This window comes from Duganella sp. Leaf61, assembly GCF_001421905.1.
GTDB classification, from domain to species: Bacteria; Pseudomonadota; Gammaproteobacteria; order Burkholderiales; family Burkholderiaceae_D; genus Rugamonas; species Rugamonas zoogloeoides.
In genome coordinates, this window is sequence record NZ_LMLM01000001.1 from 170,324 (window position 1) to 227,994 (window position 57,671).

General features: G+C 61.4%; 32 protein-coding genes (2 of these 32 running past the window's edge). 11 read left to right on the forward strand and 21 right to left on the reverse strand.

Annotated elements, in window-relative coordinates:
* On the reverse strand, nucleotides 1-435 hold the start of the coding sequence (locus tag ASF04_RS00765; protein WP_056137480.1) for a VTT domain-containing protein. 522 nt of this gene lie to the left of the window's left edge; 435 of the gene's 957 nt are visible here — the first part of the coding sequence; the start codon lies at nucleotides 433-435; its stop codon lies off the left edge, out of view.
* 504 nt (nucleotides 436-939) lie between these two features.
* On the opposite strand from ASF04_RS00765, the gene ASF04_RS00770 reads away from it, so the two are divergent.
* The 4 genes from ASF04_RS00770 (at nucleotide 940) to ASF04_RS00785 (ending at nucleotide 9,101) form a co-directional block, all read left to right on the forward strand.
* A complete protein-coding gene (locus ASF04_RS00770; RefSeq protein WP_229204874.1) occupies nucleotides 940-3,729 on the forward strand; it encodes a TonB-dependent receptor in 2,790 nt (929 codons plus the stop codon).
* A gap of 275 nt (nucleotides 3,730-4,004) precedes the next feature.
* A complete protein-coding gene (locus tag ASF04_RS00775; protein ID WP_056137481.1) occupies nucleotides 4,005-5,495 on the forward strand; it encodes a PQQ-binding-like beta-propeller repeat protein in 1,491 nt (496 codons plus the stop codon).
* 210 nt (nucleotides 5,496-5,705) lie between these two features.
* Complete coding sequence (locus tag ASF04_RS00780; protein WP_056137482.1) at nucleotides 5,706-6,035, forward strand: hypothetical protein; 330 nt, start codon at nucleotides 5,706-5,708, stop codon at nucleotides 6,033-6,035.
* 417 nt (nucleotides 6,036-6,452) lie between these two features.
* The gene (locus ASF04_RS00785) at nucleotides 6,453-9,101 is read left to right on the forward strand and encodes a TonB-dependent receptor (protein ID WP_229204875.1); all 2,649 of its coding nucleotides are present in this window, start codon (nucleotides 6,453-6,455) and stop codon (nucleotides 9,099-9,101) included.
* A gap of 7 nt (nucleotides 9,102-9,108) precedes the next feature.
* Here ASF04_RS00785 and aroG read toward each other — a convergent pair whose 3' ends face one another.
* Nucleotides 9,109-10,188 (reverse strand): 3-deoxy-7-phosphoheptulonate synthase AroG, encoded by a 1,080-nt coding sequence (aroG, locus tag ASF04_RS00790; protein WP_056138354.1) that lies wholly within the window; start codon nucleotides 10,186-10,188, stop codon nucleotides 9,109-9,111.
* Nucleotides 10,189-10,722: 534 nt separating this feature from the next.
* Here aroG and ASF04_RS00795 point away from each other — a divergent pair.
* Entirely contained in the window at nucleotides 10,723-13,347 is a 2,625-nt protein-coding gene (locus tag ASF04_RS00795) for a TonB-dependent receptor (protein WP_056137484.1), read from the forward strand.
* 34 nt (nucleotides 13,348-13,381) lie between these two features.
* Here ASF04_RS00795 and tldD read toward each other — a convergent pair whose 3' ends face one another.
* Genes tldD through ASF04_RS00810 form a run of 3 tightly spaced genes read right to left on the reverse strand, consistent with a single transcriptional unit; the run spans nucleotide 13,382 to nucleotide 19,919 of the window.
* Nucleotides 13,382-14,842, reverse strand: coding sequence for a metalloprotease TldD (gene tldD / locus ASF04_RS00800; protein WP_056137485.1), 1,461 nt, complete (start codon nucleotides 14,840-14,842; stop codon nucleotides 13,382-13,384).
* Nucleotides 14,843-14,880: 38 nt separating this feature from the next.
* Nucleotides 14,881-15,681 carry a carbon-nitrogen hydrolase family protein gene (locus ASF04_RS00805; protein ID WP_056137486.1) on the reverse strand — a complete coding sequence of 267 codons (801 nt, stop codon included), beginning with the start codon at nucleotides 15,679-15,681 and terminating at the stop codon, nucleotides 14,881-14,883.
* Nucleotides 15,682-15,701: 20 nt separating this feature from the next.
* Nucleotides 15,702-19,919 (reverse strand): YhdP family protein, encoded by a 4,218-nt coding sequence (locus ASF04_RS00810; RefSeq protein ID WP_056137487.1) that lies wholly within the window; start codon nucleotides 19,917-19,919, stop codon nucleotides 15,702-15,704.
* Nucleotides 19,920-20,095: 176 nt separating this feature from the next.
* Between ASF04_RS00810 and glnE the strand changes: the two genes are divergently transcribed.
* Together glnE and ASF04_RS00820 are read left to right on the forward strand one after the other, a co-directional pair.
* Complete coding sequence (gene glnE, locus ASF04_RS00815; RefSeq protein WP_056137488.1) at nucleotides 20,096-22,837, forward strand: bifunctional [glutamate--ammonia ligase]-adenylyl-L-tyrosine phosphorylase/[glutamate--ammonia-ligase] adenylyltransferase; 2,742 nt, start codon at nucleotides 20,096-20,098, stop codon at nucleotides 22,835-22,837.
* A gap of 221 nt (nucleotides 22,838-23,058) precedes the next feature.
* Nucleotides 23,059-26,001 carry a TonB-dependent receptor domain-containing protein gene (locus ASF04_RS00820; RefSeq protein ID WP_056137489.1) on the forward strand — a complete coding sequence of 981 codons (2,943 nt, stop codon included), beginning with the start codon at nucleotides 23,059-23,061 and terminating at the stop codon, nucleotides 25,999-26,001.
* A gap of 90 nt (nucleotides 26,002-26,091) precedes the next feature.
* On the opposite strand, the gene gap is transcribed toward ASF04_RS00820, so the two are convergent.
* The 3 genes from gap to ASF04_RS00835 all read right to left on the reverse strand — a co-directional run bounded on the left by gap (nucleotide 26,092) and on the right by ASF04_RS00835 (nucleotide 32,495).
* Nucleotides 26,092-27,102: a type I glyceraldehyde-3-phosphate dehydrogenase gene (gene gap, locus ASF04_RS00825; RefSeq protein WP_056137490.1), complete on the reverse strand. Its 1,011-nt coding sequence runs from the start codon at nucleotides 27,100-27,102 to the stop codon at nucleotides 26,092-26,094.
* A gap of 172 nt (nucleotides 27,103-27,274) precedes the next feature.
* A complete protein-coding gene (tkt, locus tag ASF04_RS00830; protein WP_056137491.1) occupies nucleotides 27,275-29,269 on the reverse strand; it encodes a transketolase in 1,995 nt (664 codons plus the stop codon).
* A gap of 142 nt (nucleotides 29,270-29,411) precedes the next feature.
* Nucleotides 29,412-32,495: a TonB-dependent receptor plug domain-containing protein gene (locus ASF04_RS00835; RefSeq protein ID WP_056137492.1), complete on the reverse strand. Its 3,084-nt coding sequence runs from the start codon at nucleotides 32,493-32,495 to the stop codon at nucleotides 29,412-29,414.
* Nucleotides 32,496-33,034: 539 nt separating this feature from the next.
* Here ASF04_RS00835 and ASF04_RS00840 point away from each other — a divergent pair.
* Nucleotides 33,035-33,766, forward strand: a complete 732-nt coding sequence (locus ASF04_RS00840) for a 16S rRNA (uracil(1498)-N(3))-methyltransferase (RefSeq protein WP_056137493.1) — start codon at nucleotides 33,035-33,037, stop codon at nucleotides 33,764-33,766.
* Between the two features lie 81 nt (nucleotides 33,767-33,847).
* On the opposite strand, the gene ASF04_RS00845 is transcribed toward ASF04_RS00840, so the two are convergent.
* Nucleotides 33,848-36,739 (reverse strand): TonB-dependent receptor domain-containing protein, encoded by a 2,892-nt coding sequence (locus tag ASF04_RS00845; RefSeq protein WP_162241414.1) that lies wholly within the window; start codon nucleotides 36,737-36,739, stop codon nucleotides 33,848-33,850.
* 768 nt (nucleotides 36,740-37,507) lie between these two features.
* Here ASF04_RS00845 and ASF04_RS00855 point away from each other — a divergent pair.
* Nucleotides 37,508-39,151, forward strand: coding sequence for an NAD(P)/FAD-dependent oxidoreductase (locus tag ASF04_RS00855; RefSeq protein WP_056137496.1), 1,644 nt, complete (start codon nucleotides 37,508-37,510; stop codon nucleotides 39,149-39,151).
* A 396-nt stretch (nucleotides 39,152-39,547) separates the two neighbouring features.
* On the forward strand, nucleotides 39,548-42,244 hold the full coding sequence (locus ASF04_RS00860) for a TonB-dependent receptor (RefSeq protein WP_056137497.1): 2,697 nt from the start codon (nucleotides 39,548-39,550) through the stop codon (nucleotides 42,242-42,244).
* A 66-nt stretch (nucleotides 42,245-42,310) separates the two neighbouring features.
* On the opposite strand, the gene corA is transcribed toward ASF04_RS00860, so the two are convergent.
* From corA to glnA, 5 genes are all read right to left on the reverse strand, one after another.
* On the reverse strand, nucleotides 42,311-43,279 hold the full coding sequence (corA, locus tag ASF04_RS00865; protein ID WP_056137498.1) for a magnesium/cobalt transporter CorA: 969 nt from the start codon (nucleotides 43,277-43,279) through the stop codon (nucleotides 42,311-42,313).
* A gap of 90 nt (nucleotides 43,280-43,369) precedes the next feature.
* Entirely contained in the window at nucleotides 43,370-44,890 is a 1,521-nt protein-coding gene (gene ntrC / locus ASF04_RS00870; protein ID WP_056137499.1) for a nitrogen regulation protein NR(I), read from the reverse strand.
* Nucleotides 44,891-44,950: 60 nt separating this feature from the next.
* Entirely contained in the window at nucleotides 44,951-46,048 is a 1,098-nt protein-coding gene (gene glnL / locus ASF04_RS00875; RefSeq protein ID WP_056137500.1) for a nitrogen regulation protein NR(II), read from the reverse strand.
* A gap of 23 nt (nucleotides 46,049-46,071) precedes the next feature.
* A complete protein-coding gene (locus tag ASF04_RS00880; protein ID WP_056137501.1) occupies nucleotides 46,072-46,596 on the reverse strand; it encodes a hypothetical protein in 525 nt (174 codons plus the stop codon).
* 128 nt (nucleotides 46,597-46,724) lie between these two features.
* Nucleotides 46,725-48,140, reverse strand: a complete 1,416-nt coding sequence (gene glnA / locus ASF04_RS00885; RefSeq protein WP_019921580.1) for a type I glutamate--ammonia ligase — start codon at nucleotides 48,138-48,140, stop codon at nucleotides 46,725-46,727.
* Between the two features lie 332 nt (nucleotides 48,141-48,472).
* Here glnA and ASF04_RS00890 point away from each other — a divergent pair, with 332 nt between their 5' ends.
* Nucleotides 48,473-48,931, forward strand: coding sequence for a rhodanese-like domain-containing protein (locus ASF04_RS00890; RefSeq protein WP_056137502.1), 459 nt, complete (start codon nucleotides 48,473-48,475; stop codon nucleotides 48,929-48,931).
* Between the two features lie 91 nt (nucleotides 48,932-49,022).
* Here the strand turns inward: ASF04_RS00890 and ASF04_RS00895 are convergent, their stop codons facing one another.
* The 7 genes from ASF04_RS00895 to ASF04_RS00925 form a co-directional block, all read right to left on the reverse strand.
* Nucleotides 49,023-50,375, reverse strand: coding sequence for a TAXI family TRAP transporter solute-binding subunit (locus ASF04_RS00895; RefSeq protein WP_056138355.1), 1,353 nt, complete (start codon nucleotides 50,373-50,375; stop codon nucleotides 49,023-49,025).
* 82 nt (nucleotides 50,376-50,457) lie between these two features.
* The gene (locus ASF04_RS00900; RefSeq protein ID WP_056137503.1) at nucleotides 50,458-53,634 is read right to left on the reverse strand and encodes a transglycosylase domain-containing protein; all 3,177 of its coding nucleotides are present in this window, start codon (nucleotides 53,632-53,634) and stop codon (nucleotides 50,458-50,460) included.
* A 303-nt stretch (nucleotides 53,635-53,937) separates the two neighbouring features.
* On the reverse strand, nucleotides 53,938-54,723 hold the full coding sequence (locus ASF04_RS00905) for a molybdopterin-binding protein (RefSeq protein WP_056137504.1): 786 nt from the start codon (nucleotides 54,721-54,723) through the stop codon (nucleotides 53,938-53,940).
* Nucleotides 54,724-54,737: 14 nt separating this feature from the next.
* A complete protein-coding gene (locus ASF04_RS00910; protein ID WP_056137505.1) occupies nucleotides 54,738-55,568 on the reverse strand; it encodes an EI24 domain-containing protein in 831 nt (276 codons plus the stop codon).
* 123 nt (nucleotides 55,569-55,691) lie between these two features.
* Nucleotides 55,692-56,687, reverse strand: coding sequence for a sterol desaturase family protein (locus ASF04_RS00915; RefSeq protein ID WP_056137506.1), 996 nt, complete (start codon nucleotides 56,685-56,687; stop codon nucleotides 55,692-55,694).
* Entirely contained in the window at nucleotides 56,684-57,481 is a 798-nt protein-coding gene (locus ASF04_RS00920; protein ID WP_056137507.1) for a polysaccharide deacetylase family protein, read from the reverse strand. The genes ASF04_RS00915 and ASF04_RS00920 overlap by 4 nt, the downstream gene beginning before the upstream one ends.
* A protein-coding gene (locus ASF04_RS00925) for a cytochrome D1 domain-containing protein (RefSeq protein ID WP_056137508.1) crosses the window boundary here: on the reverse strand, nucleotides 57,481-57,671 show its end. It continues 790 nt past the right edge of the window; only the last 191 of its 981 coding nucleotides appear in the window; the start codon falls outside the window, past its right edge; its stop codon occupies nucleotides 57,481-57,483. The genes ASF04_RS00920 and ASF04_RS00925 overlap by 1 nt, the downstream gene beginning before the upstream one ends.

The window sequence follows — 57,671 nt, forward strand, 5'->3', positions numbered from 1 at the left end:
CAAGGTGGCGCCCAGCATGCTGTAGCCGACAAAGGTGCGGCTGTGTACGCCCATCGCTCCCGACAGCGGCGCGGCAATGGTGTTAAAACCGGGAATGAACTTGGAGACGATCAGCATGCGCGGGCCCCAGCGCGTAAAGCTGTCCTCGGTCTGGCTCACGCAATAATCGGGCGAGAGCGAAATGCGGCACAGCAGCTTGAGAATGCGCTTGCCATACACGCGTCCCATGCGGAACCAGAAACCGTCGCTGAGCAGGCACGCGCACACGGCCACCGCCAGCACGGCAGGCCAGCTGAAATCGCCATCGACGGACAGGGCGCCAGCAACGATCAGGATGGGATAGGCGGGAATCGGCAGGCCGATTTGCTCGATCAGTACGATCGCAAACACGATCAGCACGCCATATTCTTGCAGCAGGTGGATAAAGTTCGGCATACAGATATCTTAACGTAAAAACCGCATGCCTATCCGCGCGCAATCTGGTCACATTTTTCCGCAAGGCAAACAAACATTCGCCGCCGCAAATACATTTTTGTCGTCAAAAAGTCACATGGATCACAATTATTACAGTTTAATTTACAGGGATTTGCTGACTTTTTCCATATTTTGCACCGTTGATTTCTTGATATTTGGAATTTGAATTTACTACCATCTTTGACGACGTTATCCGCATGTAGCGCGATGATCTCTTCCATAAATGCATCCTATTCCGCCTTTTAGCAGAGTCGGCAAGTGACGTTTTGCTTTGATCAAGCAGCTGTCCGGGCAGAACTGGTCACATTGACATGGTACTGATGAAATGTTTTTATAAAAAGCAAGGAGGCCAGATCCTTCCCCAACAGCGAACGCAGGCGTGCGGCCACGCGCCCATGCCAGACGGTTCAACCAGTAAAAAAGCCAGTCCAGTGGAGAGATTTCAGCATGATGATGGAAAGAGTAATGTCCCGTTCGGTTCGCCTGATGTTCTCGGGCAGCGTCGCTGCCGCAACTTTGCTGGCAACGCCAGCGATGGCGCAAAACAATGATGCACAAGCTGCTGCGCCTATTCAGCGCGTGGAAATCACCGGTTCGAGCATCAAGCGCGCAACTGCCGAAACCGCGTCACCGGTACAAGTGATCACCAGCGAAGACCTGATGAAATCTGGCAAGGGCACCGTGTCGGAATACCTGCAAACCCTGACCGCCGACGGCGCCGGCTCGCTGCCTACCGGCTTCGGCAATGGTTTCGCCGCCGGCTCCACCGCGATCTCGCTGCGCGGCCTGGGTGCAACCTCCACCCTGGTGCTGCTCAACGGCCGCCGCATGGCGCCGTTCGCCCGCGCCGATGACGGCCAGAAGAGCTTTACCGACATCTCGACCATCCCGATGCAGATCGTCGAGCGGATCGAAATCCTCAAGGACGGTGCATCGTCCACCTACGGCGCTGACGCGATCGCCGGCGTGGTCAACATCATCCTGCGCAAGGACTTCACCGGTCTGCAAATGAAGGCCGACACCGGCTTCTCGCGCTACAGCGATGCCAAGCAGAACAAGGCTTCGGTCACCTGGGGCAAGGGCAACCTTGACGAAGACAAGTTCAACGTCGTGTTCAACGCCGAATACTTCCAGGCTGACAGCCTGAAAAACAGCGACCGCAAGGACCGCGGCTACATCGGCAAGTCGGACCTGCGTCCTTACGGCTACCCGGTCGGCACCCAGTTCGCCGCTGGCTACATCGCCGGCGCCAATACCGCCAGCCCAAGCCCGACCGGTTCGATCCGCAATCCATTGACCAACAACTATGTGTCGCTGCCGGGCTGCTCGACGCTGTCCGCTACCACCGACCAGACCGGTTCGGGCGGCGGCTGCCTGTGGCATAACGACCAGTTCCGCGACATGCAACCGGAAATCGAATCGATCAACCTGTACACCCGTGGTACCTGGCAGATCAACGACGACACCCAGGCATACGCCGAGCTCGGTTACTCGAAGCGCGACACGTCGTTCATGATGATCCCGGCGAACGTCACGCCGACCGTGGCGTTCCCGGCCAACGCCGCCAACCCGCAAGGCTTCATCAACTACGGCAACCTTGCTCTGCTGGCTGCAAGCCACCCGCAAAACCCGTACGGCGTGGCCACCCGCCTGCGCTACTCGGCCTTCGATGTCGGCGCCAGCACCCGCAGCGCCAATAACGAATTCAAGCGCGCCGTCATCGGCATCAAAGGCTCGGCCGCAGGCTGGGACTACGACGCCGGCTACACCCATTCCGAGTCGTCGCTGGACCTGGGCTACAGCAACATGATCAATATGAACGTGCTGCGTTCGGCCCTGAGCGACCCGACCTCGCGTTACTTCCCGTACTACATCGGCGATCAGGCTTACCGCAACCCGGCCTCGCTGTACGCAGCGCTGCGCGTGAACGCCACCTCGGTGTCCACCACCAAGCTCGACATCGTCGACTTCAAGGCATCGCGTGAACTGTTCGAGCTGCCAGGCGGCAAAATGGGCCTGGCCCTGGGCGGCGAATACCGCAAGGAACAACTGCGCAACCCATCGCTGTCGGGTTCGGAAGACGGCACCATCAACTCGAACTACGTGGCCGCCTTCGGCGACTCGAAAGTCAAGGCGGTGTTTGCCGAGATCCTGGCGCCGATCGTGAAAACCGTGGAACTGTCGGCCGCGCTGCGTTACGACAAGTACGACCGCTTCAGCTCATCCACGCCGAAAGCCGGCATCAAGTGGACCCCGGTCAAGACCTTCGCCCTGCGCGGTACCTACACCGAGGGCTTCCGTGCTCCCGGCGCGGCCGAGAGCAACGTCGGTTCGCAATCGACCGGCTCGGCGCCGGTACGTGATCCGGTGCGCTGCCCGGGCGGCGTGCCAGCAGCTGGCGGCGCCACCTCGACCGATTGCGCGATCACCATCGCGGCCGTCAAAGTCGGTGACCCGAACCTGAAACCGGAAGAATCGAAAGGCAAAACCCTGGGCCTGGTCTGGGATCCGCTGGAAGGCACGAGCCTGTCGCTGGACGCCTGGAAAATCAAGCGTACCAACGAAATCAACTCGCTGCCGTACGACCAAGCTGCCGCCCTGCCGACCGCAGTGCGTAACGACAACAACCTGGTAGTCAACGGCGCGGCGATTCCGAACACCGGTACCCTGGTGCTGACGCAGGCGCCTTACCGCAACTCGAGCTTCACCGAAGTCAGCGGTATCGACCTGGACATCAAGCAGCGCCTGCGCCTGGGCGCATATGGTCGCGCCGTCATCGGCCTGAACATGACCCACGTCGCTTCATGGGTACGTAACGAGTCGGCCACCGTGCGTTACCAGTACGCTGGTACCCACGGCAACTGCGATACGTCGAACTGCGCCGGTACGCCGAAAAACAAGGTGAACCTGAACGCCTCGTGGGATCTGGGTGACCTGAACGTCACCGGCAACGTCAACTACCGCAGCAAGATGGACAACACGGCGTATGCCGGCGCCCTGTGCGCCAACACCCTGGTGAGCGGCGCCAAAGCCCCGAACGCCAAGTGCGAAATCGCGTCGTTCACCACGCTGGACCTGTCGACCCGCTACAACATCAGCAAGCAGCTGACCCTGTTCGCGTCGATGAACAACGTGCTCGACAAGATGGCACCGCTCGATCCACAAACCTACGGCGGCATGAGCTACAACCCGATGGACGCTTCAGGCGCCATTGGCCGCTACATGAAACTGGGCGCCAGCTACAAGTTCTTCTAAGCGTCTGACGGTTTAATACAACAAAGCCGGGCCTGCTGAACAGCGGCCCGGCTTTTTTATGCATTGCTATTTGGAATAGCATTTTTCCACGATAAAATATTACCCTTTATATAATTAGGAAAAAAATCATGTCCCAGGGTTGGAGAAGTGCAGGTTGGACGGGCGGCCTGCTCGCCACATTAATTCTCGCCGCTTGCGGCGGGGGCGGCAGTGACTCGACAACACCGGCGCCAACGACGCCGACAGCACCGACGGCACCGCCGGTCGTGGCGACCATGACTGTACAGTCGGGTACGCTCGCGCGCGTGATGGCCAGCAATGTCGGCGTCAACCTGGTGGTGACGGCCCAGGCCGCCAATTTCACGCCGACCGGCACCGTGTACGCCAGCGCCAGCGACGCCGCCGGTGTGCTGCAAGCACCAGTACAAGTCACGGCAGGCGCCAGCGGCCTGTACACGTTCTCGCTCGACACCGCCACCGGCGTGGCGCCGGGACGCTACAAGGGCAATGCCACCATCAAGCTGTGCAGCGACCAGGCATGCACGACCGCGCAAGCTGTCGCATCCATCAGCGTGCCCTACGACATCACCATCGTCGGTACAGAGACGGCCTGGCCTGGCGACAACCTCACTGCGCTGTCGGCGATGACCGGCGCCGGCGACTGGTCCACCTTCCAGGGCAACAGCGCCCACACCGGCTACGTGCCGGTCGAGATCAAGCCTGACCAGATCGCCCTGCGCTGGAAACGCGGCCTGACAGGCACCCCTGCCAGCTCGAACGGCAGCACGGTGGCGCCACAGGTCACCGCCAACGGCCTGCTGTACACGACCGACGCCACCTCGCTCTATGCCTACAAGGAAACCGACGGCAGCCGCGCCTGGAAATACGACTTCAACAACAGCTCCTATTACCCGGTCAATCCGCCGGCAGTCGCCAATGGCGTGGTGTATGCCGTCGGCAGCCAGTCCGACGCCAACTATATGTTCGCATTCGACGCAGCCACCGGCACGGTGCAGTTCCGTGCGCGCGTGGGCTCGATCTATGACCGGCTGTCCTCGCCGGTTGTGCAGGGTGGCGTGATTTATACCAACGGCGGTTCGTATGTCGGCCTGTATGGCTACAGCACCACCGGCGAAACGCTGTTCAATACCACCGCCGGCTCGGCAGCATCGCAATGGGCGCCGGCCGCCGACGCCAACGGCGTGTACCTGTACACCGGCGATGCGATCGTGGTCTTCAAACCCAAAACCGGCGAGCGCCTGGCCACCATCCGCGACAGCAGCAACAATTTGTACAGCCAAGGCAGCGGTGCGCCCGTCATCGGCGCCAATGGCGTGTATGCCACAACCGGCAACTACAACAGCAGCAGCGGTGTTACCAGCTATAGCCTGACCCGGTTCGACATCGCCAAGAGCTTCATCGATTGGCGTGTGACCGGCAGCTACGGCATCTCGCCGGCCTACTCCGCCGGCGTGCTGTACGCGCTCAACACCAATCCCTTCCGGGTGGAAGCACGCGCCGAAGCCGATGGCGCACTGCAGTGGTCGTGGACACCACAACTGAACACCGAGTCGTCGTTCTACGGCCCGGCAGTGGTGACCAAAAACCTGCTGTTCGTCAGCACCAACCGCGTCACCTACGCGATCGACAAGGTGACCCGCAAGACGGTATGGAGCTACCCGATGGCCGGCCTGTTGTCGATCAGCCAGAATGGTGTGCTGTACATTCAGAGTGCCGATGCCACTGTAGCGGTCAATCTCAAGTAAGGTACGCAGCGTAATAACAAGCCGGGCCGCCTCCATAGCGGCCCGGCTTTTTTTGTACATAACTCCTTTTCGCAACAATCACAAACCGATCTGGCCCTGTTAACCAACAGTTGTGTTCGCTACCTAACATAAACTGTAATTTTGAATTGATGGGTTTGCTTTAACTAAATTAATATTATTTTTTTGAAATCAAAACAAGGGGAATTCAACATGCGCTATCAACACTGGGCAGCAATCGTGATTATCGCGTCCGCAGTCTCTGGTTGTGTGGTCGAGGGCGGCGAGGTGTCGAACCTGTCGGCCCACACGCTTGACGCGCCGCTCGAGAGCGCGATCGGTGCAGTTCCCGCCGTGGAGACTGGCGGTCTCGCCGCCACCGGCGTGATGTACGCCAAGGTCAGCGACAATGGCCGGGTTCATCTGGCGCCGGCACTGAGCGAAGCAGACAGCGGAAAAGTCACGCTGGCGCCAGCAGTCAAGCTGCGTCCTGAACAGTACCTTGGCAATATGACCATGAAGCTGTGCGGCACCGACTGCTGATCCGGCTCCCGGCGGTCGATGGCAAGTATGCCAAGGACAATGCTTTTCTGTGGCAAAAAAGTCACCCGCCCCTCTACACTATTGCATTTGTTTCATGCGGATCGGTTACTCCGCACTGTAGCGCTACGACCACAGTCTTGTCGTATGTTACGCAGCCAATTGCGCTGCGGCACCATCTTTCCCACTGCTTGATTTGAGCAACACCGAATATACGTCTGTCTTGGCAAACTGCGGACTTCTGGCGACCAATGCACAAAGCTGCCGGCTGCATGAAATTACAAAATTTTCAATGTTGACAGTAATTTCATGCCGATGATTTGATGGGGTGCGTGCATCACGTTTCACGTGATCGCGCGTCGAAGTCAACTAAAAACTGCAGCGTTCATTTGGGAGAGTGAAATCATGGTGGTGAAAGTCATGGCAAGAAGCATCCGCATCGGCAGTACTGGCGCCCTGCTGGGGTTGGCAGCAATCAACGCAGCGCAGGCGCAAACAACCGATGCGCCCATGCAGCGCGTGGAAGTGACCGGCTCGTCGATCAAGCGGCTGGTGTCGGAAACGGCCAATCCGCTCACCGTGTTCCGCGCCGACGACTTCGTCAAGCAAGGACTGACCACGGCCCAGGAAGTGCTCGATCGCATACCGTCGAACAGCTCGAGTTTCAGCGCCGGCAACGCCGTCGGCGGCAACAGCTCGGGCCTGCCCACCGGCGGCCAGGCCAGCGCCGACTTGCGCGGCCTCGGTGGCGACAAGACCCTGGTGCTGCTCAATGGCCGCCGCATCGCCAACCACCCGTACGATGGCGCCAGCGTGGACCTCAACATCATTCCCGTCACGGCCCTGGAGCGCGTGGAAGTGCTGCGCGACGGCGCCTCGGCCATCTACGGCACCGATGCCATCGGCGGCGTGATCAACTTCATCACCAAACGCAACGTCAAGACCACCACCTTCACTGCCGAAGCGATTGCCCCGCGCAAGCCGGGCGCCGACGAAAAGCGCTTCAATATCTCGAGCGGCTTCGGCGACCTGGAAGCAGACGGCTACAACGTGTTCGGCGTGTTCGATTATCACAAGACCGATATCCTCAACTCGCAAATGCGCGAGTTTTCCAAGACCGGCATCATTCCTTCGCGCGGCCTGAACCTCACTTCCGGCACCACGTTCCCCGGCAACTACTTCGATCCCGGTTCGGGCGCCACTGGCAATCCCGGCTTTGCCACCGGTTGCGATGCCCCGCTGTCGGTGCCGCGCGCCAGCAACGGCACCTGCCGCCAGGACTACACCCGGCAAATCGACAACCTGCCAGAACAGGAACAAAAAACCTTCTTCGGCAAGGCCACATTCAAGATCAATAACGACCACCAGGCCTCGGTCGAGTACCTGCACGCGGAAAACGACGTGCTGTCGCACACCGCGCCGCCACCGCAGGCCAATCTGATCCTGCCCAACACCAGCAAATACTACCCGGGTAACGCGGGCGGCACGCCGGCCATGCCGGGGCTGTCGGGCCAGCCGCTGTCGGTGAACTGGCGCCCCACCGAGGCGGGCCAGCGCGAGATCGTTTCCAAGGGCCAGGCCGACCGCCTCTCCATCTCGGTCGAAGGCTTGCTGGGCGGCTGGGATTACAAGACCGGCTTCACGCTGTCGGAAAGCCGTTCGGCGGAATATTTCACCGGCGGCTATGTACGCGACGAATCGTTCGCGGCAGGTGTGCGCAACGGTATCCTCAACCCGTTCGCGGCACAGGACGCCGCCGGCAAGGCGTATTTGGAAAGCACCGCGCTGCGCGGCCAGGTGCAAAAAGGAAAAACCCGCAACACCGGCATCGACGCCAAGGCCAGCCGCGAACTGTGGGATATGCGCGGCGGCAAGGCAGCAGTGGCCATCGGCGGCGAACTGCGCCGCGAGGAAGCGGATTTCTTCGTCAACCGCGACATCGCCGGCCAGGCTGCCAGCTCGGGCCTGTCCGGCTCGCAATCGACCGACGGCTCGCGCACCATCAAGGCCATCTTTGGCGAGCTGAACCTGCCGCTGCTGCAAGACCTGGAGGTGCAACTGGCCACGCGGTACGACAAGTACAGTGACGCCGGCAACACCACCAACCCGAAAATCGGCGTGCGCTTCCAGCCAACCAGGCAGTTGCTGCTGCGCGGTTCGGCCTCGACCGGCTTCCGCGCACCGACGCTGTTTGAAAAGAACGCCCCGCTCTCGCGCAACGATACCAATAACTCGTACAACGATCCGATCCTGTGCCCGGGCGGAAACATCTCCAACAGCCCGATCGCCAATCCGCTGCGCGACTGCGACCTGCAACAGTACAAGCTGCAAGGCGGCAACCCTGCGCTGAAGCCGGAAAAATCGAAAACCTTTGCCTTTGGCGTGGTGCTCGAACCGGTGTCGCAACTGACCTTGTCGGCCGATTACTTCAATATTCGCCTGAAGGACAAGATCAATGCCCTGCCCGAGGAAGTCATTTACGGCAACTTCGAAAAATACCGCGAGCGCTTCCTGCGCAACGCCGACGGCACGCCAAACGCAATCCTCGACTTGAAGGAAAACCTGGGCAAGGTCAACACCGACGGCGTCGATCTGAGTCTGACGCTGCGCTCTGGCGCCAGCACCTATGGCAACCTGACCCTGACCGTCGATGGCACCTGGGTCCACAAGTATGAATACCAGGACGAGGTCGGCGGCGCCTACACCCAGAACGTGGCCCGCTACGCCGCCAACAACCCGGTATTTCGCTGGAAGCACAACGCCGCGCTGAACTGGCGCCTGGCCAACTGGAGCGCCACCCTGGCACAGTCGTACAAGTCCGGCTACATCGATCAGAACCTCGACATCGAGGACGCGTTTTTAAACCGCGTGCCGTCGTACAGCCTGTGGAATCTGTCAGGCACGTACACCGGCTTCACCGGTCTGTCGCTGACGGCTGGCGTGAAGAACCTGCTGGACAAGGAACCGCCGTTCTCGAACCAGGGCACGCTGTTCCAGAAAGGCTACGATCCGCGCTACACGGATCCGGTCGGCCGCGCACTCTACGTACGCGGCAGCTACACTTTTTAAAACAGCTTTATTTGGAAGCAGCCTCCGCCGCCTGCGTTGCCAGGCGGCGCTGGCGTACAGCGGCGGCCAGGCCTTGCAGCACCTGCACGCTGCTGTCCCAGTCGATGCAGCCGTCGGTCACGGACTGGCCGTAGGTCAGCTCCTTGCCCGGTTCGAGGTCCTGGCGGCCGCCTACCAGGTGCGATTCCACCATCACGCCCACGATGCGGGTGTCGCCGACGGCCACCTGGCCGGCGATGTCGGCGCAGACCGGCACCTGGTTTTCCGGCTTTTTGGAACTGTTGGCGTGCGAGGCGTCGATCATCACGCGCGGCGCCAGGCCTTGCGCGCCGATCACCTTGCACGCTTCATCGACGCTGGCGGCGTCGTAGTTGGGCGCCTTGCCGCCACGCAGGATGATGTGGCAGTCCTCGTTGCCGGCAGTGGACACGATGGCCGAGTGGCCGCCCTTGGTCACTGACAGGAAATGGTGTGGCTGCGACGCGGCCTTGATCGCATCGACCGCGATCTTGACGTTGCCGTCAGTACCGTTCTTGAAACCGACCGGACAGGACAGGCCGGACGCCAGCTCGCGGTGCACCTGCGACTCGGTGGTGCGGGCGCCGATCGCGCCCCAGCTGATCAGGTCGGCGATGTATTGCGGGCTGATCACGTCGAGGTACTCGGTACCGGCCGGCAGGCCCAGTTCGTTGATATCGCGCAGCAGCTCGCGCGCCATGCGCAGGCCGTCATTGATGCGGAAGCTGCTGTCCATGAACGGATCGTTGATCAGGCCCTTCCAGCCCACGGTCGTGCGCGGCTTTTCGAAGTACACGCGCATGACGATTTCGAGGTCACCTTTGAGTTCGTTACGCAGCTGCACCAGGCGGTGCGCGTATTCCATCGCCGCTTTCGTGTCGTGGATCGAGCACGGGCCCACTACCACCATCAGGCGGTCGTCCTGGCCGTGCAGGATGCGGTGCAGCGCGATGCGCGCAGCCGCTGCCGTGTTGGCGGCCGTCTCCGTGCACGCATACTCGCGAATCAGGTGGGACGGTGGCGTCAATTCCTTCATTTCGCGGATACGTAAATCATCGGTGCGGGGCATGCTGTTCTCCATTGTTTCAAAAAAGTCGAGGTGAAAAAAAACCGCCTGTGGAGGCGGTTTTTTCAGGATTTGCTGGAACTCGTTTTACTGCTACGTGCACCGGCCGCTACTCCACCGCCTCTGGGTTGGAATTGCTAAAGTAAAAGTAGCCGGTAAAGAAGAAGCAGGTCATGGCAACGAATTCGGGGTGTGATGGGTAGATAGTGGATTGACTATACGCCGATCAATACGCAGTTGGCAAGCCCTTCCCTACAAAAATTTACACCCGCCCATTTCTCTTTACATCACGCGCTATGTGTCCAGATGTAAGACGACGACATGCGGCCTGCGGGGCGACACCTCCCATTTAACGCAGAAAACCATCTTTACAGTTGTGATGGTTCGTGACTGTTGGTAATCCGCATACTTATTCAAACCGCATTGTTTCCACCTGCGCCCGGATGATCTGATGGACTGTCTGCACGACAAACCCACCCATACCAATGCACAGCAGGAGTGATAACAATGACGATCAATAAAACATCGGAAAGAGCGATGTCCCGGGCCCTGCGCCTGGTGTTTGCCGGTACCCTGGCAACCGGCATGCATGGCGCCATGGCGCAAACCGGCACCGACGACGCTGCGATCCAGCGCGTGGAAGTGACCGGTTCGAGCATCAAGCGCCTGGCCAGCGAAACGGCGCTGCCGATCACGTCGATCAAGGCCAGCGACTTCGTCAAGCAGGGCCTGACGACAGCAGCCGAGGTGCTCAACACCATCTCGATGAACCAGAGTTCAACGACCAGCAGCCAGTCGGTCGGTTCCGGCACCGGCGGCATTGCCACCGCCGACTTGCGCGGCCTGGGCAGCAACAAGACGCTGGTGCTGCTCAACGGCCGCCGCATCGCCAACCATCCGTTCAACGGTTCCAGCGTGGACCTGAACATCATTCCGCTGTCCGCGCTCGAACGCGTGGAAGTGCTGCGCGACGGCGCCTCGGCCATCTACGGCACCGACGCCATCGGCGGCGTGATCAACTTCATCACCAAGCGCGAAGTACAAGGCGCCACCGTCAGCGTGGAGCGCTACCAGCCGCAAGCGAGCGGCTCGGGAGGCGAATCGCGCCTGAACCTGTCGGGCGGCTTCGGCGACCTCGACAAGGATGGCTACAACTTCTTCGGCGTGGTGGACTTGCACAAGCAGACCGCGCTGTCGGCCGTGGAACGCGATTTTTCCAGCACCAGCGTGCGCCCCGACCGTGGCATCAACAACAGCAGCGGCACCTCGCAGCCGGGCAATTTCTTCTCCGATAACGGCATCACCGGCAACCCTTATTACGCCAGCGGCTGCGTGGGCAAGGGGCTGATCGCTGCTGCCAACGGCACCTGCCGCACCGATACCACCGCCTACATCCAGTCGATACCGAAGACCCAGCAGGAGTCGTTCCTCGGCAAGGCCACGTTTAAACTGGGCGGCGAAAACCTGGGCACGGTCGAATACCTGCACAGCCGCAGCACCAACAGCAGCAGCATCGCACCGTCGCCGCTGACCGGCATCACCATGACGTCCAGCAGCCCCTACTATCCGGGCGGCAGCGCCGGCGTACCGGCCGTGGCCGGCCTCACGGGTGAAGACCTGACCGTCAACTGGCGCACCGTGGCCGCCGGCAACCGCGTCGGTTACGACACCAGCATCTCCGACCGCCTGGTGCTCGGTTCCGAAGGCCTGGTGGCCGGCTGGGACTACAACGTGGGCCTGACCTATGCCACCAGCAAGGCCACCAGCGCGTTTGTCGAGGGGTACACCAACGACACGCTGATGAAAGCCGGCGTACTCAATGGCATCCTGAATCCGTTCGGCGAGCAATCGACCGACGGCGCCGCGTATCTCGATTCCGCCCAGCTGCGCGGCGAGTACCTGTCGGCGCGCATGACCAGCATCGGCGTCGATGCCAAGGTGAGCCGCGAAATCTTCACGCTGCCGGCCGGCTCGGTCGGCGTTGCGGTGGGCACCGAATTCCGCCACGACAAGGCCACCTACGACGTCAATACCGAGCTGGCGTCGCAGGCATCGAGCTCCGGCTATGCGGACGCCCAGGACCAGTCGGGCCAGCGCAATATCGCCGCGCTGTACTCGGAGCTGAGCGCGCCGCTGGCCAGGAACGTGGAACTGTCGCTGGCGGCCCGCTACGACCACTACAACGATGTCGGTGGCAGCTTCAATCCGAAGATCGGCCTGCGCTGGCAGCCAAGCAAGCAGATCATGCTGCGCACCTCGTACAACACCGGCTTCCGCGCGCCAACGCTGTACGACCTGCACGGTCCGGCTACATCCACCTTTACCGGCAATTCGTATGACGATCCGGTACTGTGCCCGGGGGGCACGGTGGTGGCCGGCGCCAACCCCAACGTGGCCTGCAACCAGCAGCAGTACATCCGCAGCGGCGGCAACCTCAACCTCAAACCCGAGAAATCGAAGACCTTTGCGCTGGGCGCCGTCTTCGAGCCGAGCAACGCGGTCAGCGTGTCGCTCGACTACTTCAACATCAAGATCCGCAACAAGATCGGCACGGTGTCGGAGACCACGATCTTCAACGATTACGACAAGTACGCCAGCTACTTCGTGTACTCGGCCGATGGTAAGACGCTGCAATACGTGAATGCCGTGCTCGACAACCTCGGCGAAGTCCACACGTCCGGCATCGACGCCACCTTGCGCTGGAAACTGCCGCGCAGCGCGGCCGGCGACTTCGCCTTTGTGTTCGACGGCACCTGGGTCAACAGCTACAAGTACCAGAACGAGGCCGGCGGCGCCTTTGTGGAAAACGTGGGCGTGTACGGCGACGACAACCCGGTGTTCCGCTGGAAGCACAACGCCACCATCAACTGGAAAAAAGGTGCGTGGAGCGCCAGCCTGTCGAACAAGTTCCTGAGTGGCTACGTGGACCAGAACGACGTCGATGACGAATACAAGCACAAGGTGCGCGCGTATTCGACGTTTTCGCTGTCGGGCAGCTACGCCGGCTTCAAGAACACCGACCTGACGGTGGGCGTGAAAAACCTGTTTGACACCAATCCACCGTACACCAACCAGGGCACGACGTTCCAGAGCGGTTACGATCCCCGCTACACGGACCCGCTGGGCCGCACGTTTTATGTGAAGGCGACGTACAAGTTCTAAAACCAAAAACCCGGCAGCGCCGGGTTTTTCATTTTTACGCCGTGCCGCCGACGGTGACGCCGTCGATCCGCAAGGTTGGCTGCCCCACGCCCACCGGCACGCTCTGCCCTTCCTTGCCGCACACGCCCACGCCGGGATCGAGCCGCATGTCGTTGCCGATCATCGACACCCGATTGAGCACATCGGGACCGTTGCCGATTAGCGTGGCGCCCTTGACCGGGTAAGTCACCTTGCCGTTTTCGATCATGTAGGCCTCGCTGGCCGAGAACACGAACTTGCCATTGGTGATATCGACCTGGCCGCCGCCGAAATTGACCGCATATAAACCGTTTTTTACCGATGCCAGGATTTCGCCCGGGTCCTTGTCGCCGCCGAGCATATAGGTGTTGGTCATGCGCGGCATGGGCAGGTGGGCAAACGATTCGCGGCGGGCGTTGCCTGTCACCGGCATCTTCATCAGGCGCGCGTTCATGGTGTCCTGGATGTAGCCGGTCAGGATGCCGTCCTCGATCAGCGTGGTGCACTGGGTGGGATTGCCCTCGTCGTCGATGTTGAGCGAGCCGCGGCGATCGGGCAAGGTGCCGTCGTCCACCACGGTGACGCCCTTGGCCGCCACGCGCTCGCCGATCATGCCCGAGAACGTCGAAGAACCCTTGCGATTGAAGTCGCCCTCGAGGCCGTGGCCGATCGCTTCGTGCAGCAGGATGCCGGGCCAGCCCGGTCCCAGCACCACGGTCATGGGACCGGCCGGCGCCGGGCGCGCATCGAGGTTGACCACGGCCGCATCGACCGCTTCGGCCGCATACGATGCCAGCAGTGCATCGCTGAAGTAGCCATAGCTGTAGCGCCCACCGCCGCCCGACGAACCGGTTTCGCGGCGGCCGTTCTGCTCGACGATCACGGTCAGCGACAGCCGCACCAGCGGCCGGATGTCGGCTGCCAGCACGCCGTCGCTGCGCGCGACCAGCACCACGTCGTATTCGCCGGCCAGGCCCGCCATCACCTGCACCACGCGCGGATCGCGCGCGCGCGCCATCTTTTCGACGCGTTCGAGCAGCGCCACCTTGGCCGTCGCATCGAGCGAAGCGAGCGGATCGTGCGGCAGGTACAGTGCCCGTCCGCCCACCGGCGTGATGGCGCCGGCCACCTTGATCTTGCCGTTGCCCGCACGGGCAATCGTACGGGTGGCAGCCGCCGCCTCGCGCAGCGCGATTTCCGAAATATCGTCCGAGTACGAGAACGCCGTCTTGTCGCCTGAAACAGCGCGCACACCGACGCCCTGGTCGATGGCGAAGCTGCCGGTCTTGACGATGCCCTCCTCCAGGCTCCAGCCCTCGCTCTTGGTGAACTGGAAATACAGGTCGGCATAATCGACCTTGTGGGTAAACATCGACCCCAAGGTTTTCAGCAGCTTGTCCTCGTCCAGGCCGAACGGCGTAAGCAGGATGTCGCGGGCGACCGCGAGGGTGGAGAGGTTGGCTTCGAATGGCTTCATGATGGTTCTCGTACTCAAAAGGTATTACATGCTCAGTGCTACATCGTTCGGTGCTTCAGCGCCGGCAAGCTCTGGCGCACGCCTTCCATGAAGGCAGGGTCGATCTCGCCGGTCACCACGCCCTCGCCTTCGGCCAGCACCGATTTCACGGTACCCCACGGGTCGATCAGCATGCTGTGGCCCCAGGTACGGCGGCCGTTCGGGTGCATGCCGCCTTGCGCGGCGGCCAGCACATAGCACTGGTTTTCGATCGCACGCGCGCGCAGCAGGATTTCCCAGTGGGCCTGGCCGGTGGTATAGGTAAATGCGGCCGGCAGCACGATCAGAGAGACTGGGCCCATGGCGCGGAACAGCTCGGGGAAGCGCAGGTCGTAGCACACCGACATGCCTACCTTGCCAAACGGCGCCTCGAGCACGCCGAGGTCTTTACCGGGCACAATGGTCTTCGATTCGTTGTACGACTCGGTACCCTGGCTGAAGCCGAACAGGTGGATCTTGTCGTAGCGCCCGGCCGATTCGCCCTGCGGGTTGTACACCAGCGTGGTGTTGACCACCTTGAGCGGATCACTTGAGGCCAGCGGCAGGGTGCCGCCGATCAGCCAGATGCCAAGCTCCTTCGCCAGGCCGGCCATGAAGTCCTGGATCGGGCCCTGGCCCAGCGGCTCGGCCACGGCCACCTTGTCGGCATCGTTGATGCCCATGATGGCCCAGTACTCGGGCAGCAGCACCAGTTGCGCGCCGCCGGCGGCGGCCTGGCGTACCAGGCGGTCGGCGGTGGCGATATTGTCCGGTACGGACGGCGAGGAAATCATCTGGATGGCGGCGACGGTATGGCGCATGGCAAGTCTCCCTGTTTTGTCTATTGTGTGCTCCTGGCAGCCGGCGGATCAGCCTTGGCGGCGTCGAGCTTGGTGACAACCGGCGCCTTCCACGGCCCGGTCACCTGCATATGATAGGTCAATGCCTTCATCACGGGGGCACTGAGGAATAATTGCGCCAGAAAACTGCCCAAACCGATGACGGGATTGACGGCCAGCGCATACACCAGCGGCGCCGTGCCGAGGTTCACTTGCGGGATCACCACCACGCGCAGATTGGTCAGTTCGTTGGCAATGTCGGCGCTACCGTCCATCAGCACGGTGGCGGCCATGCCGTGCATTTTCAGGTTCTCGGTGCGCACGATGCCGCGCTCGATGGCGGCGTTGGCGGTCAGGCCGTCGAACGCCAGCCCTTCGGAAAAGACGTCGTGGAAATCGAGCTTGAGCAGGCGCGGCAACGCTTGCAGGCTGAGCACTCCCAGCAGCTTGGCGGCGCCCGGGTCCTGCTTGATGAACTGGCCCTTTTCGACATTCATGACGATCTGGCCCGACAGGCTCGGCAAGTCCATCGCGTACGGCAAGCCGTTCCAGGCGATATCGCCCTTGAGCGAGCCCTTGCCATTGCGCACCGTGCCGACAAAGCCGAAGCGGTCGAGCAGCTTGCCAGCGTCGATGATGTCGAGGTTGAAATTGAGGTCGGTGGTGTGGGCATTGCCGCGCGTGGTCCATTTGCCGGTGCCGGTCAGTTCGCCGTCGGCATTGGCCAGCGAGAGCTTGCTGATGCGCCACACGCGCGAATCGGGCAGTTGCACATTGCTCGCTTGCAGGTCGAGCTCGCCCAGCGGCTTGTTGAACAATTCAAAACGGTCGATCTTGATGTCCAGCGCCGGAATGGTGGCGGCAGCACTACTCTTGCCATCCAACAGGTCGGCCACGTCGTTCGAGGCCGAGGCGGGAATCACCAGCGACGACAGGCGCGCCGTCACCTTGCCCAGGCCGTGGCCGGTGGACGGCTCGCTCCAGGTCAGGTGGCCGTTGGCCTGGGTGGAATCGATATTGGCTTGCCAGATGCTTTTATGGCGCGTGACGCCGACCACCACGTTTTCCAGCTTGCGCGCGCCGATCAGCAGTTCGCCGGTGCGCGCGGCAATCGCGTCCGGCACCACGTACTGGCTGAAATCGGCGCTGTCGGCGTCGCCAGTGAAGGCGGCGGCGGTGCTGTTGTTTGGTCCCTCGCCGGCAACCGCCTTGCCGAAGTCGAGCCAGGCGTCGGCATTGAACACGGGCAGGTTGATGTTGAGTGTGAGCCCGCTCTCCGGCTCGGGCGCCGGGGTGTTGATGCCGATGCCGCCGCGCACCAGTTGCCAAGGCGTTTTGCCGCTGGCCGTGACGGTCTTCTGGCGCTGGTAATGGGCGGCAATGCCGGAACCGAGCGCGATGCGGATATCGTCATGTAGCGCGCCGCCCGCATCGGGTGTCAGCCCGCTGTTGAGCACAAAGCGCAGCGGCATGGTGTCGAGCGCCGACTTGGCGACCGGCGCGGGCAAGTCCAGCGCCAGCCCGGACAGGTTGGAATCGACCGCGACCACCAATTGATGGTCGCGCACCGTGACCGTGCCGGTGTACCGGGCGGTGCCCGAAAAATGGCTGGCCAGGCGTTGCATCACCGGCGCTTGATAGGTCTTGCGGAAGCCGTCGGCAGTGAGCATGCCGCCAAGCTTGATGACGATGGCGTTGTCGCGCTGGGTGCCGCCGGTAATCGAGACGGGGCCGTCGAGGAAGATGCCGGACAGCTGGTTGAGGTTGACACCGCGCTCGTTGAACTCGATCTTGCCTTGCGCCGCCTGCACCACCGGCAAGTCCTGCAACAGCACGATGTCGTTGTTATTGAGTTGCAGCGTACCGTCCACCTTGGCATCGAGCAGGTGCGCCAGCGGCAGGCGCAGCTTGAGCGCCAGCGTGGCGTTGCCGGTCGCTTCGGTGTCTTCGGTGAAATGCGAAATCCATTCCAGCACCGGGCTATGCTCGACGTACTTGAGGAATTCCTGCATCGGCCCGGCGGCATTGCCGTCGATTTCCAGCATCGAATCGTGGATCGTCAAATCGGGGATCACCGCCTTGACATTGGTGAGCGCCACGCCGGCCGTGGTGGCCGTATCGCCGCGTATCTCCATGCGGCCGCGCTCGAACACGAAGCTGCCCCTGATGTGCTCGGCCTGCGGCCACTCGGGCAGCGGCTGGCCGTCCTTGCCCAATTCTTTTCCACCGCGCAGGTAATGCCCGGGGGCGTAATTCAGTTTGCCCTCGGTGAGCTTGCCGGCCACCTTGAATTCGCCGTGCGGCGCGTGCTCGCCCTGGAACGGAAAATGCGCGAGGTCGCCGCGCACCCGCACGCTGACATCGCTGGCGGTGCCGCCCTCGAGCGCGCCGGTCAGCCACGCGTACAGCTCGTGCGGAGTCTGCAGCGGCAGGTAGCGGTTGATGCGGTTGACCTGGAAACCGTCAAGCGTGCCGGTCAGATCGACCTGGCCGGCGCCCTTGCCCGACAGCGGCATGGTGTGACTGCCGCGCAAGGTACCGGACAAGCCCTCCTGCAGGAAATCCATGCTGTCTATCTTGAGCAGCAACTGGTCCTTGTCCTCGAACGACCAGCTGGCCTTGAGGTTGAGGCGGTCGAACGGCATGGCCGGGTCGGTGAAATAACCGGGCAGTTGCAGCACCAGCTGTTGCGACGCCAGGCTGAAACTGCCGCCGCGGTCGGTGGCGTCGATGGCGCCGGTGAGATTGTCGAAGCCGGGAATTGCCGGCACCGCTGCCGTGGCCGGGTTTTTGCCGCTCTTCGGCTGGGCCAGGCGCGCTGGCTGCGGTTTCAGGCCCAGGCCCACCAGGTCGCCCTTGACCCGGTACGATTGCAGCGCCGGGAACTTGCCCTGCCACTCGGCGGAAAAATCGCGCAGCAGGCCGCTGGGCGCCGTATCGGCCAGCAAGGTGCGCTGCTGCGGCGTGAGCGGCAGGCGCGAAGCAATGCCGGCCAGCGTGCGCAGGTCCAGCTGTGGCGCGCGTATCTCGTATTTTTCCGGCCGTGGGCCGGCAGCGGCGGTGAATTTTTCCGACAGCGAGGTCGGCGCCATCACCAGGCCATCGCTGGTGGTCAAGGTCAGGTTGGTGATCTCGAGGCTGTGGCCACGGGCGCCGAATTTGGCGGCACCGGTCTGGCGGACGCCGCCGGAGATCAGCGGCGGCAACTCCTCGCGCGCGGCAATGCGCCCGGTCAGCTGTTGCAGATCGAGCAGCGGCAAATCCTTGGCCAGCACGGCCGACACGTCGCGCAGGCCGATGTCGGCCGTAAAGGCGGTCAGGCGCTGCTGGTCAAAGCTGAGCCAGGTGCGCAGCGAACCGCCGCCCGAGTGCAGTTCAAACGGAAAATCGAGCCAGGCTTTCCAGGCTGCCACGTCGGTGTCACGCAGGTCGGCATACAGCTCACCGGTCCACATCGAGGTATTCGAGACGCGAGCGCCGAACGCCGGGTGGGCAAAATCGGCGCGCACGTCGAGCGGCCCGGCCAGCGCAGCCGGCGGCGTGGCCTTGAGCGCGAGTTGATGGTGCAGCCACTCGTTGCGCAGGCGGACGGTGACGCCCGTGAGCGCCAGCGTGGGGGCGCCGCGCTGGGCATCGGTCCAGCGCACGCGGCCGTCGCGGATCACGATTTCGCGCTGCGCCAGCACCCATTCCAGGCCGCGGCCATCGGACGGCTTGCCAGGGTCGAGGTACAGGCCGGCCACGTAGAGCTTGCCGTCGGCCGCGCGGCGGATGTCAAGATCGGGTTGCTTGAGCGACAAGGCGTGGAAGCGCGGTTCGGCGGTCACCACGGTCATCCACGACATGGTGGCTGCCACTTCGGGCAGACGCAACGCGGCCCGGCCCTGGCGGTCGTGCAACACCACGTCGCCCAGCGTCAACCTGGGGCGGAAGCCGGTCCAGGAAGCGTCGATGCGGGCGATGGTGACGGGGTTGCCGGTGGCGCGGGTGGCCAGGCGTTCGATGTCGTCACGGTAATGTTCGATATTGGGCAGCACCGCGTAGCGCAGCACCAGGAACAGGATGGCAAACGCGAAATAGCCGAGCAGCGCCAGCTTGACGGTGAAACCGAGAACGTGATGGGTCGCCACGTTGCAGACCCGATAGGCGGCGCGCAGCCGGTGCCAGCGCACGGCCAACGGCCCTTCGGCTGTCGCGGTCTCCTCTTCTGTTTTCTGCATCTAATAATTAAAAATTCGGCCGCTGGCCATACAATTAATGCTACGTTCGGTTCAAGCTGGTTGCCTGTGCGACGATTCTACCGCATCGAGACGACTGCACAGCGGCGGCCGGCCACGCAAACCAATGTTTTTACACGCATTTTCCGATTAATTTACAACCAAGTCGCTGCCAGCCCATGATCGCCCCTACCGTTTCCCGTTTTTACCAGCGCTGGCTGGCCGCCGCGCCCGACCGCGCCGCCAAGTCCGATGTCCTCTGCCAACTCAACCTCGCCGACATCGACCTCGACGCCTTGCTGGCACAGGAAGCCATTGCCGGCCCCGACGGCGCGCCGCCGCTGCCACTGGTGCGTTCGATGCGGCGCCTGCGTAACCTGCTGGTGTGCGGCCTGATCCGCCGCGACCTCGAAGGCCGCGCCGACCTCGGTGAAGTGGTGGAAACGATGACACGCTTTGCCGACTTCGCCATCGCCCGCCACGTGGCCGAAATCGATGCCGAACTGCGCGCGGCCCACGGCGTACCGACGGGACGCGACTCGGGCGTGGCGCAGGAACTGATGGTGCTGGCCATGGGCAAGCAAGGCGGACGCGAACTCAATGTCTCGTCCGATATCGACCTGATCTTCGTCTATCCGGAGGATGGCGACACGGCCGCCGCCCCCGGCCAGCGCGGCCTGTCCAACCACGAATATTTTATTCGCCTCGGCAAAAAATTGATTGCCGCCTTGGCGGAGATCACGGAAGATGGCTACACATTCCGCGTCGATATGGCATTGCGCCCCAATGGCGGCTCCGGCCCGCTGGCGGCCAGCCTGTCGATGGTGGAGAACTATTTGATCGTCCAGGGCCGCGAATGGGAACGCTATGCCTGGGTAAAAGCGCGCGCCGTCACCGGCCGCGCCGAGGATATCGATGCGCTGGACGCCATCGTCCGTCCGTTCGTGTTCCGTCGCTACCTCGACTTCGGCGTGATCGACGCCATCCGCACCATGCACGCCCAGATTCGCGCCGAAGTGAACCGCCAGGAACGCCTGCACCCCGACCGCAGCAACAACGTCAAGCTGGGCCGGGGCGGCATCCGCGAAATCGAATTCCTCACGCAAGTGTTCCAGCTGATCCGGGGCGGCCGCGACGCCGCCCTGCGCGACCGCTCCACCCGCACCACCTTGCGCATCGTCGCCGAAAAAGGCCTGTTGTCTCACACCATCGTCTATCAACTGCTCGCTTCCTACACTTTCCTGCGCAACCTGGAACACCGCCTGCAATACCTGGACGACGCCCAGACCCACACCCTGCCCGCCAACGACGCGGACCGCCTGCTGGTGGCGGAAATGATGGGCGTGGCCGATGTGCCCACCCTGCTGACGCAGCTGGAAGCGCACCGCCAGTTCGTGGCTGGCCAGTTCGACGAAATGTTCTCCGATAAAACCAGCGAGAACGAGCACCAGATAGAACTGCAATCGAGCAACGAATGCGCCGATCCCGACAACGTCGAGGCGATGGTGGCGCAGTTCAGCGCGCTCGGCTTCACCGATGCGGCCGGCGCCGCCAAGCGCCTGGTCGCCACGTGGCAGGCGCCGCGCCTGCAGTCGCTGCCCGAGGCCAGCCGCAACCGCCTGCAGGCGCTGATCAACACCGCGCTGCCGCTGATCGTCGAATGCGCGCGCGAAACGGGCGGCGACCAGCATGCCACGCTGGGCCGGCTGCTCGATTTCCTCGAAGCCGTGGCGCGCCGCTCGGCCTACCTGTCGTTGCTGACCGAGTACCCGCACACACTGGCGCGCGTGATCCGCATGGTGCATGCCAGCGGCTGGGCCGCGAAGTTCCTGAGCCAGCACCCGATCCTGCTCGACGAACTGCTCGACGACCGCGTGCGCAACGCCGTGTTCGATCCCGTCAGCCTGGCGGCCGACCTGCGCCTGCAACTCGACGCCGCCGCCGGCGACACCGAGCGGCAGATGGACATCCTGCGCGAGATCCACCACGCCCAGCTGTTCCACCTGCTGGCCCAGGACCTGGCCGGTGATCTCACCGTCGAGCGGCTGGCCGACCACCTGTCGGCGCTGGCCGACACCATCGTCGCGGCAGCGATCCAGGCCATCTGGCAAACGGTGGCCACGCGCCACCGCGAGGTGCCGCAGTTCGCGGTAATCGCCTACGGCAAGCTGGGCGGCAAGGAACTCGGCTACGTGTCCGACCTCGACGTGATTTTCCTGTACGACGACCTCGATCAGGACGCGCCGGCCCAGTACGCCAAGCTGGCGCAGCGCTTCATCACCTGGATGACGTCATACACGTCGGCCGGCATCCTGTTCGACATCGACACCGCGCTGCGCCCGGACGGCGCCTCGGGCATGCTGGTCTCGAGCGTGGGAGCGTTTGAAAAATACCAGACCAGCTCGGCCTGGATCTGGGAACACCAGGCGCTCACGCGCGCGCGCTTCTGCGCCGGCGACACCGCCATCGGCCAGCGCTTCGACCAGATCCGCGATGCCGTGCTGCGCAAGGAGCGCCCGGCCGACAGCCCGCTGCGCACCGAAGTGATCGCCATGCGCAAGCGCATGGCCGACGCCAAGCCCAACACCACCGCCCAGTTCGACCTCAAGCAGGATGCGGGCGGCATGATCGACATCGAGTTCATGGTGCAGTACCTGGTGCTGCAGCACGCGGCGCAGTACCCGGAGCTGACCGTCAACATGGGCAATATCGGCCTGCTGAAAATGATGGCCGGGCTGGGCCTGATCGACGTGGACCTGGCGGCCGAAGTGGGCAACGCCTACCGCAAGCTGCGCAAATTGCAGCACCAGCTGCGCCTGCAAGGCCAGGACCTGGCGCGGGTGGACCCGGCGCTGGTGGCCGGCGAGGTCAGGCATGTACTGACGTTGTGGGACAGTATTTTCGGGCATCGCGACGGCTGAGCTTTGCCACCTTCATTGAGCCGGGATGCCTCCCGGCTTTTTTTTCGTCTAGCGCTGCCGCAAAGTTAGTTGCCTGAAAGTAGCACAATTATTAGTGTTGTTTTTCAGGGAATGTTTTATCAAATCGTTTACACAGTTACCTCGTGGTGCCAAAGTAAGGATCGAAATACACTCATTTTCGACCCGTAAGAGTACAAAAGCCATTAAATCAGGGAGTTACAATGATCAAGGAAAGAAAGCTGTCCCACGCGGTACGCATGATCTGCGTTGCGGGGCTGGCAATGAGTTCGCAAGCCGTCCTGGCCCAGGAGACCGTTTCGGCTAACACGGTGCAGAAAGTACAAATCACCGGTTCGCGCCTGCTGTCGCCGAATGCCGATTCGCCTACCCCGTTGCAAGTACTGACTTCAGCCGACATTGCTGCCTCGGGCGCCGTCAACTTGCAGGATCTGCTGCAAAAAAATCCGACCATGGGTACCCCTGGCCTGAGCCGTACCAACTCCAATTTCCTGACGTCGGGTGGCGGTGTATCGACCGTCAACCTGCGTAACCTCGGCGAATCGCGTACGCTGGTATTGGTCAATGGCCGCCGCTTCGTTTCCGGCGTTCCCGGCGACACCGCAGTCGACCTGAACACCATCCCGATCGACTTCATCGAACGCGTGGAACTGATGACCGGCGGCGCCTCAGCCACCTACGGTTCGGACGCCGTAGCCGGTGTGGTCAACATCATCCTTAAACGCAACTTCGAAGGCGTCACCGTCGACGCCTCGGTGGGCCGCAGCAGCCGCAGTGACGACTCCAAGAAAAAACTGGCGATCACCTTCGGCACCACCAGTTCCGATGGCGCCAGCAACATCATGGGTCACTTCGGCTACTCCAAGCAGGGTTCGGTAATGTCGAAAGACCGGCCGGGCCTCGGCGCAGCAGTCGACCAGTACTCGCTCGCCGAAGCCGTCACCGGCGACGTGCGCGATATCTTCAAGACCATTTCGCCGTACTACTCGAGCTTTGCGCCGCAAGGCCGCTTCTTCTACGGCAACGCAGCCAACGGCCCGGCAGGCAACTACACCTACGACCGCAATGGCAACCCGATTCCGTTCGATACCAACGGCAACAACGGCGCGGCCACCGGGTTCAACCGTTCGGAGTACCGCACCATTGCCGTGCCGACCGAGCGCTTCCTGTTCGCCACCAACGGTACGCTCAAGCTCAACGATAACAACAACGCCTTCTTCGAGGGTACATATGCCCAGACCAAGGTCGATACCAACATCGAACCGTTTGCGCTCGACTCGTCCAACGTGTATCGCCCGGATGGCATTGTGCCTGGTGAAAGCCTGATCGGCGGCGTCAAAATACGCAACCCGCTCATTCCGGACTACCTGTGGAACCGCATGACCGACACCAACGGTGACGGCCTGCGCGACTACCGCTTCACCCGCCGCCTGACCGAGTTCGGTCCGCGCCACAGCTCGGTTAATCGCGGCACGCTGCGCCTTGCCACCGGTGTCAAAGGCGTGCTGCCGTTCACCAACGACTGGAACTACGACGCGTTCGTCAGCTATGGCCGCACCACCGAGTCGCAAAACTCGACCGGCCAGGTCAACATCATGAGCTTGCGCAATTCGCTCGCTGGCGTGCCCAATGGAAGTGGCGGTGTCATGTGCGCCGACGTCCAGGCCCGCACCGACGGTTGCGTACCGATCAATATGTTCGGCTTTGGCACCATCACCCCGGAAGCGTTGAAATACGTGACCGCACCCGGTTCGCTGGAAACGGCAATCACCCAGAAAATCGCTGGCGCCAACGTCGGCGGCGATCTGCCGTGGGGTCTTCCAGCTGGCAACATCGGCCTGAGCGCCGGCTTCGAATGGCGCAGCGAAGATTCCAGCAGCGTGCCCGACCCGCTGACCCAGGCTGGTCTGAACGCCGGCAACGCCACGCCACCGACGTACGGCAAATTCAACGTCCGCGAAGTGTATGCCGAAACCCGGATACCGCTGCTCAAGGACGTCGTGTTGGCCAAAAACCTCGACTTCCGTGGTTCGTTCCGCCATGGCGACTACTCGACGGTGGGCAGCACCAACAGCTGGAATGCTGGTCTCGAGTGGGCGCCCGTATCGTCACTCAAGTTCCGTGGCACCCGCGCAGTGTCCACCCGGGCGCCTAACATCAACGAGTTGTACCAGCCGCCTAGCCAGGACTTCCCGTCGGTCAGCGATCCGTGCGAAGGCATTACCGCCACCGGCAGCGACCCGATCAGCGTAGCCTGCCGCGCAGCACCGGGCGTCGCCGCCAACCTTGCCGCCAACGGTGGCGTGTTCACCCTGAACCAGGCCGACAAACAGGGTGTCAGCGGCTATAACCGCGGCAATCCGAACCTGGGCGCCGAACAGGGCCGCTCCAGCACCATCGGCGTTGTCGTCACCCCGACCATGATTCCGATGCTGAGCAAGTTCACCTTTACGGCCGACTACTTCAACATCAAGATCTCGGAAGCAATCGTCAGCACTCCACGCCAGTTCTCGCTGGCACAGTGCTACGGCGGCGGCAACCCGGTCTACTGCGCGCTGATCACGCGTCGTGCAACCGCCGAAGGCTCGAACAGCCCCGGCTCGATCAAGTACAGCGACACGGCCGTCACCAACAGCGGTGGCTACGGCACCAAGGGTATCGACTTGACCGCGTCGTGGGCGGACCGTGTCGGTCCAGGTCGTCTGAGCGCGAAGGTTGCGTACACCTACCTGAAAACCTTGTGGGCAGTACCGCTGCCGGGCGAGGCCGAGGACGAATCGGCTGGCGAAGTGGAGTCGCCACGCAACAAGGCAGTGCTCAACCTGGCCTACAAGTGGGGCGACTTCGGCATCAACTCCACCACCAGCTATACCGGCCGCGCCGGTCTGGACGACCAGTTCCTCAACACCTACGAAGACCCGCAGTTGGCACCGAAGATCGGTTCGTACACCACGACCGACTTCCAGCTGACCTATGACGTCAAGAAGAACTACCAAGTGTACTTCGGCATGGACAACGCCTTCGACAAGAAAGCGCCACCTATCGTCACCGGCTTGCCAGGCAACACCACCGGTACCGAGACCAATGCTTCGGCCTACGATCCTATCGGCCGCCGCTACTACCTCGGCCTGCGTGTAACGCTGTAATACTGCCTCCTGCCCGGCCACCTCGGCCGGGCATAAAAAAACGCTCCGGTCCCGCAAGGGCCGGAGCGTTTTTCATGGAACAGCCAAAAATTACTTGGCGTTCATCAGGGCGACGGTGGTGTCGAGCATGCGGTTCGAGAAGCCCCACTCGTTGTCGTACCACGACGAGACTTTGACCAGTCGGCCCGACACTTTGGTCAGGGTCGAATCGAAGTTCGACGACGCCGGGTTGTGGTTGAAGTCGATCGATACCAGTGGTTCGGTCTGGTAGGTCAGCACTTCTTTCAGGTCGCCTTCGGCAGCTGCTTTCATCAGCGCGTTGACTTCATCAACGGTGGTGTCGCGCTTGGCGATGAAGGTCAGATCGACCAGTGAAACGTTGATGGTCGGTACGCGGATCGCGAAACCGTCCAGCTTGCCGTTCAGTTCCGGCAGCACCAGGCCAACCGCGGCAGCAGCGCCGGTCTTGGTCGGGATCATCGACTGGGTCGCCGAACGGGCGCGGCGCAGGTCTTCGTGCATCACGTCCGACAGGACCTGGTCGTTGGTGTAAGCGTGCACGGTGGTCATCAGGCCGGTTTCAACGCCGATGGCGTCGTTCAGTGGCTTGACCAGCGGTGCCAGGCAGTTGGTGGTGCACGAAGCGTTCGAGATCACGGTGTCCGACGCTTTCAGTACGTCCTGGTTCACGCCGTACACGATGGTGGCATCGACGTCCTTGCCGCCTGGCGCCGAGATGATGACTTTCTTGGCGCCGCCCTTCAGGTGAGCCGAAGCTTTCTCTTTGGTGGTGAAGAAGCCGGTGCACTCGAGCACCACGTCCACGCCCAGGTCGCCCCATGGGATCTCTGCCGGGTTACGCTGGGCGAACACGCGAATCACGTCGCCGTTCACGATCATGTTGTCGCCGTCTACTTCCACGGTGCCTGGGAACTTGCCGTGGGCGGTGTCGTAGCGGGTCAGGTGGGCGTTCGACTTGGCATCGCCCAGGTCGTTGATCGCAACGATCTGGATGTCTTGCTTTTTACCGCCTTCGTAGAAAGCGCGCAGTACATTGCGGCCGATACGGCCGTAGCCGTTAATTGCAACTTTAATCGTCATACTCAGCTCCTGATTGAAAAAAATTAGGTAAGAAGACCTCTCAAACCTACTGCGCAACCCGCTATCGCCTCTCCGTTGCTCAGCGTACGTCCGTACGCTTCCGCCACTCCAGACGATATCGGACCGCTCGCTACGGTTTTAGAAGTCCCTTAATTCAACAAGCAATTATAGATTAAGCAATCACCAGTTTGGCTTTCGCGACAACATTTTCCACGGTGAAGCCGAAGTGCTTGAACAGCACGCCCGCTGGTGCGGACTCGCCGAAGGTGTCGATACCGACCACGGCGCCTTCCAGGCCCACGTACTTGTACCAGAAATCGGTGACGCCGGCTTCGATCGCCACGCGTGGCACGCCTTTGGTCAATACGCTGGCTTTGTAGGCTGCGTCCTGGCGGTCGAACACGTCGGTCGATGGCATCGACACCACGCGCGCGGCGATGCCTTCGGCGTTCAGTGCCGAGGCGGCAGCGACGGCCAGTTCCACTTCGGAACCGGTGGCGATCAGGGTGACTTTGGCATCGATCACTTCCTGCAGCACGTAACCGCCACGGGCGATCGCGGCCACGGTTTCCGGCGCGCGTTCCTGGTACGGCAGGTTCTGGCGCGAGAAGATCAGGGTCGATGGACCGTTCTTGCGCTTGACCGCTTCGCCCCAGGCCACCATCGATTCGGTGGTGTCGCATGGACGCCAGTTGTCCAGGTTGGGGATCAAACGCATCGACGAAATGTGCTCGACCGACTGGTGGGTCGGACCGTCTTCACCGAGGCCGATGGAATCGTGGGTGAACACGAACAGCGAACGCTGTTTCATCAGCGCAGCCATGCGCAGCGCGTTGCGGCTGTAGTCGGAGAAGGTCAGGAACGTGGCGCCGAACGGGATGTAGCCACCGTGCAGGGCCACGCCGTTCATGATGGCGGCCATGCCGAATTCGCGCACGCCGTAGTTGACGTGGTTGCCCGGTTTGCCCGAACGCACGGCAACCGATTCTTTCCAGTTGGTCAGGTTGGAGCTGGTCAGATCAGCCGAACCGCCGAGGAATTCCGGCAGCACCGGCGCCAGTGCCTGGATGGCGTTCTGGCTGGCCTTGCGGGTGGCGATGGTTTCTTTCTTTTCGACGGTGGCAGCGATCGCGGCAGCCAGCGTTGCGTCAAAGGCAGCTGGCAGGTCGCCGGCCATGCGGCGGCTCAGTTCGGCAGCTTCGGCCGGGAACTGGGCGCTGTAGTCGTTGAACAGCTTGGTCCAGGCGGCTTCCTGGGCGGCGCCCGCTTCCTTGGCGTCCCACGCGGTGTACACGTCGGCAGGAATGTCGAACGGCGCGGCGGACCAGCCGATGTATTCGCGTACATTGGCCACTTCCTTGTCGCCCAGCGCGGCGCCGTGCACCTTGTCGCCGCCTTGCAGGTTTGGCGAACCTTTACCGATCACGGTTTTGCAGCAGACCAGGGTCGGCTTGGTAGCAGTCTTGGCGGCGGCAATCGCTGCCGAAACGGCAGCCACATCATGGCCGTCCACGTCACGGATCACGTTCCAGCCGTAGGCTTCGAAACGGGCCGGGGTGTCGTCGGTGAACCAGCCTTCGACTTTGCCGTCGATCGAGATGCCGTTGTCGTCGTACAGGGCGATCAGCTTGGACAGGCCCAGGGTGCCGGCCAGCGCGCACACTTCGTGCGAAATACCTTCCATCAGGCAACCGTCGCCGAGGAAAGCGTAGGTGTAGTGATCGACGACTTCGAGCCCCGGCTTGTTGAATTCACTCGCCAGCAGCCATTCGGCCAGCGCCATGCCGACCGCGTTGGCCAGGCCCTGGCCCAGCGGACCGGTGGTGGTTTCCACGCCCGGCGTGATATCGACTTCCGGGTGGCCCGGGGTTTTGGAATGCATCTGGCGGAAGGCGCGGATGTCATCCATGGTCACTGCGTAGCCGGACAGGTGCAGCAGCGCGTAGTGCAGCATCGAACCGTGGCCGTTGGACAACAGGAAGCGGTCGCGGTTGACCCATTTAGGATTGGCCGGGTTGTGGCTGTAATGCCCACTCCACAGCGCTACAGCGATCTCTGCCATGCCCATCGGCATGCCTGGGTGGCCGGAATTGGCTTTCTGGACGGCGTCCATTGCCAATGCGCGGATCGCGTTGGCCATGTTGGTGTGCGGGAGCGTAGTGTTCATGGTGATAAGTGAGTGCGGGAGGTTTGAAATCCGAGAGCTGCCAACTGCAGTGCTGCTGAACACAGTATTTTACCAGAGCTCACGCCCCCATAAAAAAAACCGCCGGGCAGACCGGCGGTTTGGACTTCGATTACTTCAGTAATCAGAAGCGGTGGTTGTATTCCACGGTCAGCTTGGCCGCGCGTGGCGCGGTGTAGCTGATCACGCGACCGTAGGTCGAGTTGATGACAGTACCTTCGAGGTTGTAGGTCTCGTCGATGGTCTGCGCGGTCTGCTTGTTGAAGACGTTGAAGACATCGATCTTGACCGACAGGCCCTTGACGATTTCCGGACGGTAGACAACGTTAGCGTCCAGGCGCTTGTCCCATGGCAGACGACCCAGCGAACCACGTGGCGTTTCCTTGTCGCAGTAGAAATACACGGAACCGTAGTCATCGATGTCAGCAGGAATGTCAGGACGGTTGCCGAAGCAGCTGCGTGGACGTCCCGAAGCGATCAGAGCGTTGCCGCCGACTTGCCATTCCGAATTGAACTCGTAGAAGCCGAATGCCTTGATCTGATGCTTGCGGTCGTTTGGCAGCAAGCCGTTGGCGCCGATCATCAGTGGGTAGTTATCCCAGGTCGAGGTGGCGGCAACATCGGTTTGAGCGTTGTCCGAACGGGTCTGGCCTTCGGTGTTGCCCTTGCTCTTAGACCAGGTGTAGTTTACGCGGCCATACCAGCCGTTGCGCATCGGGTGCTCGGCGAACAGATCGACCGCCGTGTAGTTACGCTTAGCTTTTTCGAAGCCCAGTTCGGCCTTGCTCAGGTGCACGGTCGAATAGGTACCGTTGTTGGCGAAGTCCACCAGGAAGGTGTTGTCTTTGCCCGGGTTGAACGAAGCGCAGTTGAAACCGGCGTAGTTGCTGGAATCGACATTGTTACGATCGGCCCATGCATACATCACCGAACCGTCGCAGAAATCGTCGATGGTCGACTTGAGCTTGCGGTAGGTAGCCTTGGCGCCGAAGTTCAGGCTCGGCGAAAACGCTTTTTCAAAGCCCAACGTGATTTCATCCTGGTAAGTTGGATCGATGTCGAGCGCGGTCAGGGTCTTCGGATCCTTGGCCTGGCCCAGCTCATTGTTGGTCGAGAACACACCGGTCATCGGTGACAGGCCCAGTGGCAGACCATTGGCATCGGTGCCGGTATAGGTGAAGTATTGGCGGGTATTGAGCGAACGGCTGGCCCCGCGCACTGCCAGGTGGGTCGGGATCTGCAGCGCATAACGGCCGGCGCTACCAAACACTTTCAGGCTGGCGTCGCCAAACACGTCCCATGCTGCGGCGACGCGTGGCTGGACGAAGTTTTCCACTTCCAGGAACGTGATGCCATCGCCGTTTTTGTTCTTGAAGCTCTCGTTGCGCAGGCCCAAGGTCAGCAGCACATCCTTGGTGACTTGCCAGCGGTCTTCCAGGTACTGTGCCGACTGGTCGGAACCGGCCGACGTGGTCGAATCGAAGATACGGTTGCTGACGTAATAGCCTTGAGCGCCGAGGCCGCCGCTGGTGCCCGGCACGATGTTATAGCCACCGCCAACGCTGATTGGCGTCAGAGGGTTATTGGTTTTGCTGTAAACCCAGGTACCACCGCCGCCATACACATCGCCTGCCGAGCCGGATTTGAGCTTGTTGTTGTCGAAACCGGCACGCAGCGAGTGCGTATTGAGCTTGTATTCCAGATCAAGGCGATTGGAATCGATCTTGCTGCTCGAATCATTGGCGGTCACCAGGCCTGACAACACTTGCGTACTGTCGTAGTTAAAGCCGGGGACGCGGGCTGCGGCCGGCGCGCTGACCTGGAACAGCGGACCGGAAGATGGCGGTCCCACCAAATCGTAGCGGTTAGCGTTCTCGGTCTTGCTGCGGCCCACCAGCGCCTGCACGGTCAGGTTATCTGTCAGATTGCCCGTGTAGCGCAAGATCTGCGTGTTGGCGCCAACCGATGGCGTATAGTCTTCGCTGTTCTTGTAGTGCTGCGAAGCTTTCAGGGTGTTCCCGTGCGTGAACGTCGCGTAATCGTAGCTATACAACTGGCGATCAGTCTTGGCAGTATCGCCCAGCGCCGTCAATTCCAGGCGATGATTGTCGGTGATATTCCAGTCCATTTTGACCATGTAGCGGTCGATCTTATCCTGTTTCTCTTCCCAGCCCGAAACGCCATTCAGGGTCGAGGTGCGGGTACCGAGATTGCTGGCCGTGGCATTGGTGCCTTCGACATCGTAACGGCGGGTTTCCGCCGACGCGAACAGGAACAATTTATCTTCGATGATCGGGCCGCCAACGTAGGCGCCGTAAATCTTCTCGGTACGGCTGTTGTCCTGGTTACGGCGGAACAGCGTGCCGTCGGTGCCAACCCGGCCCGGGGCATCCATATTCTCGGGCGCACCTGTGTTTGGATAGTAGGTATCCTTGGCCTTGGCACGCAGCGAATTCGGTTCGATGGAAAAGCTTGCGCCCGCTTCCCAGGTATTGGTACCGCTCTTGGTGGTAACGTTGACCACACCGCCGACCGAACGCCCGAACTCGGCGCCGAAGCCGCCGGTCAGGATCTGAGCCTGGGCGATGGCGCCGAACGGCAGTTCCGATGCGCCCAGCTGGGTCAGCGGATTGGTGACAGGGAAACCGTTGATGTAGTACGCATTTTCCGATGCGCCGCCACCGGCGAAGCTGGCGCCAGCGGCATAGCGCGAGTCGGCGCGGGTAGTGTTTGGCGCCAGTTGAATGATGGCATCTACCGACTGTTCGATCGGCAGGCGCGACAGTTCACGCGCAGTGAAGGTGGCGCCGTTGTTGGCGCTGGAGACGTCGATGCGGCTGCGGCGGCCGGTAATCTGCACCGTCTGCGTACCGGCTGCGGCAAACTGGGCTTCCACACCCTGGCCAGCTAATACTTCGATGTTGGAAGTGGCGCCGGCGGTGGCGCCTTGCTGCAGCGTCACGGTGTAGCGGCCGATCGGCAGCGCGGTCACATTGAAACTGCCACTGGCGTCCACCGGTGCGGTACGCGTCAGGTTGGTATCAAGATTTTTCAACACCACAGAGGAAGCCGAGCCGGCAGCCACGCGGCCGTACACGGTACCCGATGCATTCGACTGCGCCATCACCGGCTGCACCACCGCTACCGTCATGGCGGCTGTGGCAAAAGCCAGCGACAGCGCATTGACCAGAACTGTTTTTCTCAACATATCAATTATTCCCGAATATAGATTTGCCTTGTAGGCAAGATTGCCCGAGCTCTCTCTTGTGGAAAGCTGTTACCAACTTTTACTAGACAGTATGATTTCCGTCTATAAATCAATAAAAACATGCGAGACATAACACTGTCAACAACACAAGTTTCATTACGCAAGAAAACAACGAAGAACGGCAGGAAGTGTTGCAAATTGGTTTAATAATGAATTTTTCAAAAAATTTTTTTTACATGAATTACCAACAAAAGCCATACAATAATACTGTTAAAAATAAATTTATTGAATAATATTCGTATATCTGTATTTGTTTTCCTCATATGGCCGAATACTTGCGGTGACCGGAAATTCCTGAAAAAATGGCAAAATATTAATTTTTCACCAAGCGGGTGCAAATTAAAATGGGAATGCACCGATACGGATATGTTTTGCACTATCGATGTGCAATATTCTACTTATGGTTGCTTTTCTTTGATTGACTTCCGACCAGGCTGGTCAACGATTAAAATGACGCCAGATCATTCGACCGGACCACCATGCCCCGCTTTTACCTTCCCCTGCCGCTGACCGTCGGTCAACGCGTCACCTTGCCCGACACCCTGGCCCACCATATCCAGGTGTTGCGCCTGACCGAGGGAGACACCATTTCTCTGTTCAACGGCGCCGGCGGCCAGTACACCGCCACCCTGCGAGAGGTCGCACGGCGCAGCGCCAGCGCCGACATCGACGACCACCAGGCAGTGGAAATCGAGTTGCCGTTTGCGGTCACGCTGGCGCAGGCGCTGCCTGAAGCGAGCAAAATGGACTGGATCATCGAAAAGGCCATGGAACTGGGCGTGTCCGCCATCGAACCGCTGGCCGCGCAGCGCTGCGTGGTGCGGCTGTCGGCCGAGCGTGCAGAGAAAAAGCTGACTCACTGGCAGGCCATCATCGCTTCGGCGGCCGAGCAGTGCGGCCGCAATCGGCTGGCCACGCTGGCGCCACCGCAGGACTACAAGCAGTGGATCGCGCGCGCGCCGGAAACAGCGCAGCCGCGCATCATCCTCAGCCCGCGCGCTACCACATCGCTGGCCGGCTGGGCGCGCGCGCAGCCGCCGCAGGCAGTCACATTGGTGATCGGTCCCGAAGGCGGCTTGAGCGATGTGGAAGAAGACCTGGCGCTGCGCCATGGTGCGCTGGCGCTGTCGATGGGGCCGCGCGTGCTGCGCACTGAGACTGCGGCGCTGGCGGCCGTGGCGGTGCTCAGCGCGGCCTGGGGCGGGATGTAACAGCAAGCACCCAATGAAAAAACCCGCGCTGCACACTGTGCAGACGCGGGTTTTTTGTTGGCTCTGGCTTAGGAGTTCAGTTTAGAACTTCAGGTTGGCGCCAAAGGTGATGTAACGGCCAATGGTATCGTAGGCGCTCGGGAAGGTGTTACCACTATCCATGGAGGTGGTCGAGACGTTGGCACCGACAATCGGTGGTTTCTTGTTGGCAGCGTTGTTCAAGCTGACATTAAAACGCAGGTTTTTGCTGAAGTTCCACACACCGGAGAGATCCACATAGCTGTGGGCCTTGATGTGCGAGTACTCCGGCAGATAGGTGCCCGAACCTGGCTCGACATCGGTCGAGCTGACATAGCGCCAGTTGTAACCGACCGCGAAGTCGCCGACGTTCCAGGTAAGGCGCTGGTTGAACTTGCGCTTGTACACCGGTGCATTGGAACTGTTGATGCTGTTACAAGCCACCGAGTAGTAACCGAGGCAATCGCGATCATTCAGTTTGAACGATTGCACCTGGGTCAGGGCGAAGGCGAGGTCGAAGATGCCGAACTTCGGATCGAGGTTGATCTGGCTGGCGCCGAGCTTGTAGTTCACGTTCAGATCGTAGCCGCTGGTCGACTGGCGACCCAAGTTCGACAGTGGCGTGGCAACACCGCTCGAACCGGCGCCGTTGAAGGTACCGTTGGCAGGGTTGCGGCCGATCGCGGCGCACGAGTCGTTAAAGGCCAACGATGGATTGAACTCGGTCTTGTAGCAGCGATCAAGAATGTCTGTCGTGCTCAGGCTAGAAATTGCCTTCTCGAGCTTGATCGAGTAGTAATCAACGGAGATGGCCAGTTTTGCGATCGGTTCCCAGACGAAGCCGATGGTCTTGGTCTTGGCTTCCTCAGGTCCCAGGGCGGGGTTACCGCCGCTTGCATTGTTGATCTGGCCCGACGATGGCACCGGCACCGAACCGATTTCGCCGATCGGCACACCGGTAAGGCGGCACAGGTTCGACAGCGTACCTGGCGTGTTGGCTTGCGCCTGGTTGATCAGCGCCAGCTGGCACGGATCGACCGCTACGTTGGACAGGCCGGTGGTCAGCGGCTGGAACAATTCGTTCACGTTCGGCGCGCGGGTAGCCTTTTGCACGGAAGCACGGAAGCGCAGCGATTTGACTGGCGACCAGTCGCCGCCACCTTTCCAGCTGCCATAGCTCTTTTCCGCACCGGCAACACTGAATTCGGTACGGCGGTAGCCGAGCTCACCGTTCAGTTCGCGCACGAATGGCAGATTGCGGATCAGCGGTACTTGAGCTTCAGTATAGTACTCGCGCATGCGGAAGCTGCCGCTGCGGTCCGGGGTAGGCGCGCCGGTACCGAGTACCTCGGCCTGGATTTGCGACGCTGCGTCGGACTGGGTGCTGGCGGTCACTTTACGCTGCTCGCCACCGATCGCCATGGTGATCGGCTCGTTGGCGAACGGGCTCACGAACGAGCTACCCAGGCTACCCGAAAAATTCACCGAAGCGACGTCCTGCTTGACGTTCTGCAACAGCAGCGCGCTGGCGTTGATGAACGCAAGCTGCTGAGGGGTAATACTTCCGGCAGCGCCAAACACGTTGAGCGGTACGCAGTTGTTGGCGGTATTGACGCAGGACGTGGTGTTCAGAGCATTGAGCGCTTGGCTCACTTTCGACAGCGACCCCCAGTTTTGGCGGGTCTGGATCTGGTCGGCCGAACCACGGGTCCAGTTGGCGTCGTAGGTCCAGTCGAAGGCGACGTCGCCTTTCACACCCAGCGTGTATTGCAGGCTCTTGTTGTCAAAGTTGTTGAAACGCGGGCCCAGTTCGACGAAGCGGCGATTGATGGTCATCGGCACCATGGTGGCGTTGCCCGGCACGCAGTTGGCGGCGGTGATGCCACGGCGTTCGCAAATCTGCTGGCGCGCGGCGGCAGGAATGTACGGGTTGCCGATTGGTACGTTGAAGACGTTGCCGAAAGTACCCGACTCCGCCAGCGTGGAAGCGACCTTGCTGGTTGTGTAGAACAGTTCGGCGTACACGTCGGCATGGTCATTCACACGATAATTGGCCAGCGAGGTCGCTTGCGTGCGTTCCAGGCCGGTCGCGTAGTAGTTCAGCGGGTTGGTGTTGTATTGCACCAGTGGCTGTACCAGGCGGCCACTGGCAGGATCGATCTGCCAGTTGCCGGCCAGCGTGCTGGTACCGCCAGTGCCCTGGGACACGGCGAAACCGCCGGGAATCGTGGTGTTGGAGCCGGTCGGACGGCCGGTTACCGAGCTCAGGCTGGTAACACCGTAAGGGCGCGAACCCTGGGTGACCGGATCGGCGCTGGTTTTGCCGATGCTCAGGACAACGTTGCCGCGGCCTTCATCGAGGCTGGCGCCCATGGTCAGGTCGGTGCGCTTGCGCTTGCCGTCACGGTCGCCGGTGGTGCCACCGTACGAGGTGGAAACATCGAGGCCGGTGAAGTTACGCTTGAGGTTGAAGTTGATCACGCCGGCGACCGCATCGGCGCCGTACGACACCGAAGCGCCACCGGTCAGCAGATCGACGCGGTTAAGCAGCGCCAGCGGAATCGAATTGGTATCGACCGCGCCGTTCAGATTGAATGGCACCATGCGGCGACCGTTGATCATGACCAGCGAGCGGTTTGGGCCCAGGCCGCGCAGGTCGATGGTGGCGCCGCCACCGGAACCGTTATTGACGCCAGCACCAACGGCAGGCACCGCTGCAGGCAGGCTCTTGAAGAATTCTTCGACGGCCACAGGCTGGGAGGCACGGATTTCTTCCGAGTTCACCGACGAGATGGGGCTGGTTGAGGTCGTGCCAGGCGTGGTGATACGGGTACCCGTCACCTGCACCTGTTCGATCCTGGCCGGAGCGGCTTCTTGCGCTACCGCGTTGTGCATGACCGCCGACGCGCCCACCATCATGCCGCTGGCGAACACGGCACGCAATGCCAGGGACATCTTTTTCTCTTGAATCATTGTGAAGCTCCCGTAGTTGAATTCTCGTTGTCGAGAAATACCTCAGTTACGCCTCTTTTAAAGGCGCTTATTAAAATCTTCCGCCGCCACCCAGCCGGGCGCACACGTTTGTAACACTCTGTATCCGAGTCCACTGCATCAAAACATTTGGCGTTTGTTTTGTCTATATACGGCTGGAAATTTTTCCTGCGACCCAATGCTGACCAAAATGGTGCACAACGAGATCATTTGGTGCAGCCATTATGAAAAAATTCTTAAAAAAGCAATTGTCATTAAGATATGCATCAAATCAATCATAGAATTTTGTTCGCCAAAATCAATTTTTCCCAAAAAAAAAATACTGATGAAAGAACTTTTTTTTCGCTTTCATGCAGCAATGCAGCGCATTCTTTTTGTCAACAAAAAATGAATGGAGACAAACTGGCGCAACCGTTCTGCACAATAAAAGTACGTTTGAAGTTTGAAAACTTGTTTCAGCCTGCTACAGCGTGTATTTAACCGGTTCAAATCCGTTGTTAGAGAACAACGACGTTCACGCCGATATTTATTACATAACTAAACAATTTATTTATTTTGTTACGTGACCGAGATTAATAATCGACATATTCCGGCAACGGGATGAAGTAGAAGTAGCGATCGGCAACCACGTACCTTGCTGCCAGGAAGCGGTAAAATAGCGCCCTGCGGCCGCCCACGCAGCCGCACCGCTCTCCGCTAGATACGGAGCCCTGCACTTTTCGGAACTACACCATGTTGCGTCTCAATGAAGTCAAACTCCCACTGAACCACACCGAAGCCGAGTTGCCGGCCGCTATCCTGGCGCGGCTCGACATCGCAGCCGAAGACCTGCTCGGCTTTACAGTCTTCAAGCGCAGTTACGATGCCCGTAAAAAGTCGGCCATCGTCCTCATTTATTCGCTCGACATCGAGGTGGCGGACGAAGCCGCTGTGCTCGCACATCGGCGCCATGACACCCACCTGATGCCCTCGCCGGACATGGCCTACAAGTTCGTCGCCGACGGCGAGCAATTGGCGGCGCACCCGGACTTCCAGCGCCCAGTGGTGATCGGCATCGGCCCTTGCGGCCTGCTGGCAGCGCTGCTGCTGGCGCAAATGGGCTTGCGTCCCATCATTCTCGAGCGCGGCAAGGTGGTACGCGAGCGCACCGTGGACACCTTCGGCTTCTGGCGCCAGCGCAAGCTCAATCCCGAGTCGAACGTGCAGTTCGGCGAAGGCGGCGCCGGCACCTTTTCGGACGGCAAGCTCTATAGCCAGATCAAGGATCCCAAGCACTACGGCCGCAAGGTGCTCACGGAGTTCGTCAAGGCCGGCGCGCCCGAGGAAATCGTGTATGTGAGCAAGCCGCACATTGGCACCTTCCGCCTGGTCAAGATGGTGGAATCGATGCGTGAAAACATCGAAGCGCTGGGCGGCGAATACCGCTTCGACAGCAAGGTCACCGATATCGATATCGAAGAGACCGCCGATGGCCGCCAGGTGCGCGCCGTGATGCTGGAAAGCGGCGAGAAGATCGTCACCGACCACGTGGTGCTGGCGATCGGCCACAGCGCGCGTGACACCTTCCAGATGCTGTACGACCGTGGTGTCTATATAGAAGCGAAACCGTTTTCGATCGGCTTCCGGGTCGAACACCCGCAATCGCTGATCGATACCTGCCGCTTCGGCCCCAACGCCGGCCACCCGATCCTCGGTGCGGCCGATTACAAGCTGGTGCACCACGCGTCGAACGGCCGCGCCGTGTACAGCTTCTGTATGTGCCCGGGCGGCACGGTGGTCGCAGCCGCGTCCGAGCCGGGCCGGCTGGTCACCAACGGAATGAGCCAGTACTCGCGCAACGAGCGCAACGCCAACAGCGCCATTGTGGTCAGCATTTCGCCCGAGGTGGACTACCCGGGCCATCCGCTGGCGGGCATGGAATTCCAGCGCCGGCTGGAAGAAAAAGCGTTCGAGCTGGGCGGCGGTACGTATGACGCGCCAGGCCAGTTGATGGGCGATTTCGTGGCCGGGCGTGCCTCGACCGAGTTCGGCACCGTGGTGCCGTCGTACAAGCCGGCAGTGCACCTGACCGACCTGGCGCAGATCCTGCCCGAGTACGCGGTGACCGCGCTGCGCGAAGCGTTTCCGGCATTCGACAAGCAACTGAAGGGCTATTTCCGCCACGACGCGGTCTTGACCGGTCTGGAGACGCGCACGTCGTCGCCGATCCGCATCAAGCGCCGCGACGACACCCTGCAAAGCCTGAACACGGCCGGCCTGTTCCCGGCTGGCGAAGGCGCCGGCTACGCGGGCGGCATCCTGTCGGCCGGCGTCGATGGCATCAAGGTGGCGGAGGCAGTAGCGCTGTCGATGGCAGCGGCGCAGTCAGCCCGCTAGTCCGGCGGCACCTCTCCCATTGATAAAACCCGGCACAGCCGGGTTTTTTTTTAAGGCATCGAACACGCCGGCGTCGGAACGATGCGACCGGTCGTTGCTGCCGCACTAATTGCAAGTAGTCTATGCCGTTTGGCCGGATCCAGCACGACTATCACAAATACGCAATAAACCATGAAAACTTTTGTATTTCTTTGTAATAAAATCTGTTTTTTTTGTAAATGCCGAGAAAAGTGTTGTTTATTTCAAAGTTGTTACAGTGCTTGCATTGACCACACAACGCTGCAATGGTTTGATACTCGACTCCGGCCAATCTCAGCATCGATTCGCCGGGCAGAGAATTTTTTTTAGAAGAAGTAACAAACCCTGGGAGTTGTAACAATGATGATGGAAACCGTAATGTCGCGTTCGCTGCGCTTGATGTTCGCAAGCGGCGCCGCTTTTGTGCTGGCACAACCAGCCATGGCCCAACAAGCCGACGCGCCGATCCAGCGCGTGGAAATTACCGGTTCGGCAATCAAGCGTATCGACGCTGAAACCGCGGTACCAGTCACCGTGCTGCGCATGGACGACCTTAAAAAGGAAGGCATCACCACGATCGAACAGGTAATGTCAAACCTGAGCGTCTCGCAGTCGAGCCAGGGTACCAGCCAGACCGTGGGCTCCGGCACCGGCGGCGCAGCGTTCGCCGACATGCGCGGCATCGGCGCCAACAAGACCCTGGTTCTGTTGAACGGCCGTCGCCTGGCAAACAACGCCTTCGACAGCTCGGCTCCCGACCTGAACATGATCCCCTTCGCCGCCCTCGAGCGCGTCGAAGTGCTGCGTGACGGCGCCTCGTCGCTGTACGGCTCCGACGCGGTCGGCGGCGTGATCAACTTCATCACCAAAAAAGATTACCGTGGCGGTACCGTTACCCTGGGCGCCGACTCGTCGCAACACGGCGGCGGTTCGTCGAACAACGCCAACATCGGCTTCGGTTTCGGCGACCTGAGCGAAAACGGCTACAACGTGTTCGCCATGGTGGACCACCAGTCGCAAAAAGCGCTGACCGGAACCGACCGAGACTACAACAAGCGCTACGCTGGCGGCCTGTCGGCTTCGACCAGCCCGGCCAATTACTTCCAGGGCGACATCAGCGGCAACCAGGCGGCGCCAAGCTGCACCAACGGTACCTTCCTGATCCCTGACGGCAACGGCGGCTGCCTGATGACCACCTCGGCCTTCGTTGACTACATTCCGAAAACCGAACGCACCACGGGTCTTATCAAAGGTACCCTGAACCTCAACGCCAACCATCAGTTGGCGCTGGAGTTGCTGTCGACCGAGAGCAAGGTTGAAACCACCATCGCACCGGTGCCATACGGTGGCCTGTACATCAACCGTCTGCGTCCGAACGGCACGCTGAACCCTTACTACCCAGGCAATGGCTCCACGCCTGGCGTGGCTGGCCTGTCGCCAACCTTCATGGACACCGTCGGCAGCCAGACCGCTGGCGTGCAGCCCGGCTTTGTGCGCGCCCGCTGGCGCGACCTGCCGCATGGCCCGCGCCAGGACGAGAACATCAACAAGCAGCAGCGCGCAGTACTGTCGCTGGAAGGCTCGATTGGCGGATGGGATTACAAATCGGCACTGACCTGGAATGAAAACAAGGTCAAGCAAAACCTGTCGGGTTACAGCGATGGCGGCATCATCACCGCCGGCGTGCGCGATGGCGTGATCAACGTCTTCGGCGACCAGGACGCTGCTGGGACCGCACTACTCGACAGCGCAGCGCTGGCCGGTAACATCATGAACGCCAAGGGTACCAACAAGGGCGCGGACGTGCAATTCTCCCGTCAGGTTGGCGACTGGTTCAACACCGGCAACCAGGCTGGCCTGGCAGTTGGCGCGCAGTATGAGCACCAGGAATTCCGCAGCGCAGCCAACACCGTGTTCGCCGAGCGCGTGGTTGCCTCCACCGGCATCGATCCAAACACCCTGAGTGTGGGCAAGCGTAACGTTTCGGCCTTCTACAGCGAATTGAACCTGCCTGTACTGAAGAACCTGGATGTGACCGCTGCTGTCCGTTACGACAAGTACAGCGATTTCGGCCATACCACCAATCCGAAATTCTCGTTCACCTACAAGCCGGTCAATACCGTGCTGTTCCGTGGTTCGTATTCGAAAGGTTTCCGTGCACCGTCGCTTTATGAGATCAACGCACAGAACACCTACACCAACTCGGCCAACACGCTGAACGACCCGATCAATTGCCCGAACGGCACCCCGATCCCGGGAAAAACCGCCGGCGCCAACTGCCGTCAGCAGTTCCAGGTGCTCAATGGTGGTAATGCTGCACTGCAGCCAGAACGTTCGAAGACCGGTACCTTGGGTATCGTCTGGGAAGGCGTGCCTAACCTGACCTTGTCGGCCGACTACTGGAACATCCGCCTGACACAGCAAATCAGCACCTTGCAGGATTCCGACGTGCTGCGTGATCCGGTCAAGTTCGCTTCCGCCTACAAGCGCAACCCACAGGGTGACCTGGCAACCGACGGTTCGCAATGCCCTAATCCGCTGACCTGCGGTTACCTGGATCTGCGTAACCAGAACCTGGGCGACGTGAACACCAACGGTGTCGATCTGGCAGCGAACTACCGCCTGCGCACCTCGGGCTACGGCAACTTTAACTTTGCCATGAACAGCACTTGGGTACACAAGTACGAGTACCAGAACTTCATCGGCGACCAACTGAACAACAAGCTGGGCACCTTCAACGGTGACGGCGTGATCTTCCGCTGGCAGAACACCATGAACCTGTCCTGGAGCAAAGACAAGTTCGGCGCCGGCCTGACCGCCCGCTACAAGTCCGGTTACCTGGACCAGGAAAACGAGGAGGTAGAAAACCACCGCGTTGCGTCGTACACCACGTTCGACGGTTATGGTTCGTGGCAGGCCATCAAAGGTCTGACCCTGACCTTTGGTGTGCGCAACATCTTCGACCGCGATCCACCGCTGTCGTACCAGTCGGGCACCTTCCAGGCTGGCTACGATCCGCGCTACGCCGATCCGATGGGCCGTACGTTCTACGCACGCGGTACCTACAACTTCTAATCAGTTAGATAGTTGAAAAAAATCCCCGGGTTTTGCGACCCGGGGATTTTTTTATTGAGACAGCGGTTACAACCACCCGGCCCGCTTGAACCGCCGGTGCAAGATCCAGCACACGAAGATCATGATGGACAGCGCCATCGGGTAACCATACTTCCACTCCAGCTCGGGCATGAACTTGAAGTTCATCCCCCACACACCGGCAAACGCGGTAACGATGGCGAAAATCGCCGCCCACGCCGCCAGCCGCTTGTTCACTTCGCTCTCTTCGATTGCCGTCATCGACAGGTTGACCTGGATTGCGGTAGCGATGGTGTCGCGGATGGTGTCGAGCGCGGCGCTGATGCGGTGCAGGTGGTCGTGGACGTCGCGGAAGTAATCCTGGGTGTCCAGGCACATCGACGGCACCCGGCCGCCGTACAGGCGCCCTACCGCTTCCATCATCGGCACCACGGCGTGGCGCACGGTGGTGACCTTGCCCTTGAGTTCATACAGGCGCTCGATATTGTCGCGCTGCTTGCCCTGGCTGAAGATCAGCTCTTCGATCTTTTCCAGCTCGGTTTCCAGCATTTCCAGCACCGGGAAGTAGCGATCGACGATCGCGTCCATCAGCGCGTACAGCACGAAGGCCGGGCCCTTGCGCAACATGTGCGGCTCGCGTTCGGCGCGCGCACGTACGCCGAGGAAACCCTTGGTGCTCTGGCCGTCGCGCGAGGACAGCACGTAGTTCTGGCCGACGAAAATATCGACCTCGCCCAGCACCACGTCGCCATCGCGGCATTCAACGGTTTTTACCACCACGAACAGCGAGTCGCCGTATTCCTCGATCTTGGGGCGCTGGTGGCCGCGGCTGGCGTCTTCCACGGCCAGTTCGTGCAGGCCGAATTCATGCTGCATGGTCGTGAGCTCTTCGGGGGTAGCCTCGTGCAGCGCCACCCAGACGAAGGTCTCGGGCTTCTCCATGTAATCACTGATTTCTTCGACCGGGATATCGGCCAGTTTTTGCCCATCCTCGTAGGCGACACAATTAAGCAGCATACACATTCCATAAAAAATAAAGCCCCTGGCTTTGCAGCCAAGAGCTTACCTGAAACTTGTACAACGGTACTGCCGGCAATGAATGTGGCGTCAGTCGTCCTTGGCGCCGTCGATGCCCAGTTCGGCGATCTTGCGGGTGATGGTGTTGCGGCCGATGCCCAGGCGTACCGCCGCGTCGTTCTTGCGGCCGTGGGTGTGCTTGAGCGCGGTGCGGATCAGGGCCGACTCGAACTGCCGGCCCAGTACCGCCATCACTTCCTGCTGACCGCCGCTGAGCATGGACGCCGCCTGCATTTCCAGCAGATTCAACCAGGCTTCCGGGGTGGCCGGCGCAGCCGAGGCCTGGGCCGATGCTGGCGCGTCCTGCGTGGCAATCGGCATCACGGTGCCGTGGTGCTGGACCGCGCTATAACCTTCCGTCAGCGACGACTGTCCGCCGCTGCCACCGGCGGCCGGCTGCTCCTGGGTCAGCTCCAGCGGCAAGTCCTTGACCTCGACGGTCTGGCCCGGCGCCATCACGGTGATCCAGTTGCACAGGTTTTCCAGCTGGCGCACATTGCCCGGCAATTCCAGGCCGCACAGGAAGGTCAACGCGGCGTCGCTCATGCGCTTCGCTTCCACGCCCAGCTGCTTGGCGCTCTGCACCAGGAAGTGGCGCACCAAAATGGGGATGTCTTCGCGCCGTTCCCTCAAACTGGGCAGGCGCAGGCGGATCACGTTGAGGCGGTGGTACAAGTCCTCGCGGAACAGGCCTTCGCGCACGCGCTGTTCGAGATTCTGGTGGGTGGCGGTAATTACCCGCACATTGGCCTTGATCGGCTGGTGGCCGCCGACGCGGTAGAAATGGCCGTCGGACAGCACGCGCAGCAAGCGGGTTTGCAGGTCGAACGGCATGTCGCCGATCTCATCCAAAAACAGGGTGCCGTTTTCGGCCTGCTCGAAGCGGCCGCGCCGGGTGGTCTGGGCGCCGGTGAAGGCGCCGCGTTCGTGGCCGAACAGTTCGGATTCGAGCAAGTCTTTCGGAATCGCCGCCGTATTGAGCGCGATGAACGGCTGCGCCGCGCGCGGGCTGTGCTTGTGCAGCGCACGTGCCACCAGCTCTTTGCCGGAACCCGATTCACCGGTAATGAGTACCGTGACATTCGATTGCGACAGGCGGCCGATGGCGCGGAAGACTTCCTGCATCGCCGGCGCCTGGCCGAGAATTTCCGGGGTTTCCGCCGGGCCCGATTCGACACTGGTCTCGCGCAGGCTCTCGTCAAGCGCACGGCGTATCAGTTCGACGGCCTTGTCGATGTCGAACGGCTTGGCCAGGTATTCGAAGGCGCCGCCCTGGAAGGCCGCCACTGCCGAATCGAGGTCGGAAAACGCCGTGATGATGATGACCGGCAGGCCGGGGAAGCGTGACTTCACCAGTTGCAGCAGGTCGAGGCCGGAATCGCCCGGCATGCGGATGTCGGACACCAGCACTTGCGGCGTCTCGTATTCGAGCGCGGCGATGGCATCGCGCGCATTGGCAAAACTCTTCGTGGCCAGGTTCTCCCGGGCCAGCGCTTTTTCCAGTACCCAGCGGATCGATTCGTCGTCGTCTACTATCCAGATTGGCTTCATGTGTTGTGTATTTCCCGCGTGGATCGTCTATCGAGGGAAGTCGCACCTGTCTGCCACCACTTATGGCAATGGCAGCAGGATGCGGAAATCCGTGTATCCAGGCCGGCTGTCGCATTCGATCACGCCCATGTGCTGTTGCACGAAGGTTTGCGCCAATGTCAGTCCCAGTCCGCTGCCGCCTTCCCTGCCCGACACCAGCGGGTAGAAAATACGGTCACGGATCTGGGGTGCGATGCCCGGCCCATTGTCGATGATATGCAAGTCTAATGCCAGCCCGTACCGTACCTTGGCCAACGTCACCTGGCGCGCCACCCGGGTCTTCAAAATAATCTGCGCTGTTCCCTCTTCCATCTGCGCGGCCAGCGCTTGCGCGGCATTGTGGGCGATGTTCAAGACGGTCTGGATCAGCTGCTCCTTGTCGCCCCGGAACTCGGGAATCGACGCGTCGTAATCGCGCAAAATCGTCAGGCCGGACGGGAACTCGGCCAGCATCAGGCTGCGCACGCGTTCCAGCACTTCGTGGATGTTGACGTCGCCCACGATGTGCGGCCGACGGTGCGGCGCCAGCAGGCGGTCCACCAGCGTCTGCAGGCGGTCCGCTTCCTTGATGATCACCTGCGTGTATTCGCGCAATTGCACCGCGTGCAGCGCCGGCAGCTCCATCTCCAGCAACTGCGCGGCGCCGCGAATGCCGCCGAGCGGATTCTTGATTTCGTGGGCCAGGTTGCGGATCAGCTCCTTGTTCACCTGGCTCTGGTCGAGGATGCGTTCCTCGCGGTCGAGTTTTAAATGCTGCAAGTGTTCGCGCAGCTCGATCAGGATGTGGCCGGGCGGTTCGTCGAGCGCCGAGACGATGCTGTGCACGTGCAGCGGATCGCGGCCGGCGCGCTCGAGCGTCAGATCCTGGCGCAGGTCGGAAAACTTGTGCTCGCGCGCCTGGGCGCAGATGTGGTCGAGCTCGTCGGGATTGATGAACTGGGCGCTGAGCTTTTGGCGCGACATCGCTTTGAGCGAGCTGGCCAGCAGATTTTCGGCTGCCGCATTGGCGTAGGCGATATGGCCGTCGGCATCGAGCATGACGACGGCGGAGGCCAGCAATTCCAGGCCGGCCAGCATGGCCGGGCGTGCAGGGTGATTCAGTGCGTTGACAGGGCTCATCGGGGACTCATGGGGAAAGCAGGTTAGCGAATATTGGCGATTTCACGTTTCAGGGCTTCGACGTTTTTTTCGGCGCGGCCCACGCTGTCGCGCAGCGTGGCCGTGCGTTCCTGGTACTTGGCATAGTTGCGCTCGTCGCCGCGCCGTTCGGGCGTGCCGTTGTTGTATTCAAGGCGCAACTCGGCCAGTTTTTGCTGCTCGCTTTTGAGCTCGTCTTCGAGGATGGCGCGGCGGTCGGCATCGCGCGCGCGCTGCTCGGCATTGTCCACGCGCGGAAAGGCCGCAGGCGCAGCACCGGGCACCGTGGCAACAGCTGCGGGCTGCCCTGCCTGCGCGGGCGAGCGTGCCGGCGCAGCCCGCCGTGGCGGCGCGGCGATCACCGTACCCGGCAAGTCCATCGCCGTGCAGTAGTTGCCGCGCTTGATATCCGTGTACTCGACGCTGCCGCCTGGCGGCGTGCACTTGTAGATCACGCCCTGGGCGGCAGCCGTCGCGCTCACCAGCGCCAGCATGCAAGCCAACGCGCCGCGTTGCAAACTCAAAATCATTCGTCATTCCGTGGATGGGTGGGTCCACGCGACTATACAACACCCCAAACAAAAACGCGGGGAAAGCCTTCGCCTTCCCCGCGTTTTTATGACTAGCGCCGGACCGGCCGGCGCCTGGCAGACTGCAATTACAGCGAGTAGTACATGTCGAACTCTGCAGGGTGGGTCGTCATGCGCATGCGCTGAACGTCCTGCATTTTCAGTTCGATGTAGGCATCGATCATCGAGTCGGAGAACACGCCGCCACGGGTCAGGAATTCGCGGTCCTTGTCCAGGTTTTCCAGTGCTTCTTCCAGCGAAGCGCACACGGTCGGGATCAGTGCGTCTTCTTCCGGCGGCAGGTGGTACAGGTCTTTCGACGCTGCTTCGCCCGGGTGGATCTTGTTCTGGATACCGTCCAGGCCAGCCATCAGCAGCGCGGCAAAGCACAGGTACACGTTGGCCAGTGGATCCGGGAAACGGGTCTCGATACGACGGCCTTTTGGATTGGCCACGTGCGGGATACGGATCGATGCCGAACGGTTTTTAGCCGAGTACGCCAGTTTGACCGGGGCTTCGAAACCTGGCACCAGGCGTTTGTACGAGTTGGTGCCTGGATTGGTGATCGCGTTCAGTGCCTTGGCGTGCTTGATGATGCCGCCGATGTAGAACAGCGCGGTATCGGACAGGCCGGCATAGCCGTCGCCAGCGAACAGGTTGACGCCGTCTTTCCAGATCGACTGGTGCACGTGCATGCCCGAACCGTTGTCGCCAACGATAGGTTTTGGCATGAAGGTCGCGGTCTTGCCGTAGCTGTGGGCCACGTTCCAGACCACGTATTTCAGGTTTTGGGTCCAGTCGGCGCGCTCGACCAGGGTCGAGAACTTGGTGCCGATTTCGTTCTGGCCAGCGCCAGCCACTTCGTGGTGGTGCACTTCGACCGGGATGCCCAGCGATTCGAGGATCAGGCACATTTCCGAACGCATGTCCTGGAAGCTGTCCACTGGAGGAACCGGGAAGTAGCCGCCCTTGACGGTTGGACGATGGCCGCTGTTGCCGCCTTCGATTTTTTCGCCGGTGGTCCACGACGCTTCGTCGGAGTCGATCTTGACGAAGCAACCCGACATGTCGATTTTCCAGCGGACGCTGTCGAAGATGAAGAATTCTGGCTCGGGACCGAAGTAGGCGGTGTCGCCCAGGCCCGACGATTTCAGGTAGGCTTCAGCGCGCTTGGCGATGGAGCGTGGGTCGCGGTCGTAGCCTTTGCCGTCGGCAGGCTCGATCACGTCGCATTGCATGAACAGCGTGGTCTCTTCCATGAAGGGATCGATGTTCGCGGTGTTTGGATCAGGCATCAGGATCATGTCCGATGCTTCAATACCCTTCCAGCCGGCGATCGAGGAACCGTCGAATGCGTGACCCGATTCGAACTTGTCGATGTCGAAGTGCGACACTGGCACGGTAACGTGCTGTTCTTTACCACGGGTATCAGCGAAACGGAAATCAACGAATTTCACTTCGTTTTCCTGGACCATTTTCAGAACTTCTGCGGCTGTCATTGCCATGCGTCTCTCCTAAGATAATTTGCGGAACTGGTGCACCTACACTAAGCAGTATCCATGCCAGCCGATTCGCCCCTGCGATTGCATAACAATCTCATAAGGTTATGTTGATAGCGTCCTTGAACTTGCCGCCAAGTGCGTCCAAAATTGGGCGCACGATGGCACAGCTCAAATTTGATGACGATCAAGGCAGCACCATTGCGGTGCATTTTCAAAAAACCGCACTTAATTTGTGCAATTTTGGAATTTCTCGTGAAAATGCCTCGTTTTGGTGCGCACCGTCTTCGGCCACACAGGACGCTTATAATAATCTGAAACCTCTACTGGAACATGACATGAGCAAAATTGATGAGATTCTGGCGACGGCGCGCGGCCGCAACAAGGACTGGGCCTACGCTGGCGCGGTCACGCCCGAGGAAGCGTTCGAGCTGCTGGGGCTCGACAATGCTGTCAAGCTGGTGGACGTGCGCACCAACGCGGAGCGCGACTGGGTGGGCCGCGTGAAAATCCCCGAGGCCCAACATGGTGCGGTGCAGTGGACGACTTACCCGGGCGGCAATGCCAACCACGAATTTATCGAGCAATTAAACTCGGTGGCGCGCAAGGACCAGGTATTGCTGTTCCTGTGCCGCTCCGGCGTGCGCTCGCGTGGTGCAGCCAAGCTGGCATCCGAACACGGTTACCAGCACTGTTTCGATATCCTCGAAGGGTTCGAGGGCGACAAGGATGATGCCACCCATCGCAAGAATATCAACGGATGGTGCAAGGCCGGCTTGCCCTGGACCGGCGCCTGACACAACCTCCAGAGCTGCGTTGCAGCTCCTCGCCGTACGTTCGTACTGTCTTCGTCGCTGCGCCTTGCTTTGAAGGCTATGTCAGGCGCCGCTATGCGGGCAGCGCCTCCGCCCCTTCCGCCATCAGGAACTGAATGCGCTTGCGCACGAACTGTATGTGGGAGCGCAAGCCATACAGGCCGTCCGCAAACGACAGCGGGATCGAGATCTGGTTGACCAGCTCCTCGATCTCGTCCAGGCGCCGCAACTGCTCTTCGTACACCTGCATGCGCGCCCCTTCCGGCGCTTCTTCCACCTTCTGCTCCACCGTGCGCAGCTGTCCATACCACTTGTACACGCGCGAACGGATGCGCCACACGTACAGCGGCGGCACGATCTTCGATAGCGGCAGGATCAGCGCGCTCAGCGCCAGCATCACCACCCACATGCGGTCGAGGAAGTTGGCGGCCCAGAACGGCATATACCGTTGCAGCAGCGGCGGCCCGTTCTTGTAGAACTTGGCCGCCTCGGCATCGACCGGAATCTCGGTGTACTTGGCCGACGGGAACTGCCCCTGCTGCTGGAACCAGCCGGCGCCGTTGTGGATGCTGCTGGCGCCCTGCACGAACAGGTCGATCAGCGCCGGATGCATATCCTCGCGCGCCACCAGCGTGGCGGTCGGCGCGATCAGGCTGTACTCGCGTGCCGGAATGTCGCGACCGAGATCGACGATGCCCTGCGGCAGCGTCACATGCGTGAGGAACGGCAGCTTGCGCGCATAAGCCTCGGCCTGGGTAAAGTCGAACAACTGGATGCCCGGCGTTTGCAGCAGCATCTGGATCAGCGGCGCTTCCGGCGCGGAAGTAAAGACCAGGCCGTCGATGCGCCCTTCCAGCAACTCCACCACGGCTGGCGTGTTGGCCAGCGAGAGGCGCTGGACGTCGCCCGTTTCCAGGCCGTTCAATTCCAGTACCTGGTGCAGCAGGCGCGGCGCGCCGGCGCCCTTGGGGCCGAAATTGATCTTCATGCCGCGCAGCTGGCTCAGCTGGGTGATCGGTTTTTTATCTTTCGGTTCGCGCAGGAACAGCCACAGCGGTTCGACAAACAGGCTGCCCAGCGAGGTCAGCTCCTCGCGGTCGGCCGTTTCTTCATTGGTGCTGCCGCTTTGCACGAAGGCGATATCGACCTTGCCGTCGCGCAGGTTGTGCAGGTTTTCACCGGACCCGGCCGACGGCACCAGCGTGACCGTGACGCCGTGCTTGGCCAGCATGGCCGCGTATTTCTTGCCGAATTCTTCGTAGGCGCTGTTTTCCTGGCCGGTACCGAGCCGCACCGTGCGCGGCGGCGCCGGATCGACCAGCCAGTAAGCGAACAGGCAGACGCCGACGATCAGCAGCACGGTGGGCAAGGTGGACGCGAACAAGTCACGCAAGGAGAACTGCGTGAACTTGAGGATTTTGGACATGTGGTGGCGCATCGGTTTCATGGGGTGCTACAGTGCCAACAATTGGCGCCGTATGCAAGTGAAACCGAGCGCATGTCCCTTGTCAGCCGCCGCAGGCGCGCAGCGGAGCGGCGACTACCGGCTTGGGCTGCGTCGCCGCCACTTCCGGCGCCGTGCCCGGCACCACCGGCGGCACCACCGCCGGCTTGACGACCGGGTGCGGATCGATCAGCGGCATCAAATGCGGCGCCAGCACCACCAGCAACTGTACCGGCAGCGCGCTGGTGAAGTCGTAGTTTTTCGACTCCGGCCCGTGCACATACGCGGTCATGCTGCCAAAGAAGCGCTCGCCGATATTGAACACGAACGTCGCCGACCGGTTCACATAGCGCGACTCGATCAGCCGTCCGCCGCCGCCATACACGTCGAAACGCTGGTCGCCGGTCCCGGTCTTGCCGCCCACCGGCAGCAAGGTGCCGTCCGAGGTCGTGAATGCCCCGCGTGCGCGCTTGGCGGTACCGTCCGACACCACGCCCCGGATCGCTTCGGCCACCACCTGCGCCACTTCCGGCGCCAGCACCTGCTCGTTATTGACTGGCTTGGCGCGGGTGACGGTGGTGTCATACGGCGTGTTCTTGGCGAAGTGCAAAGTCGTCACGCGCTGGCTGGTCTTGCGCACGCCGCCGTTGACGATGATGCCCATCAGCTCGGCCAGCGCAGCCGGCCGGTCGGCCGACGCGCCCAGCGTGGTGGCGTACGACGGCACCAGCGAATCGAACGGATAACCCATCTTCTTCCACTGCTTGTGCACTTCCATGAAGCCTTCGACTTCCAGCAGGCCGGCGATGCGGCGATCCTGGGCGTGCTTGCGCTTGGTTTTCAGCAGCCACTGGTACACGTCCTGGCGCTCTTTCTCGCTGGCCGCATTCATCTGTGTCAGGGTGGCGCCCGGATTGGCGTGCAGGTAAGCCACCATCCACAGTTCCAGCGGATGCACGCTGGCCAGGTAGCCGCGATCGGCCAGCGACCACTGGTCCATCGCATACTGGTCGTACAGCTTGGCGACTTTCTCGTCCGACACCTCGTTTTGCGACGACAGGTTGGCGCGCAGGAACGACGCGAACTCCTGCTGGGTCGCTTTCGGATACACGGTACGGTGGATCACGGCCAGGCGCACCGGCGTGCGGCGCAGGTTGGCCAGCATGATGTTGTCGAACTCGGAGACCGGCTTGCCCTTGTACTTGGCCCAGAAGCGCGCCAGGAACTCCTTGCCTTCCTTGTCCGCAAAGCGCGCCAGGTACTGGGCGCGGCGCGGATCGTCGGCGTCGGCCAGCAGCGAGGCGGACGAACCCGGCGTCTGGAACATGTAGAACTTGGCGACGTCGCGCATCAGGCGCACGAACACCAGGTTGGTCGAGCGGCGCAGCGCCTCGGTCACGGTCAGGATTTTGCCGTTGTCTTCCTTGGAGAAGTTGCCGAAGTAATGCAGGCCGCCGCCGGTGAAGAAGCCCTCGCCCGGGTTGCCCGAATACTTGCGCTCCATCGCCGCGTGCAGCATGGGGGTCAACGCCCGCGCCTCGCCGCCCACCGGCAAGCCCTTGAAGTAATCGAGCGCCCACAGCGACAGCTTGTCCTGCGGATCGACTACCACCTTGCCCAGCTCGCCCGCACTCATGCCCGCGTATTTCTTGTGCAGCTGGTCCATGATGTCGAGATAGCTGACCAGCGTGCGCAGCTTGGCCGTGGAGCCCAGGTCCAGCTTGGCGCCTTCGTTGATGTCGAGCGGCTGGTCGTAGTTGTCGGTTTGCAGGCGCAGGAAGTTGGTATCCTTGCCCTTTTCCAGCAAGGTAAAGCTGTACACCACGTTGGCCGGGTCGCCATTGCCGAGCATGCCCTTGCCGGTCAGGCCGGCAGCCTTGGCGCGCTCGGGGTCGCGCAGGTCATTGAGCACTTGCGTGACGGCCGTTTGCGCCTGCGCGTCCAGCGTGCTGGTCACGTCCAGGTCCAGGCGGTCGAGGTTGTACATCCGGTTGTCGCCCAGCAGGTTGGCCAGGTGGTTGCGGATGGCGTTGGTGGCCTTGCGCGAGACGAACGTCATCGGCGGCGCCGCTTGCAGGCCGTTACCCTTGGCCGGGTGCAGTTTTTGTTTCAAGGCCATGTCGCGCATGGCCGCCGTGATCACGCCGTCCTTGGCCAGGATGCGCAGGTGGGCATCGGCCAGCTGGTCGAGGTCTTCGGCGCCGTCACCGAGGTAATAGCTGGGGCGGCGCTGCGCGATCATCAGGCTCAGCGCTTCCTTGTACACCAGCGCGGTATCGGCATCGGGTTTTTCCAGATCGCGCGCCATGATGCGGTTGAACTCGTCGAAACCACGGCCATACCACACCCACATGCCATCGCCGACGCCGTTGACTTCACCGTAGCCGGGCTTGGCCGACAGCGGCACCGTGTTCAGGTACTCGATGACGATGCGGCGGCGCGCACGGGTGGTGTCCGGGCCGTCCTGGTACGAGCGCAGGCTGGCGGAGATCATCTGCTGCAGCTTGTCGGTCATGGATCCGGTACGCCCTTCCGGCGAATGGCGGTATTTCTCGATTTGCGTGGCCAGCGTACTGCCGCCGGCGGCGCGGTGGCCGGCGCCCAGCGCGCTCATGCTTTTCTCGAGCACGGCCTTGGCCAGCCGGTCCCATTCCACGGCCGGGTTACGTTTCGGGTAGGTATTGTCGAGCAGTTCGCGGTTTTCGATGTACAGCAGTGAGCTGATCAGCACCATCGGCGCCTGCTCGAACTTGCCGTAGATGCGTTCCGGGTAGTTAGTGGCGTACAGCTGCTGGGCACGGCAATCGTAAATCGTCAGGCCGGTCTTGGTTTTCTCGTGGTACACCGGGAAGATGCCGCGCTCGGCCAGTTCCAGCATCTTGGGCGACATGCGCGACTGCGCGCCGACCTGGTACTCGCGCGCGCTCAGGCGGCCGATGTAATCGGGCAGGTTGGAGTAGCCGAGGCGCTCGTCGTACGGGCTATCGTGCGGGAACCGGATAGCCTTGCTCAGGCCCGGCTGGACCTTCCAGGTCATCTTGCCGGCCAAGTCAGTGAAAATGCGCGCCTGCATGGCGGACGTGCGGCTTTCCTGCACGCCGAGGTACACGGCAAACGAGGCGCCGACCAGCAGCACGAGGATGAAGGCGTTGCGCGTGCGCTTGCTCTTCTTGGGTGGTTCGGACGGTGGCGCGTCAGGCTGCGCCGGCGCGAGATGCGCTTCGGAATCTTCTATGGGCATGGGGGGAACGACTTGAAGGTGACGCTTGCGTCGAAATCCCAGGACTGCCGCGCCTGCGCGCAATTTGCGCGCTGCACGCACCAAGGGCCGGCGGTAACGACGATTGCTTAACATATGAGACAAACCGGTCAGCTGTTCAGTAAAGACTGCTAGTCACCATTGCACCACAAGGCGACGGTACAGACCGGTGCGTTCGCAGAATAATTGCTTTACGGTGCGCATTTTCGCAAAAAAACAACGACGGCGACAACCCCCATACGCCGCCAGGGAGAGACATCCGCCGCTGCCTGGGCAGCGTGCGCTTTACTGCGCCGCGAACTCCACGCCCAGGCGCGTCAACTCGTCGCGCAGTTGCTGGAACGCTTCGAGCGTTTGCGCCGGTTCGCCCTTCACGCCCAGCTCGATATGGCGACGCGTGGTGGCGTCGCCCACGCTCGGCAGGCTGAACACTTTTACGCGCGCATACTGTTTTTCGAGCGCCACCATCAGCGGCGTCAGCGACGACTCGGCCGCCTCGTACACCAGCACCGACTGCTCCAGATGCGGTTCGCGGTTGAACAGGTTAGCATACTTGTTGTCTAACACCCATTCGATCATGGGCCAGGCCATGACCGGGAAGCCCGGCACAAAATAATGCTGGTGCAGCGAGAAGCCGGCGATGTTGTTGTACGGGTTGGGGATCAGGTCCGCGCCTTCGGCAAACTCGGCCATTTTCAGGCGGTGCAGGTTTTCCGGCGAGTTCAAATCGGCCGGCTGGCCGGCCTCCTCTCCCATTTGCAGGATGCGCTGCTCGATGTTGCGCTTGCCCTGTTCATGCAGCACCAGCGGCAAACCCAGCGCGTCGGCAGCGGCCTGGCGCGTGTGGTCGTCCGGCGTGGCGCCGATGCCGCCGCAGCAGAACACGATGTCGCCGGTGGCAAACGTGCGTTGCAACGTCGCGACGATGCGCGCCGGCTCGTCGCCGAGGATGTCGGCCCAGTCGAGTTTCAGGCCGCGTGCGGCCAGCAACTGCACCACCTTGGAAAAGTGCTGATCGACGCGCCTGCCGGACAGGATTTCGTCGCCGATGATGATAAGTCCGATCGCCATAAGATCCCGCTTTCTCAGAGTTCAATCGGGGTGGGGTCAATCACTGCCGGTTCCTTGGCGCGCAGGCGCGCCAGCGCTTCCATGCAATAGTAGGCAAACCACAACCCGGTAAAGATAAATACCAGCACGTACAGCCAGATCGATGCGGCGGCCAGGAACGGGAAGAATACCACCGCCATCACGCCACCGAGCCAGATCGCGCCGGGCAAGGCGCCGGCCGCGCCGGACACCATGCCGATCACCAGCAAGCGCCAGCGGTGTTCGGCCAGGATGGCGCGCCGCTCCTCGGCGCTGGCGTAGTCGGCCAGCACGTCGTACACCATTACGCGGCAGGTCAGCCAGCCCCACAACATCGCCTGCACCAGCACGGCCAGCGGCGGAAATACGTACAACGGCAAGGTCAGCAGCCACAGGCCGATAAAGATCAGCATGCCGCCGACGGCCGTTCCCACGCTGCCGATCAGGGTGCCGCCGTGGCGCTGCTCGAGCTGCGGATAATGGCGCAGACCCACGTGGCGGCATATCACCGGCATGGCGATCAGCCCGATAAAAATCAGCGCGGTCATGATCATCAGCGGCAACAGCAGCAGCATCGAGATCAGCGGCACCACCACGGCTGTCAGGGTGCCCAGCCCGAGCGAGCGCAGCCAGCTGGTGCTCGTGGTGAACAGGTTATGTTCCGCAAACAACCCGTGCATGGCGTCGATCAGCGGTTGCAGGCCGAAATACAGCAACACCGCCCACACGCCCACAGCCAGCAGGAACGGCGCCAGGCTCATCGCCAGCAACTTGCCGTGCCATTGCGACAGGAAAGCGCGCCCCCAGGCGCGTAACACGTTACTCATGGGCACCTCGAAAAACCGTCGCGAGCGGCAGCAGTGTTGGTCGAGAAGCGCAGCTGTGCTGGAGCACAGCGAGCATCGCAGACCGACAATGCAACGCGCAGTAGGTTTTTCGAGCTGCCCTCATCACACCACATCCTTTCGTGCATATTCCACCAGGCGCTTCAACGCCAGCCAGTGCTGCGACCAGAACCCCTTGCCGTATTCGCGCCCCGGCACGACGGTGCCGTCCGCTGCCGTTTTCGGCAGCTGGTCGCGGATGCCGGTGGTCACGAATTCGGGCGTAAAGTTGGCGGTCCTGAAAATGATATCCCACACCGGCAGCAGCACGGCAAAATTGCAGCCGCCCAGGGTGCCGGCGCCTTGCGATTCGTGGCCGACGCCGATCGCGTGGTGCATGCGGTGGTAGCGCGGCGACACCAGCAGGCGTTCGCCGAGCCAGCCGAAATGGATGCGCACATTGGCGTGCTGCAAACTTTGCAGGATGCGCGAGACCGACACCAGCATCACGTACTGCGACGGCTCCACGCCGATACACAGTGCGATCACGCCCATGTAAATGTCGCGCAGGAAGTCGTCGAGCAGGTGGTTGCGGTTGTCGCTCCACAGGTTCATGTTCTGCTGGCTGTGGTGCAGGCCGTGCAGCGCCCACCACCAGTTGAACTGGTGCGAGGCGCGGTGGTACCAGTAATCGAAGAAGTCCAGCACCACGAAGTACACCAGGAAGGCGCCGAGCGGACTGATATTGGGGATCAGCGATTCCAGGTTGAGCGGCTGGAAGCTCTCGAAGCGCAGCAGCCCGGCCAGCGAATCGAGCAGCGGGTCGAGCGTGAAGAAGATCAGCACCGAGAACAGGCCGATGCGGTGCAACACGGTGTAGATAAAATCGTTCCAGCGCGCGCGCGGGTCGGTGAACTTGTGCACCGGGATCAGCGCCTCCATCGGCCGCAGCACCAGGAACAGCAAGATCAGTTCGAGCACGCCGATCATCAGCCACTCGGTGCCCTCGAACGCTTCCTCGATGTATTCGCCGAAGCCGAGCTGGAATACCAGCGGCTGTATCACTGTTTCGAACAACCACCCCTGGGCGGTGCCGAACCAGTCGGAAATTGTCTGCATCATCGCGGTTTGAAAAGTGAAGAATAGTCAGGGTGTTCGCGCAGCGTGGCAAAGCAAAAGCCTTTTTGCTCCAGGCCGCTAATCAACAGCTCCAGGTTGGCGGGCGCCCACGCCTCCTTGCGCGACCAGATGCCCATGTGGGCCACGAAAATGTCGCCGCTGCGCAAGTCGCGCAAGGACTTTTGCAACAATACCGGATTTGGATAAGCCGTGCTCGAGAGCTCATCGCCCGAGAAGCCGGCCGGCGCCCAGCCCACGTGCGCATAGCCGCAGGCCTTGGCCGCCGCCACCGTGCGCGGCGACGTGCGCCCGGCCGGTGCGCGCCACAGCGGATCGAGGTGTACGCCGGTCAGTTCGGCGAAGCGGCGATCGACGCGCTTGATCTCGTCGCAATACTGGTCTGGTGTGAGGCTGCGCATCTTGCCGGCCGACGCACCGAAGCCGGGCTTGACGCGGAACTGGCCATCCTTTTCGCCGGCCAGCACGTCATGGTCGAACGTATGCGAACCGAATGCATGGCCCTCGCCCACGCGCGCCTTCCAGTACGCCGACCACGACGGGTCGAGCGAATAGTCGCCGCGCACGGTCTTCTCGTTGGCGAGAAAGAACGTGGCCTTGATGTGGTGGCGCTTGAGGGTGTCGGCGATCAGCTCGGCCTGCGACTGGCTGCCGGTGTCAAAGGTGAGATAAATGGTGCCCTTGCAAACGCCTGCCGGCGTGGCAGGCGTTGCGGCGAGCGCCGGCGCCGCCAGCGCGGTCAGCAGCGCCAGCGCCGGTCTGGCAGTACGATGGTCCATCAGCGCTGGGCGGAATTGATGAAAAATACGCCGTGCGGCGAGCGGCCCACCGGGATCAGCTTGGTGATCTTGCGGGTTTTCAGGTCGATCACCGCCACCTTTTTAATCCAGCGCAGCGTCACCCACATGGTTTTGCCGTCGTCGGTGATTTCCATGCAGTCCGGGCCGCCGGGTACGTTGATCTGGCCAA

Coding starts and splice junctions, on each gene's coding strand:
- ASF04_RS00770 (WP_229204874.1), top strand. CDS start 940: ATGTCCCGTTCGGTTCGCCTGATGTTCTCGGGCAGCGTCGCTGCCGCA.
- ASF04_RS00775 (WP_056137481.1), top strand. CDS start 4,005: ATGACTGTACAGTCGGGTACGCTCGCGCGCGTGATGGCCAGCAATGTC.
- ASF04_RS00780 (WP_056137482.1), top strand. CDS start 5,706: ATGCGCTATCAACACTGGGCAGCAATCGTGATTATCGCGTCCGCAGTC.
- ASF04_RS00785 (WP_229204875.1), top strand. CDS start 6,453: ATGGCAAGAAGCATCCGCATCGGCAGTACTGGCGCCCTGCTGGGGTTG.
- aroG (WP_056138354.1), bottom strand. CDS start 10,188: ATGCCCCGCACCGATGATTTACGTATCCGCGAAATGAAGGAATTGACG.
- ASF04_RS00795 (WP_056137484.1), top strand. CDS start 10,723: ATGTCCCGGGCCCTGCGCCTGGTGTTTGCCGGTACCCTGGCAACCGGC.
- tldD (WP_056137485.1), bottom strand. CDS start 14,842: ATGAAGCCATTCGAAGCCAACCTCTCCACCCTCGCGGTCGCCCGCGAC.
- ASF04_RS00805 (WP_056137486.1), bottom strand. CDS start 15,681: ATGCGCCATACCGTCGCCGCCATCCAGATGATTTCCTCGCCGTCCGTA.
- ASF04_RS00810 (WP_056137487.1), bottom strand. CDS start 19,919: ATGCAGAAAACAGAAGAGGAGACCGCGACAGCCGAAGGGCCGTTGGCC.
- glnE (WP_056137488.1), top strand. CDS start 20,096: ATGATCGCCCCTACCGTTTCCCGTTTTTACCAGCGCTGGCTGGCCGCC.
- ASF04_RS00820 (WP_056137489.1), top strand. CDS start 23,059: ATGATCAAGGAAAGAAAGCTGTCCCACGCGGTACGCATGATCTGCGTT.
- gap (WP_056137490.1), bottom strand. CDS start 27,102: ATGACGATTAAAGTTGCAATTAACGGCTACGGCCGTATCGGCCGCAAT.
- tkt (WP_056137491.1), bottom strand. CDS start 29,269: ATGAACACTACGCTCCCGCACACCAACATGGCCAACGCGATCCGCGCA.
- ASF04_RS00835 (WP_056137492.1), bottom strand. CDS start 32,495: ATGTTGAGAAAAACAGTTCTGGTCAATGCGCTGTCGCTGGCTTTTGCC.
- ASF04_RS00840 (WP_056137493.1), top strand. CDS start 33,035: ATGCCCCGCTTTTACCTTCCCCTGCCGCTGACCGTCGGTCAACGCGTC.
- ASF04_RS00845 (WP_162241414.1), bottom strand. CDS start 36,739: ATGTCCCTGGCATTGCGTGCCGTGTTCGCCAGCGGCATGATGGTGGGC.
- ASF04_RS00855 (WP_056137496.1), top strand. CDS start 37,508: ATGTTGCGTCTCAATGAAGTCAAACTCCCACTGAACCACACCGAAGCC.
- ASF04_RS00860 (WP_056137497.1), top strand. CDS start 39,548: ATGTCGCGTTCGCTGCGCTTGATGTTCGCAAGCGGCGCCGCTTTTGTG.
- corA (WP_056137498.1), bottom strand. CDS start 43,279: ATGCTGCTTAATTGTGTCGCCTACGAGGATGGGCAAAAACTGGCCGAT.
- ntrC (WP_056137499.1), bottom strand. CDS start 44,890: ATGAAGCCAATCTGGATAGTAGACGACGACGAATCGATCCGCTGGGTA.
- glnL (WP_056137500.1), bottom strand. CDS start 46,048: ATGAGCCCTGTCAACGCACTGAATCACCCTGCACGCCCGGCCATGCTG.
- ASF04_RS00880 (WP_056137501.1), bottom strand. CDS start 46,596: ATGATTTTGAGTTTGCAACGCGGCGCGTTGGCTTGCATGCTGGCGCTG.
- glnA (WP_019921580.1), bottom strand. CDS start 48,140: ATGGCAATGACAGCCGCAGAAGTTCTGAAAATGGTCCAGGAAAACGAA.
- ASF04_RS00890 (WP_056137502.1), top strand. CDS start 48,473: ATGAGCAAAATTGATGAGATTCTGGCGACGGCGCGCGGCCGCAACAAG.
- ASF04_RS00895 (WP_056138355.1), bottom strand. CDS start 50,375: ATGTCCAAAATCCTCAAGTTCACGCAGTTCTCCTTGCGTGACTTGTTC.
- ASF04_RS00900 (WP_056137503.1), bottom strand. CDS start 53,634: ATGCCCATAGAAGATTCCGAAGCGCATCTCGCGCCGGCGCAGCCTGAC.
- ASF04_RS00905 (WP_056137504.1), bottom strand. CDS start 54,723: ATGGCGATCGGACTTATCATCATCGGCGACGAAATCCTGTCCGGCAGG.
- ASF04_RS00910 (WP_056137505.1), bottom strand. CDS start 55,568: ATGAGTAACGTGTTACGCGCCTGGGGGCGCGCTTTCCTGTCGCAATGG.
- ASF04_RS00915 (WP_056137506.1), bottom strand. CDS start 56,687: ATGATGCAGACAATTTCCGACTGGTTCGGCACCGCCCAGGGGTGGTTG.
- ASF04_RS00920 (WP_056137507.1), bottom strand. CDS start 57,481: ATGGACCATCGTACTGCCAGACCGGCGCTGGCGCTGCTGACCGCGCTG.